This window comes from Celeribacter ethanolicus, from assembly GCF_001550095.1.
Lineage (GTDB): Bacteria > Pseudomonadota > Alphaproteobacteria > Rhodobacterales > Rhodobacteraceae > Celeribacter > Celeribacter ethanolicus.
On the sequence record NZ_LRUC01000048.1, the window covers coordinates 56639 to 110190 of the forward strand.

The 53552-nt window shown below is 61.6% G+C and carries 66 protein-coding genes and 1 tRNA gene (2 of these 67 running past the window's edge); 30 read left to right on the forward strand and 37 right to left on the reverse strand.

Annotated features, from left to right (window positions below):
- The 14 genes from NH195_RS17980 to NH195_RS21610 all read right to left on the reverse strand — a co-directional run.
- Window positions 1-278: the beginning of a ribonuclease E/G gene (locus tag NH195_RS17980; RefSeq protein WP_066710291.1), read on the reverse strand. 763 nt of this gene lie to the left of the window's left edge; only the first 278 of its 1041 coding nucleotides appear in the window; the start codon lies at window positions 276-278; its stop codon lies beyond the left edge, outside the window.
- A complete protein-coding gene (locus tag NH195_RS17985) occupies window positions 275-853 on the reverse strand; it encodes a Maf family protein (protein ID WP_066710293.1) in 579 nt (192 codons plus the stop codon). Before NH195_RS17985 ends, NH195_RS17980 begins: the two co-directional genes overlap by 4 nt.
- A gap of 17 nt (window positions 854-870) precedes the next feature.
- Entirely contained in the window at window positions 871-1089 is a 219-nt protein-coding gene (infA, locus tag NH195_RS17990) for a translation initiation factor IF-1 (RefSeq protein ID WP_009573923.1), read from the reverse strand.
- Between the two features lie 82 nt (window positions 1090-1171).
- Window positions 1172-2041, reverse strand: a complete 870-nt coding sequence (locus NH195_RS17995) for a nitrilase-related carbon-nitrogen hydrolase (RefSeq protein ID WP_066710294.1) — start codon at window positions 2039-2041, stop codon at window positions 1172-1174.
- Window positions 2038-2625 (reverse strand): GNAT family N-acetyltransferase, encoded by a 588-nt coding sequence (locus NH195_RS18000; protein ID WP_066710296.1) that lies wholly within the window; start codon window positions 2623-2625, stop codon window positions 2038-2040. Before NH195_RS18000 ends, NH195_RS17995 begins: the two co-directional genes overlap by 4 nt.
- Window positions 2626-2635: 10 nt before the next feature.
- Window positions 2636-3049 (reverse strand): ketosteroid isomerase-related protein, encoded by a 414-nt coding sequence (locus tag NH195_RS18005; RefSeq protein WP_066710298.1) that lies wholly within the window; start codon window positions 3047-3049, stop codon window positions 2636-2638.
- Window positions 3050-3074: 25 nt separating this feature from the next.
- On the reverse strand, window positions 3075-3530 hold the full coding sequence (locus tag NH195_RS18010) for an arsenate-mycothiol transferase ArsC (protein WP_081424017.1): 456 nt from the start codon (window positions 3528-3530) through the stop codon (window positions 3075-3077).
- Between the two features lie 5 nt (window positions 3531-3535).
- Window positions 3536-4012 (reverse strand): UPF0262 family protein, encoded by a 477-nt coding sequence (locus NH195_RS18015; protein WP_066710303.1) that lies wholly within the window; start codon window positions 4010-4012, stop codon window positions 3536-3538.
- 75 nt (window positions 4013-4087) lie between these two features.
- Window positions 4088-4762 (reverse strand): DUF4272 domain-containing protein, encoded by a 675-nt coding sequence (locus tag NH195_RS18020; RefSeq protein WP_066710305.1) that lies wholly within the window; start codon window positions 4760-4762, stop codon window positions 4088-4090.
- Window position 4763: 1 nt separating this feature from the next.
- Window positions 4764-6071 carry a histidinol dehydrogenase gene (hisD, locus tag NH195_RS18025; protein WP_066710307.1) on the reverse strand — a complete coding sequence of 436 codons (1308 nt, stop codon included), beginning with the start codon at window positions 6069-6071 and terminating at the stop codon, window positions 4764-4766.
- A 128-nt stretch (window positions 6072-6199) separates the two neighbouring features.
- Complete coding sequence (locus tag NH195_RS18030; RefSeq protein WP_066710310.1) at window positions 6200-6634, reverse strand: hypothetical protein; 435 nt, start codon at window positions 6632-6634, stop codon at window positions 6200-6202.
- Window positions 6635-6722: 88 nt separating this feature from the next.
- Complete coding sequence (locus NH195_RS18035) at window positions 6723-7202, reverse strand: DUF2948 family protein (protein ID WP_202906528.1); 480 nt, start codon at window positions 7200-7202, stop codon at window positions 6723-6725.
- Window positions 7202-8470, reverse strand: coding sequence for a UDP-N-acetylglucosamine 1-carboxyvinyltransferase (gene murA, locus NH195_RS18040; RefSeq protein ID WP_066710312.1), 1269 nt, complete (start codon window positions 8468-8470; stop codon window positions 7202-7204). Before murA ends, NH195_RS18035 begins: the two co-directional genes overlap by 1 nt.
- 9 nt (window positions 8471-8479) lie before the next feature.
- The gene (locus NH195_RS21610; protein WP_202906529.1) at window positions 8480-8638 is read right to left on the reverse strand and encodes a hypothetical protein; all 159 of its coding nucleotides are present in this window, start codon (window positions 8636-8638) and stop codon (window positions 8480-8482) included.
- 214 nt (window positions 8639-8852) lie between these two features.
- Here NH195_RS21610 and NH195_RS18045 point away from each other — a divergent pair, with 214 nt between their 5' ends.
- The 6 genes from NH195_RS18045 to NH195_RS18065 all read left to right on the forward strand — a co-directional run bounded on the left by NH195_RS18045 (window position 8853) and on the right by NH195_RS18065 (window position 11934).
- Window positions 8853-9383: a hypothetical protein gene (locus NH195_RS18045; protein ID WP_066710315.1), complete on the forward strand. Its 531-nt coding sequence runs from the start codon at window positions 8853-8855 to the stop codon at window positions 9381-9383.
- Window positions 9384-9444: 61 nt separating this feature from the next.
- Window positions 9445-9717 (forward strand): hypothetical protein, encoded by a 273-nt coding sequence (locus NH195_RS18050; protein WP_155846229.1) that lies wholly within the window; start codon window positions 9445-9447, stop codon window positions 9715-9717.
- A gap of 62 nt (window positions 9718-9779) precedes the next feature.
- Window positions 9780-10211 carry a hypothetical protein gene (locus NH195_RS18055; RefSeq protein ID WP_066710325.1) on the forward strand — a complete coding sequence of 144 codons (432 nt, stop codon included), beginning with the start codon at window positions 9780-9782 and terminating at the stop codon, window positions 10209-10211.
- Window positions 10208-10372, forward strand: a complete 165-nt coding sequence (locus tag NH195_RS21335) for a hypothetical protein (protein ID WP_155846230.1) — start codon at window positions 10208-10210, stop codon at window positions 10370-10372. The genes NH195_RS18055 and NH195_RS21335 overlap by 4 nt, the downstream gene beginning before the upstream one ends.
- Window positions 10373-10710: 338 nt before the next feature.
- A tRNA-Thr gene (locus NH195_RS18060) sits at window positions 10711-10785 on the forward strand.
- Window positions 10786-10917: 132 nt separating this feature from the next.
- Window positions 10918-11934, forward strand: coding sequence for a phosphate acyltransferase (locus NH195_RS18065; protein ID WP_066710328.1), 1017 nt, complete (start codon window positions 10918-10920; stop codon window positions 11932-11934).
- 166 nt (window positions 11935-12100) lie between these two features.
- Here NH195_RS18065 and pepT read toward each other — a convergent pair whose 3' ends face one another.
- The 4 genes from pepT to NH195_RS18085 form a co-directional block, all read right to left on the reverse strand.
- On the reverse strand, window positions 12101-13342 hold the full coding sequence (gene pepT / locus NH195_RS18070) for a peptidase T (RefSeq protein ID WP_066710333.1): 1242 nt from the start codon (window positions 13340-13342) through the stop codon (window positions 12101-12103).
- 118 nt (window positions 13343-13460) lie between these two features.
- Window positions 13461-14552 carry a 5-(carboxyamino)imidazole ribonucleotide synthase gene (locus tag NH195_RS18075; protein ID WP_066710337.1) on the reverse strand — a complete coding sequence of 364 codons (1092 nt, stop codon included), beginning with the start codon at window positions 14550-14552 and terminating at the stop codon, window positions 13461-13463.
- Entirely contained in the window at window positions 14545-15030 is a 486-nt protein-coding gene (gene purE / locus NH195_RS18080) for a 5-(carboxyamino)imidazole ribonucleotide mutase (protein ID WP_066710340.1), read from the reverse strand. The genes NH195_RS18075 and purE overlap by 8 nt, the downstream gene beginning before the upstream one ends.
- 54 nt (window positions 15031-15084) lie before the next feature.
- Window positions 15085-15303, reverse strand: coding sequence for a YdcH family protein (locus tag NH195_RS18085; RefSeq protein WP_066710342.1), 219 nt, complete (start codon window positions 15301-15303; stop codon window positions 15085-15087).
- Window positions 15304-15485: 182 nt separating this feature from the next.
- Here NH195_RS18085 and NH195_RS18090 point away from each other — a divergent pair, with 182 nt between their 5' ends.
- The 4 genes from NH195_RS18090 (at window position 15486) to NH195_RS18105 (ending at window position 17726) form a co-directional block, all read left to right on the forward strand.
- Window positions 15486-15899: an Hsp20 family protein gene (locus tag NH195_RS18090; protein ID WP_066710344.1), complete on the forward strand. Its 414-nt coding sequence runs from the start codon at window positions 15486-15488 to the stop codon at window positions 15897-15899.
- 3 nt (window positions 15900-15902) lie between these two features.
- A complete protein-coding gene (locus tag NH195_RS18095; RefSeq protein ID WP_066710347.1) occupies window positions 15903-16136 on the forward strand; it encodes a DUF1150 family protein in 234 nt (77 codons plus the stop codon).
- An 87-nt stretch (window positions 16137-16223) separates the two neighbouring features.
- The gene (locus NH195_RS18100) at window positions 16224-17096 is read left to right on the forward strand and encodes a hypothetical protein (protein WP_066710350.1); all 873 of its coding nucleotides are present in this window, start codon (window positions 16224-16226) and stop codon (window positions 17094-17096) included.
- A gap of 147 nt (window positions 17097-17243) precedes the next feature.
- Entirely contained in the window at window positions 17244-17726 is a 483-nt protein-coding gene (locus NH195_RS18105) for a cytochrome b (protein ID WP_066710353.1), read from the forward strand.
- Between the two features lie 70 nt (window positions 17727-17796).
- On the opposite strand, the gene NH195_RS18110 is transcribed toward NH195_RS18105, so the two are convergent.
- The 3 genes from NH195_RS18110 to trxB form a co-directional block, all read right to left on the reverse strand.
- Window positions 17797-19509, reverse strand: coding sequence for a bifunctional sulfate adenylyltransferase/adenylylsulfate kinase (locus NH195_RS18110; protein ID WP_066710533.1), 1713 nt, complete (start codon window positions 19507-19509; stop codon window positions 17797-17799).
- 254 nt (window positions 19510-19763) lie between these two features.
- Entirely contained in the window at window positions 19764-20189 is a 426-nt protein-coding gene (locus tag NH195_RS18115) for an RES family NAD+ phosphorylase (RefSeq protein WP_066710356.1), read from the reverse strand.
- Window positions 20186-21130: a thioredoxin-disulfide reductase gene (gene trxB / locus NH195_RS18120; protein WP_066710536.1), complete on the reverse strand. Its 945-nt coding sequence runs from the start codon at window positions 21128-21130 to the stop codon at window positions 20186-20188. Before trxB ends, NH195_RS18115 begins: the two co-directional genes overlap by 4 nt.
- A 259-nt stretch (window positions 21131-21389) precedes the next feature.
- On the opposite strand from trxB, the gene NH195_RS18125 reads away from it, so the two are divergent.
- The gene (locus NH195_RS18125) at window positions 21390-21890 is read left to right on the forward strand and encodes an Lrp/AsnC family transcriptional regulator (protein WP_066710359.1); all 501 of its coding nucleotides are present in this window, start codon (window positions 21390-21392) and stop codon (window positions 21888-21890) included.
- A gap of 93 nt (window positions 21891-21983) precedes the next feature.
- Here the strand turns inward: NH195_RS18125 and NH195_RS18130 are convergent, their stop codons facing one another.
- The 5 genes from NH195_RS18130 to lgt all read right to left on the reverse strand — a co-directional run bounded on the left by NH195_RS18130 (window position 21984) and on the right by lgt (window position 26208).
- Window positions 21984-22850, reverse strand: a complete 867-nt coding sequence (locus NH195_RS18130; RefSeq protein ID WP_066710362.1) for a Hint domain-containing protein — start codon at window positions 22848-22850, stop codon at window positions 21984-21986.
- A 211-nt stretch (window positions 22851-23061) separates the two neighbouring features.
- Window positions 23062-23202: a hypothetical protein gene (locus tag NH195_RS21615; RefSeq protein WP_198403455.1), complete on the reverse strand. Its 141-nt coding sequence runs from the start codon at window positions 23200-23202 to the stop codon at window positions 23062-23064.
- A gap of 317 nt (window positions 23203-23519) precedes the next feature.
- Complete coding sequence (gene pgeF, locus NH195_RS18135) at window positions 23520-24278, reverse strand: peptidoglycan editing factor PgeF (RefSeq protein WP_066710364.1); 759 nt, start codon at window positions 24276-24278, stop codon at window positions 23520-23522.
- The gene (locus NH195_RS18140; protein ID WP_066710367.1) at window positions 24275-25342 is read right to left on the reverse strand and encodes a class I SAM-dependent methyltransferase; all 1068 of its coding nucleotides are present in this window, start codon (window positions 25340-25342) and stop codon (window positions 24275-24277) included. The genes pgeF and NH195_RS18140 overlap by 4 nt, the downstream gene beginning before the upstream one ends.
- Entirely contained in the window at window positions 25339-26208 is an 870-nt protein-coding gene (lgt, locus tag NH195_RS18145) for a prolipoprotein diacylglyceryl transferase (protein WP_066710539.1), read from the reverse strand. Before lgt ends, NH195_RS18140 begins: the two co-directional genes overlap by 4 nt.
- Before the next feature lie 117 nt (window positions 26209-26325).
- On the opposite strand from lgt, the gene NH195_RS18150 reads away from it, so the two are divergent.
- From NH195_RS18150 to NH195_RS18165, 4 genes are all read left to right on the forward strand, one after another.
- On the forward strand, window positions 26326-26574 hold the full coding sequence (locus NH195_RS18150) for an accessory factor UbiK family protein (protein WP_066710370.1): 249 nt from the start codon (window positions 26326-26328) through the stop codon (window positions 26572-26574).
- A gap of 301 nt (window positions 26575-26875) precedes the next feature.
- A complete protein-coding gene (locus NH195_RS18155) occupies window positions 26876-27376 on the forward strand; it encodes a type III secretion system chaperone family protein (protein WP_066710373.1) in 501 nt (166 codons plus the stop codon).
- Between the two features lie 117 nt (window positions 27377-27493).
- Window positions 27494-28300 carry a pyrroline-5-carboxylate reductase gene (proC, locus tag NH195_RS18160; protein WP_066710376.1) on the forward strand — a complete coding sequence of 269 codons (807 nt, stop codon included), beginning with the start codon at window positions 27494-27496 and terminating at the stop codon, window positions 28298-28300.
- On the forward strand, window positions 28297-28638 hold the full coding sequence (locus tag NH195_RS18165) for a tRNA-binding protein (protein WP_066710379.1): 342 nt from the start codon (window positions 28297-28299) through the stop codon (window positions 28636-28638). The genes proC and NH195_RS18165 overlap by 4 nt, the downstream gene beginning before the upstream one ends.
- A gap of 168 nt (window positions 28639-28806) precedes the next feature.
- On the opposite strand, the gene NH195_RS18170 is transcribed toward NH195_RS18165, so the two are convergent.
- Window positions 28807-29388, reverse strand: a complete 582-nt coding sequence (locus tag NH195_RS18170) for a thymidine kinase (RefSeq protein ID WP_066710382.1) — start codon at window positions 29386-29388, stop codon at window positions 28807-28809.
- 385 nt (window positions 29389-29773) lie between these two features.
- On the opposite strand from NH195_RS18170, the gene NH195_RS18175 reads away from it, so the two are divergent.
- Window positions 29774-30232, forward strand: coding sequence for a hypothetical protein (locus tag NH195_RS18175; protein ID WP_066710385.1), 459 nt, complete (start codon window positions 29774-29776; stop codon window positions 30230-30232).
- 53 nt (window positions 30233-30285) lie between these two features.
- On the opposite strand, the gene NH195_RS18180 is transcribed toward NH195_RS18175, so the two are convergent.
- Window positions 30286-31593, reverse strand: a complete 1308-nt coding sequence (locus tag NH195_RS18180; RefSeq protein WP_066710387.1) for a DEAD/DEAH box helicase — start codon at window positions 31591-31593, stop codon at window positions 30286-30288.
- A gap of 352 nt (window positions 31594-31945) precedes the next feature.
- Window positions 31946-35305 (reverse strand): carbamoyl-phosphate synthase large subunit, encoded by a 3360-nt coding sequence (carB, locus tag NH195_RS18185; protein WP_066710542.1) that lies wholly within the window; start codon window positions 35303-35305, stop codon window positions 31946-31948.
- 287 nt (window positions 35306-35592) lie between these two features.
- Here carB and NH195_RS18190 point away from each other — a divergent pair, with 287 nt between their 5' ends.
- Together NH195_RS18190 and aspS are read left to right on the forward strand one after the other, a co-directional pair.
- Window positions 35593-36726: a phosphatase PAP2 family protein gene (locus NH195_RS18190; RefSeq protein WP_162265896.1), complete on the forward strand. Its 1134-nt coding sequence runs from the start codon at window positions 35593-35595 to the stop codon at window positions 36724-36726.
- Window positions 36727-36855: 129 nt separating this feature from the next.
- Window positions 36856-38649: an aspartate--tRNA ligase gene (gene aspS / locus NH195_RS18195; protein WP_066710392.1), complete on the forward strand. Its 1794-nt coding sequence runs from the start codon at window positions 36856-36858 to the stop codon at window positions 38647-38649.
- Window positions 38650-38720: 71 nt separating this feature from the next.
- Here the strand turns inward: aspS and NH195_RS18200 are convergent, their stop codons facing one another.
- Complete coding sequence (locus NH195_RS18200; protein ID WP_066710395.1) at window positions 38721-39440, reverse strand: response regulator; 720 nt, start codon at window positions 39438-39440, stop codon at window positions 38721-38723.
- 170 nt (window positions 39441-39610) lie between these two features.
- On the opposite strand from NH195_RS18200, the gene mce reads away from it, so the two are divergent.
- Both mce and NH195_RS18210 read left to right on the forward strand, forming a co-directional pair.
- Window positions 39611-40015, forward strand: coding sequence for a methylmalonyl-CoA epimerase (mce, locus tag NH195_RS18205; RefSeq protein ID WP_066710398.1), 405 nt, complete (start codon window positions 39611-39613; stop codon window positions 40013-40015).
- Window positions 40015-40296 (forward strand): DUF1467 family protein, encoded by a 282-nt coding sequence (locus NH195_RS18210; protein ID WP_066710401.1) that lies wholly within the window; start codon window positions 40015-40017, stop codon window positions 40294-40296. Before mce ends, NH195_RS18210 begins: the two co-directional genes overlap by 1 nt.
- Here NH195_RS18210 and NH195_RS18215 read toward each other — a convergent pair.
- Both NH195_RS18215 and NH195_RS18220 read right to left on the reverse strand, forming a co-directional pair.
- Window positions 40279-40980, reverse strand: coding sequence for an EI24 domain-containing protein (locus NH195_RS18215; RefSeq protein ID WP_066710404.1), 702 nt, complete (start codon window positions 40978-40980; stop codon window positions 40279-40281). The genes NH195_RS18210 and NH195_RS18215 overlap by 18 nt on opposite strands.
- Window positions 40980-41558, reverse strand: a complete 579-nt coding sequence (locus NH195_RS18220) for a nitroreductase family protein (RefSeq protein ID WP_066710407.1) — start codon at window positions 41556-41558, stop codon at window positions 40980-40982. The genes NH195_RS18215 and NH195_RS18220 overlap by 1 nt, the downstream gene beginning before the upstream one ends.
- An 81-nt stretch (window positions 41559-41639) precedes the next feature.
- Between NH195_RS18220 and NH195_RS18225 the strand changes: the two genes are divergently transcribed.
- Together NH195_RS18225 and NH195_RS18230 are read left to right on the forward strand one after the other, a co-directional pair.
- A complete protein-coding gene (locus tag NH195_RS18225; RefSeq protein WP_066710410.1) occupies window positions 41640-41903 on the forward strand; it encodes a DUF167 domain-containing protein in 264 nt (87 codons plus the stop codon).
- Between the two features lie 275 nt (window positions 41904-42178).
- Window positions 42179-42889 carry a DNA helicase gene (locus tag NH195_RS18230; RefSeq protein WP_066710414.1) on the forward strand — a complete coding sequence of 237 codons (711 nt, stop codon included), beginning with the start codon at window positions 42179-42181 and terminating at the stop codon, window positions 42887-42889.
- Between the two features lie 28 nt (window positions 42890-42917).
- Here NH195_RS18230 and NH195_RS18235 read toward each other — a convergent pair whose 3' ends face one another.
- Window positions 42918-43157 (reverse strand): hypothetical protein, encoded by a 240-nt coding sequence (locus NH195_RS18235; RefSeq protein ID WP_066710546.1) that lies wholly within the window; start codon window positions 43155-43157, stop codon window positions 42918-42920.
- A gap of 332 nt (window positions 43158-43489) precedes the next feature.
- On the opposite strand from NH195_RS18235, the gene NH195_RS18240 reads away from it, so the two are divergent.
- From NH195_RS18240 to NH195_RS18260, 5 genes are all read left to right on the forward strand, one after another.
- Window positions 43490-45526: a TonB-dependent receptor domain-containing protein gene (locus NH195_RS18240; protein ID WP_155846232.1), complete on the forward strand. Its 2037-nt coding sequence runs from the start codon at window positions 43490-43492 to the stop codon at window positions 45524-45526.
- A gap of 172 nt (window positions 45527-45698) precedes the next feature.
- Window positions 45699-46400, forward strand: coding sequence for a M48 family metallopeptidase (locus NH195_RS18245; RefSeq protein ID WP_066710424.1), 702 nt, complete (start codon window positions 45699-45701; stop codon window positions 46398-46400).
- A gap of 156 nt (window positions 46401-46556) precedes the next feature.
- Window positions 46557-47555 (forward strand): Hint domain-containing protein, encoded by a 999-nt coding sequence (locus tag NH195_RS18250; RefSeq protein WP_066710426.1) that lies wholly within the window; start codon window positions 46557-46559, stop codon window positions 47553-47555.
- A 165-nt stretch (window positions 47556-47720) separates the two neighbouring features.
- Window positions 47721-47978 carry a DUF6455 family protein gene (locus NH195_RS18255; RefSeq protein ID WP_155846233.1) on the forward strand — a complete coding sequence of 86 codons (258 nt, stop codon included), beginning with the start codon at window positions 47721-47723 and terminating at the stop codon, window positions 47976-47978.
- Between the two features lie 30 nt (window positions 47979-48008).
- Window positions 48009-48290, forward strand: coding sequence for a DUF6455 family protein (locus NH195_RS18260; RefSeq protein ID WP_066710432.1), 282 nt, complete (start codon window positions 48009-48011; stop codon window positions 48288-48290).
- A gap of 72 nt (window positions 48291-48362) precedes the next feature.
- Here the strand turns inward: NH195_RS18260 and NH195_RS18265 are convergent, their stop codons facing one another.
- On the reverse strand, window positions 48363-48899 hold the full coding sequence (locus NH195_RS18265) for a DUF4405 domain-containing protein (RefSeq protein ID WP_066710435.1): 537 nt from the start codon (window positions 48897-48899) through the stop codon (window positions 48363-48365).
- A 107-nt stretch (window positions 48900-49006) separates the two neighbouring features.
- Between NH195_RS18265 and NH195_RS18270 the strand changes: the two genes are divergently transcribed.
- Both NH195_RS18270 and NH195_RS18275 read left to right on the forward strand, forming a co-directional pair.
- Window positions 49007-49369: a diacylglycerol kinase gene (locus tag NH195_RS18270; RefSeq protein ID WP_066710438.1), complete on the forward strand. Its 363-nt coding sequence runs from the start codon at window positions 49007-49009 to the stop codon at window positions 49367-49369.
- A gap of 14 nt (window positions 49370-49383) precedes the next feature.
- Window positions 49384-49734 (forward strand): YigZ family protein, encoded by a 351-nt coding sequence (locus NH195_RS18275; RefSeq protein ID WP_066710441.1) that lies wholly within the window; start codon window positions 49384-49386, stop codon window positions 49732-49734.
- Here the strand turns inward: NH195_RS18275 and NH195_RS18280 are convergent.
- From NH195_RS18280 to rimO, 3 genes are all read right to left on the reverse strand, one after another.
- Complete coding sequence (locus NH195_RS18280; protein ID WP_066710444.1) at window positions 49731-50123, reverse strand: rhodanese-like domain-containing protein; 393 nt, start codon at window positions 50121-50123, stop codon at window positions 49731-49733. The genes NH195_RS18275 and NH195_RS18280 overlap by 4 nt on opposite strands.
- Window positions 50124-50195: 72 nt before the next feature.
- On the reverse strand, window positions 50196-51254 hold the full coding sequence (locus NH195_RS18285) for a type I restriction endonuclease (RefSeq protein ID WP_066710446.1): 1059 nt from the start codon (window positions 51252-51254) through the stop codon (window positions 50196-50198).
- Between the two features lie 181 nt (window positions 51255-51435).
- A complete protein-coding gene (rimO, locus tag NH195_RS18290) occupies window positions 51436-52839 on the reverse strand; it encodes a 30S ribosomal protein S12 methylthiotransferase RimO (RefSeq protein WP_066710449.1) in 1404 nt (467 codons plus the stop codon).
- Between the two features lie 243 nt (window positions 52840-53082).
- Here rimO and NH195_RS18295 point away from each other — a divergent pair, with 243 nt between their 5' ends.
- On the forward strand, window positions 53083-53552 hold the 5' portion of the coding sequence (locus NH195_RS18295) for an OmpP1/FadL family transporter (RefSeq protein WP_066710452.1). 784 nt of this gene lie beyond the right edge of the window; 470 of the gene's 1254 nt are visible here — the first part of the coding sequence; the start codon lies at window positions 53083-53085; its stop codon lies off the right edge, out of view.

Consider the following 53552-nt stretch of genomic DNA (forward strand, 5'->3'; position numbering starts at 1 on the left):
CCTTCCTCAGCGATATGGCTGACCTGCACCAACATCGGCGCGCCGGGTTTCAGCCCCTTGTTGCCGCGCAGATAGGCCTTGTCGCCATCCGGCAGATCGAGAAGCGCGCCGCCCATGCCCTTGAGACTGCGCCCACCCCTGGCGCGAAAGATCGAGCCGGGGGCAGGGGGGGCGTCTTCGCCCGCGTCGATCAAAAGGTCTTCGAGACGACCGTCAACGATCCAGGCGGCGGCGCGTTTGCCCTGAACCTCGCCCAGTGCAATGACAGAACCCTTCATGCGCGATCTCCATAAACCGGATAGCCTGCGGTCAGCAAAAGATTGGCGGTCTCCGCCACGGGCAATCCCATGACGGCGGAATAACTGCCTTGAATCCACGGGATAAACGCGCCCGCCGGGCCTTGGATGCCATAGCCGCCCGCCTTGCCGCGCCAGTCGCCCGAGGCCAGATAGCTGTTCAGCTCATCGTCCGAGAGCCGTTTCATTTTCACCGTGGTGACGACATCCGCCTCCCAGACCCGATCGCCATGGGCGACGGCCACAGCCGTAATCACCCGGTGGCGACGGCCCGACATGGCCAAAAGGAATGCGGCGCATTCCTTTTCATCGGCAGGCTTGCCCATGATCCGGCGGCCCAAAGCCACCGTGGTATCGGCGCAGAGCACGACCTCATCCGCCGCTCGCGGTACTGCCAGCACCTTTTCCCGCGCCATGCGCGCGCAATAGGGGCGCGGAAGCTCGGCCTTCTGCGGGTCTTCATCAATGTCGGGGGAGCGAATCTCGTCGGGCACAAGCCCGAGTTGCGCCAGAAGCTCTTTCCGGCGCGGGCTGCCTGAACCGAGGATCAGTTTCATAGGATCGCGGGCGCTGTTCAGCGGAAGCGATAGTTGATCCGACCCTTGGTCAGATCGTAAGGGGTCATTTCGACCTGCACCTTGTCGCCAGCCAGAACGCGAATACGGTTTTTCCGCATTTTGCCTGCCGTATGCGCGATGATCGTATGGCCGTTTTCCAGCTCGACCAGGAATGTCGCGTTCGGCAGGAGTTCCTTAACGACACCGGGGAATTCGAGCATTTCTTCCTTGGCCATGGTCACTCCGTGATTGATTTCTCCCGCCAGTTTGCGGGCGCTCTGGTAAATGCGCCTTTAAAGCCGCGTTTTCAAGCTGGTTTTAACGGAAATTGCGCGTCTCGGGCGGGTTTTGCGGCGTTTCACTCTCCGGCCAGTGGGCAAAAACGCTCACATCCGTGCCTTTGCGCGCTTGCGCAAGCGACTCGGACAGGGTGTTCAGAATGGCAAAGCCCGGCGCATTTCTCGGACCCTGCGCCAAGGTTCCGTCCTCTGGCGAGGTTCCGTCGGGTGGGCAGAAGATGCGCGCCTGACCGAGGTTGACGTCGATCACCTCGCATCCGGGCACCTCGCCGACGAGCGGCGCCATGGCGACGATCATCTGGCCTTCGAGCGCGCGGGCACGGCATCCGATCTCCACCCGGCTCGCCCCCTGTTCCGTGTCGGTGCAGGAGGGGACCAAAAGGAGTTCGGCCCCGGCCTCGGCAAAGCGCCGTGCGATCGGAGGGAATTCGCTGTCGTAACAAATGACGGCGGCGATTTTGCCGAAGCGGGTGGCAAGGATCGGCATCGCCTCGCCCGGAGCCATGTCGAGCGCGCGCTCGTAGGGCGTCGGCATTTGCTTTTCCAACCACGCCTCGCCCTCGGGCGCGCAAAACAGCGCGCGGTTGACGATTTGGTCGCCTTTGCGGGCAAAGCCGGACCCGCCGAGGATCGTCGCGCCCGTGTCTTTCGCAAGCGCACGGATGCCGTCGCAATAGGCGTCAAAGTGATTGGCGCCCCGCTGCATCCAGCCCCGCGCATCCAGCGTGACCGTGCCGTAAAATGCCGCCTCAAGCGCCGCATATTCCGGGAAGACCACCAGGGTGTCTCGGTCCGCCGCGATCTCCGCCAAGGCGGCTCGGTAGCGATCCAGCCAACCCAAAGGCGTCTCATGCCACACGGGCTGCCATGTCGTCGCGATCAGTCTCATAGCATTTTCCCCCAGAATTGCAGGCGCTTCTCCGAGCTTTCCGCCTCATCCACGTCTTTCCAGTGAAACGACGCAATCACGCCCGCCATCGGTGCATAACCCCGCTTGCGCCAAAACGCATCATGACTGCGCGCGCCTTCGGGGCGCAGCGGATGATCTTCAGGGCGGATCACGGAACAGAACGCTGAATAGCTGAGGCCAAGGCTGCGCGCATGGGTCTCGCGCGCGTCGAAAAACGCATGCCCCGCGCCATGGCCACGATAGGCGGGCAAAAGCACCGACTCGGCACAGTAGAACACGCGCTCCATCGGCAGATCGACACCCGCAAAGGCCGCCGCGAAATCTTCGGCATGTTCCGCCAGAGGCGATCCTGTCGCTGCACCGACGATCCGGTCGCCGTCGAAGGCCGCGACAAGAACGGCGCGCGGATTGCCCACGTAACTCGCCATATAGTCGCGCTCATAGGCCAGCGAGCCGTCATAGAGATAAGGCCATTCACGGAACACCGCGATGCGCAGTCGCGCCAGGTCGTCCAGCGCGGCTTCGACCTCGGCGCCCTTGAGGGTGCGAAAGCTCAGCGTCATGCGTTCCTCCTCAGGAGACCTGCGCCACCCAGTCCTCGGCATTGTAATAGACCGAGACACGGGCGATCTTGCCGCCGCGAATGTCGAAAAAGGCACCCGCAGGCAGGTTGTAGCGCTGGCCTGTCGCTTCCGGGTAGCCTTCGGCGGTCTTCAGGTACTTGCCCAGCACCCGGAATTCGGCGGCCCCATGCGTGCCTGCGTCATTGGCGAATAGCACCATGTCGGTGAGGACCTCTTCATAGGCGGTGTCCATCGCGACCATGAAGGCGGCGAAGGCTTCCTTGCCGTGCTCGATGGGCCCCTGGTTGATCCGGTGCTCGATGTCGTCGGTCAGGCAGTCGAGCATGGTGGCGTGATCATGGGCGGCGAAAGCCTCGTAATAACGGGTCAGGAGGGCCAGCGTTTCAGCGCGGTTCTGGGTCATGGGAGATCCTTGAGGAGAGGGGAGGTTAAGAGTGGGAGGGGCCGAAACGGGCCTGCATCCGGGTGATGATCTGATCGCGGGCCTGACGGTAGGCATCGAGTTTCGCGTCCCGCGTCTCTCCGATGCCGGTCGGGTCCATGATCGGCCAATATTCCACGTCGAGGTGGTAATAACGTGTCAGTTCAAGCGCCTGGCGTTGAGAGGCGGGGGAAAGCGCGATGATCAGGTCGTAAGAGGAAATATCGTCGCCCCAGTCCTTGAGATCGTCGAAGGAGCGCGCCTGATGGCGGTGCAGCTCGATGCCCATTTCCTCGCAGACCGCGACGGCGAACCCGTCGACATCGAGATCGGAATGCACGCCCGCCGACTGAACGTAAACCTGACCGGGATAGAATTTCTTCATCAACCCCTCGGCCATGGGCGAACGCACCGCGTTGTGGTCGCAGCAGAACAGAACCGAATGGGGAAGATCTGCTGCCACGCTCCTCACCCCCAGTGCAATACGCAAATCAGGGTGAACAGCCGCCGCGCCGTGTCGATGTCCACGACCGCCTTGCCCTCAAGACGTTCCTGAAGCACCCGCGCGCCTTCGTTGTGGATGCCGCGCCGGGCCATGTCGATGGCTTCGATCTGCGACGGCGGCATCTTTTTCACCGCGTCGAAATAGCTTTCGCAAATCTGGAAATAGTCTTTCACCACCTGACGGAACGGCCCGAGCGAGAGGTGGAACTCCGCCGCCTTTTCGCCCGCCTCCGTCGTCAGATCGAACACCAGGCGCCGTTCACGGATCGCCAGAAGCAAGCGGAACGGACCCTCCGGCATCTGCCGGTCGTCACGCGCGGGCAGGGTAAAGGAATTGTCCTCCAGCAGGTCGAAGATCGCGACCTTGCGCTCCTGCTCGATCTCGGGCGTCGGCGGCGCGAGGCCAGCCTCGTCGATCTTGACGGAAATCAGTTTGCTCATCGCGTGCTCGCCCGCTTCATGCCCGTTTCGGGCTGTGTCTCAAGTCCTGTGCGCAGGAGGGTTGCGCTCTTGCCGTTACGTATCCGTGGAAATCTCGTCCCAGGATTGCTTGCCATATCCGACCAGCCAATTGAACGCATAATGCCGCTCATAGACAACCCCTCCATCGAGGTTCGAGGGCGCCGGACGGTTGTTCATCCGCGCATTGGTGGCGGCCCAGTTGTAGCGATAGGTCAATTCGGCGGCGTCGAGGATCTCGTTCTGCGGCCGGAGGCGCGCTTCCCGGATCATCCCCTCGCGCCCGAGACGGCTCATCAGCCCGCCCATGTCGGGCACATGCACGATGTCGGTCGGGTAGGGCAGGGTGTCGAAGAACCCGAGCGCCCACATCAGCACATAGACCCCCTCATAGCGCCAAGCGAATTGGACACAGGTCTCCTCGGACGGGGCGGGGTCGTCGATGAAGGCGCGCTCCTCGGGGGTAAAACACTCCGCCGCGCCATATTGCGCAATCACCTGCGCGATCAGGGTGTCGTCGCGGGTCTCGCCTTTGACGGCGGCGATCATCGCGCCAAGAAGCCGGGTCACGACCTCTTCCTCGCTGCGCCTGATGTCCTCGCCCACCGCCATATGCGGCGGCAGGAAGGCATTGGTCGGCACTGCTTCATCGGTGAGTTGCGCGATGGCGCGTTCCTTGCGCAGCTCCGCGGCATCTTTCTTGTCGCCGAACATCCGCCCGAGGAGCTTCATCTCAATCGTCCGCGTTCAACCGGTCGAGCCGCGCTCGCACCGACAAGCCGTGGGCCTCAAGGCTCTCGGATTTCGCCAGACGTTCCGCCGCGGGCCCGATGGCCTTGAGCGCTTCTGGCGACATTTTTGCCAGCGTCGTGCGTTTCAGGAAATCCAGCACCGACAGCCCCGACGAGAACCGCGCCGAGCGCGCCGTCGGCAGGACGTGGTTCGGGCCTCCGACATAGTCGCCGATGGCTTCAGGCGTCCAGGCGCCAAGGAAAATCGCCCCGGCGTGGTGGATTTTCTCCGAAAGCCCGTCCGGGTCCTCGACGCAGAGCTCAAGGTGTTCGGGCGCGAACCTGTCCGACAGCATCGCCGCCTCACCCAGATCGCGCACGGTGATCACCACGCCGAAGTCTTCCCAGCTCTTGCCCGCAATCTTGCGCCGTTCCAGCGTCTCAAGCCGCTTTTCAACGGCCTTCGCCACCGCCGCACCGAACTCGGCATCGTCGGTGATCAGAATCGACTGCGCGCTTTCGTCATGTTCGGCTTGCGACATCAGATCGACGGCGATCCAGTCCGGATCGTTGTGCTTGTCGGCGATCACCAGAATCTCCGACGGCCCCGCGATCATGTCGATGCCGACCTTGCCGAACACCCGGCGTTTGGCGGCGGCCACAAAGGCGTTGCCCGGGCCGGTGATCTTGTCCACCGGCGCGATGGTTTCGGTGCCGTAAGCCAGTGCCGCAATCGCCTGCGCCCCGCCGACGCGGTAAATCTCGTCCACACCCGCAATGCGCGCGGCCAGAAGCACCAGCGGGTTCGCCACGCCGTCGGGCGTCGGCACGGTGATCGCCAAACGCTCGACCCCCGCGACCTTCGCCGGGATCGCATTCATCAGCACTGACGACGGGTAGGACGCCAGCCCCCCCGGCACATAAAGTCCGGCCGCCGACACCGGCGTCCAGCGCCAGCCCAGCGTCGTGCCGTCCGGGTCGGTCCACATCTGGTCGTCGGGCATCTGGCGGACGTGATAGGCGCGGATGCGCTGGGCCGCGAGTTCGAGAGCCTCGCGCTCCTCGTCTGACACTTCGGCGCAAAGCGCGTCGATCTCTGCGTCGGAGAACCGCAGCTTGTCCGCCGTCAGTTGCATCCGGTCGAACCGGGCAGTCAATTCGAGGACCGCCGCATCGCCGCGGGTGCGCACATCGGCGATGATCTTCGCCACCGCTTCGTCGACATCCGGGCTGTCCTCGCGCTTCATGGTCAGAAGCGCGGCGAAACGCGTCTCGAAATCGGGGTCCGTGGTGGACAGGAAATGGGGCATGTCGGTCTCCTTGCGTGGCTCCGACATAGCGCGGCTTGGCGCGGGTCTCAAGCTCCGGAACGGCAACGCCCGCAGAGAAACTCTGCGGGCGCGGTTCCGGTGCGGGCGAGCCCGCGCGTCATTATGGGTCAGTAGCGGAACGAGCTTTTGGTGGAGAACATTTCCACCGAGATCTTGCCCTTTGGCACGGGCGTTCCCGTGCGTACGCAATTCGCCGCCTCTCCCAGATGGCCACTGGCCTGATTGTTGCTTTTGAAGTTCGCGAAATAGCGCAGGTTCTTGATGAGAACCTCACCGTTCAGCTTGACCCCCATCGTCCCCAGAGAATCGCCCGAGGCCTTGTAGGCGTAGCTTCCGCCGGTTGCGGAATAGCCGCCACAGACTGCCACATAGCCACCATCGTTGATGACATCCCAGCGGATGAGCGTCTTGCCGCGCGGTTTCCAGATCAGCTCGTAAGTGGCAAAGTCCTTGTCGACCGGAAGCGTGGAAGTGACCTTGCCCGCATGCGCGGCACTGGCCGCCGACAGCGCGACAAGGGCGGCGAGAAGTGTTTTCTTCATGAAATCCCCCGAAGAATATGCGTGGTACAATGGTTTATGCGCTCAAGAGAAAGCACGCTGCCGTGGGGGGCAAGGTCGAACGTGACGTTCAGTCGTCGTGTTTCGGAATGTGATGCGACGGGGCCACATAGGGGCGGGTCACATCCTTGAGCGTCACATCCAAGGCCTCGACCTGAAGCGCGATTGCGCCGTCGCCCGCCAAAGTGATCTCGACCGTGCCCATGCCGTCCTCGGAAGGAGTAAAGGCAACGGCCAGAAGCGACAGGATCATTTGCTTGTCCCCCGTCGGCACACCCGTCGAGCGCGCCGCCATCACATCGTCGAACAAAAGAACCGCCTGCACGCGTTCCACCGGGCGGCCCCGGCGCTCGGCGGTCTCGACATCTTCCCAGCGAAAGCGGTTGATCAGAAGCGCGAAGCGGCGATGTGTGGCGTCATAGGAAATTTCGCCCATCGGCACGATAGCGTCCTGCACCAGGGCCGAGATCACCGTCAGGTCGTCCGCGTCCATCGCCTTGAGCGCCAGCGGGCGCTCGCCACCGTCTTCGAACCGGGCGTCTTCCACCATCAGCCTTTGATCCTCTCGATATGCGCCCCGATGCCGGAGAGCTTTTGCTCGATGAACTCATAGCCCCGGTCGAGGTGATAGACGCGCGAGACCACGGTTTCTCCCTCCGCCGCCAGACCGGCCAGAATGAGCGACACGGACGCCCGCAGGTCGGTCGCCATCACCGGCGCGCCCTTGAGCTTGTCGACGCCATGCACCGTGGCATGTCCGCCATGCACTTCGATCTGTGCGCCCATGCGGATAAGTTCCGGGGCGTGCATGAAACGGTTCTCAAAGATGGTCTCTTCCAGAACGGAGGTGCCCTCGGCGGTGCACAGAAGCGCCATCATCTGGGCTTGCAAATCGGTCGGGAAACCGGGGAAGGGCTCGGTCACCACGTCCACGGCTTTCACCCGGTCGCCATTGCGTTTGACGGTCAGCCCGCGCTCCGTCTCGGTGACGGAAATCCCCGCTGCTTCGAGTTTCTCGACAAAGCTTTCCACGAGCGACAGCTTGCCGCCGAGACAGGTGACTTCCCCGCCGCAAATCGCCGGCGCCAGCATGAAGGTGCCCAACTCGATCCGGTCGGTCACCACCGGGTGCGTCGCGCCATGAAGCCGGTCGACGCCCTGAATTTCGATCCGCGAGGTGCCCGCGCCTTCGATCTGCGCCCCCATTTTGTTGAGGCAATCGGCCAGATCCACAATCTCCGGTTCGCGCGCCGCATTCTCCAGAACCGATGTGCCTTTCGCCAGAGAGGCAGCCATCAAAAAGTTCTCGGTCGCGCCCACAGACGGAAAGCGCATCTTGTGCACCGCGCCCTTGAGACGCCCGCCCGCCACCTTGGCGTGCAGATACCCGTCTTTCAACTCGATCTCCGCCCCCAAGGCTTCCAAAGCCGTGGTGTGCAGATCCATCGGCCGCGCACCGATCGCACAGCCGCCCGGAAGCGACACAACCGCATGGCCGAGACGGGCGAGCAGAGGCCCAAGAACGAGGTTCGACGCCCGCATCTTGCGCACGATGTCGTAATCCGCGATCGGATTGATCTCCCCGTGGCAGGACATTGCCTGCACCTTGCCGTCCTGCAATGCGGAAACCTCTGCACCGAGAGAGGCGAGAAGCGCGGTCATCGTCTTGATGTCCGAGAGCCGCGGCGCATTGGTCAGCGTCAGCGGCTCATCCGACAGAAGTGTTGCGGGCATCAGCGCGAGACAGGCGTTCTTCGCCCCCGCAATCTCGATGTCGCCATTCAGAGGCCCGTTGCCCCGCACCAGAATCGAATCCATCCGCTCGTCTCACTCGTCCTTGCCGTCGCTCTCATCGGAGGCCGTGCGCGCGCGCGCCTGCGCCTTGCGCCGCTGAAGATTGGCCTTCAGCGCGGCTTTCAACCGCTCATCCCGGCTTTTCGGCGCAGGTTTCGCAGGTTTCCGGGAGGGATCGGTCTTGTTGTCCATGCTGTTCCATGTAGCCAATGCGGCATGCCCCGTCCAGTGTTGGTGGGGGAGACGCGGGAAAGTGAAACGCTGCGACCCGCAGTCGTTGTGAAAGCGGCATGGAAGATCCGGGAGGACATCAGGAGGCAAATGCTCACCGCCAAATTTATCCTTGCTTCGATATATTTGAGGTCGAGGATGAGGGTGCAAGTTTCAGTTTTAAGGAGATTCAGATATGAGAGCGAAACATTTAATAGCAGCCCTGTGCCTTCTGGCCTTCGGATGGCTGCTCGACCCGACCCTTCACGATCCGTCCAATTATCGTCGGCAAAACTATGATCTGCGGGAGGAAGGTGTCTCCATTTTTGCCCACACCCGTTTGGTCGAGGACCCAGGCCTCCTTTTCGACCGGACCTCCTATGCAGGACAGGTTGCGATCTCGATCATCACGCCCCAAGAGCCGGGCGAAACGCTCCGCATCACAGGGGTAACACTTCACCAGGGCAGTGCTTCGGTTCGCTTTGACGTCACCGAGGAGACAGACGACATGGACGAAGGCTTGATCAGGCGGAGCGACGGCGAGAGTGCCCCATCCTATTCCCTGATCTATTCCCCGCGCTTCGGTGAGGACATCAATCTCAGCCTCGACATTGAACGCTGCCAAATCGGAAGCTGCGTCCCCGAGACGCTGGCCACGATCATCCCATTTGAGCAAAAGCCGAAAGTTTTCTGCTCTGGCGTGTGGTGGAGGATGATGGGTGTCTAATATTGCAACCCTCTTCCTCCACCAGCTCGACCTCGCACAAACCGGTCGCGGGTCGGACGATATGGATGCGGGACAAGCGCTTGCTTTCGCGGAATATGGGATGTCTCATGGCTTTGGCGTGTCAAAAATGGAAGCTTTTGGGGTGGGCGCATCGCGCGGGAAACACGCACTCTACCATCAAATCCTCGGCGTCGATGACGATGGTGAAAACTGGCGAGACCATAAGGACCCCGGTCGTGCCCTCGCTCTCGTGAGAAGCAAATTCGATGACGCCGCGCGGGATGGTTTGACGCTTCGGTATAAAATCTGGATGAATGGGGCTGATTTGGACTGATGCCTATTTGCGCCCCGCTGAGCGGCCGAAAATCATGAAGCTGCCTCAAAGGATTTTCTTAAATGCTGAAAACCTCCATCTTCCTCTCAACCCTTCTGCTCGTCGGGTGTCAGATGACCACCGATATCCCCGCGCCGGGCGATGACGGCCCGGCGATCAGGCGGGAGGACGTATCTCTGGAGATCGTCTCCGCCAAGAAATTGTCCCCGCGCGAAATCGCTTTGATGATCTCGGTCGCGAACTTTTCCGAGCGCGATATCTGTTTCTCCTATGAGGTGTCCAATCAGCCCCTTGTCTCGTTTACTCGCATCTCGGATGGCTGGGAATTAGCTGAAACGCTGAGCGAAGGAGTCTGGGTCAATTCCAAAGGGGAACTCACAGGCCCCCCCGGGGATACACCGCAACCAAAATCACACTTGTTCCCGGCGGCAAAACCGAACTGCCTCTCTTGCGGGTCATCACGGAGACAGAGGAATTTTGGGAGGACAAAATGAAAGGCTTTTCACCGCGTGAGCCCTATGAGAACCAACCGGTGACAGCCTCTCTCTACGGCAACATTTTCGACTGTGCCTATCCTGATATCGACGCAGCACGGTCCGCAGGATGGCAGAACGAAGCGTCGGTCTCTTCGAGCGAATTCAAAGTCAGCCAATAGCGTGTTTGGGGCGGCATCAATCTTGATCCGTGTGCGTGGGGCCTGTCGGGGCGCAGGCCCCCGCATGTCCGATTGCCTCTCAAATCCCTTACCCCATCGTGCTTTAGGGTCCGACAAAAGTCCGACGCAAGTCCGACGCTTTGCCGACAGGGCTCTTCTCGGAAATCTCTCTAAAATCCGGCCCGTCGGAGAGGTGGGTGCAAGGGGAGAGGGGCGGTTGGAAAAAGAAACTTTGCCCGAGGTGAGATTTTTCGCGAAAATGCGCTTGCACCCTGCGTCGATCACGTCTAATTAGCCGCCCACAGCGACGGTGATACGGTCACTTGACGCACCCCGGCGCTGCTGTAGCTCAGAGGTAGAGCACTCCCTTGGTAAGGGAGAGGTCGAGAGTTCAATTCTCTCCAGCAGCACCATTTCATCCATGATAAACAGTCACTTGAGCATCGCCCGCCTGTGCGCGTCGGGCGGCAATTCGTCTCGTTTCGGACATTCTCCGCGACAGGCTTGGCGAAACCTGTCACTGAGGTCCTGTGTCAGGAGGGACCATGACGATCATCGACATGTTGAAAGCGCGCGTGCGCGGCAAGGGCTTGCGGATCGTGTTTCCCGAGGGCGGCGACGCCCGGCTTCGGCCTGTGGTGGACACGCTGATCCGTGAAAATCTGGCGCGCCCGGTTTTGCTGTTCAATGGCTGCGAAGTCTTGGAAAATGCGGGGGAATTCCCCGTTGGTGTAACCTGTCTGGCGGTCGATGATCCGGCGCTTGCGCAGCAGTGGGCCGCAGATTTTCGAGAGCAAAACCAGAGGGTTTCCGAGGCCCGCCTGCTGCGCGGTTTCCCGAACCCCCTGCATGCTGGGGCGATCATGCTAGGTGCGGGCGGGGCCGAGGCGATGGTCGCAGGGCTTGTCGCCCCGACCGAAGAGGTGATCCGCACCGCCTTCACCTATCTCGGGCTGAACGACGGGTTGAAAGCGCCGTCGAGCCTGTTTCTCATGCGCATTCCGGGGTTTGCGGGCAGCGAGGGCGAGGCCGTGATCTTTGCCGATTGCGGTGTGCAGCCCGCCCCCGACAGCGCCGCCTTGGCGCAAATCGCGTTGACGACGGCCCAGACCGCGACCGACCTTTTGGGGTGGGAGCCGCGGGTTGCCTTCCTGTCGTTTTCCACCGATGGCAGCGCCAGGCACGACAAGGTGGATTCGGTCCGCGACGCGGTGCGGCTCGCACAAGCCGAAGCGCCAGAGATGAAAATCGACGGTGAATTTCAACTGGATACGGCCATCGTGCCGGAGGTCGCAGCCCGCAAGCTGTCGCGTCCCTCCGAGGTGGCTGGCCGGGCCAATATCCTGATTTTCCCCGATCTCGATGCGGGTAATATCGCCTACAAGGCGGTGCAACGCTTTGCCCTCGCCGACGCCTATGGTCCGTTTTTGCAGGGCTTTCGCCACAGCGTCAGCGACCTGTCGCGCGGCTCGACCTCTGAAGACATTCTGGGTGTCGCGCTGATGGCGCTCGCCCGGGCCGAGGGCCAGATGCGGCGTGCCTCTCAGCCCTGCGGCGGGTAGGGGCGAATTGCCGGTCGGGATCACGTCGGAGCCGCCCGCCGTGGCGTGCGCCTCCGAGTAATATGTGGGACGGGTGAGCGAGAAGGGCCCGAAATCGCGCAGCCATCGCCCAGAACCGACCCTGGCGTTGATCGTCCCGACAGTACGGAGGAACGCGGCTGCGGTGTCAGGTCGGGGTCGCCGCAAGTTCCGAGAGTGTCAAGCACAGCTCTGTCGCCACAGCCATGTCCTGAACCGAAATCCATTCGAGAGGGCCGTGGATATTCTGCATCCCGGTGAACAGGTTCGGTGTCGGCACGCCCATCTCGGTCAGGCGCGAACCATCGGTGCCACCGCGGATCGGCACGGAGACCGGTTCGAGGCCGATCTTGCGACAGGCTTCATTGGCCAGATCGACCGGTGTCATGTCCTTTTCAAGCCAGTAGCGCATGTTGCGGTATTGCGGGCGAATCTCGCAGGTGATCGTCGCGCGCGGTTCGGTCGCGGCCACCGTTTCGCAGACCTGCTGCAACAGCGCGCCCTTTGCCGCCAGCCCCTCGCGTTCGAAATCGCGCAGGATGAAGCGGATTTTCATCTCGGACGAACCGCCGACCATGTCGGTGGCGTGGATGAACCCTTCCGCCCCGTCGGTGGTCTCTGGCGTCATAGTGACATGGGGCAGGGTCTGGATGATCTTCGAGGCGAGATGGATGGCGTTCACCATCTTGTCCTTGGCAAAACCGGGGTGGATCGAGACGCCGGTGACAGTCACCTCTGCGGCGTCGGCGGAGAAGGTTTCGAACTCGATCTCGCCGACCTTGCCGCCGTCGAACGTATAGGCGAACTTCGCGCCGAGGTCTTTCGGGAGCTGGGGCGACACGCCGCGCCCGATTTCCTCGTCGGGGGTAAAGGCGATGCGGATCGGACCATGCGGAATTTCGGGATGTTTGAGCAGGTGCTCGGCGGCGGTCATGATGATCGCCACGCCAGCCTTGTCATCGGCCCCCAAAAGCGTGGTGCCGGAGGCGGTGACGATGTCATGGCCTTGTTTTGTGGCGAGATAGGGGAACTCTTCGGGCGACAGGATCAGGTCGGGATTGTCGGGAAAGGTGATCTCGCCGCCGTTGTAGCCGCGCACGACACGCGGTTTGACGCCGGTGGCGTTGAACTGCGGTGCGGTGTCGACATGGGCGAGAAAGCCGACGGTCGGGCCCTCGGCGGTGGCGGGAATGGTGGCAAGCACCACGCCGTAGTCAGTCAGTTCCACATCGGATGCGCCCATCGCGGTCAGCTCGGTCTCGAGCAGACGCAGCAGGTCGAGCTGGATCGCGGTGCTCGGCGCGCCGGGGGCGTCCTCGTCGCTTTGGCTGTCGATGGCGGCGTAACGGACCAGACGGTCCTCGAGGGCTTTGTCGAACGGATGTGTCATGGGATGTCCTTCTCTGTTGTTCCGAGAAGGGAACGCGCGGGGAGAAGAGTCAAGTTCGGGCCGGGGGCTGGACGGACAAGCTTACGTGAGACGCCCCGAGGGCCGTCTCTGTGCCAGATTACGCAGCGCCGGTGATCTTGTTGATATGGCCCATTTTGCGGCCCGGTTTGACATCCGCCTTGCCGTAGAGATGGATCGCCACCGAGCCGTCTTTCGCAAACTCCGGGATGCGATCCACATCGTCGCCGATGAGGTTCAGCATCTCGACATTGGAATGCCGCTTGCCGTCACCCAGAGGCCAGCCTGCCACGGCGCGGATATGCTGTTCGAACTGGTCGATGACACAGCCGTTTTGTGTCCAATGGCCGGAATTGTGTACGCGCGGCGCGATCTCGTTGACCACCAAACCGGCGGACGTGACGAAAAGCTCGACCCCCATCACGCCGACATAATCCAGTGCATTCAAGATTTTGGCCGCGAGCAAGACGGCATCGGTCCGTTGCGCGGGTGTCAGCCGTGCAGGCACGGTGGTGGTGTGCAGAATGCCGGATTTGTGCACGTTTTCGCCCGGGTCGAAACAGGAGATATCCCCCGCCTGACCGCGCGCGGCGATCACGGAGACCTCATGGCTGAAATCGACGAAGCCTTCGAGGACCGCGGGCGCTCCGGCCATGTCGGCCAGCGCCTGATCGGCCTCCGAAAGCTCCATGATCCGGGCCTGGCCCTTGCCGTCATAGCCGAAGCGGCGGGTCTTGAGGATTGCGGGGGCGCCAATCTCAAGCAGTGCTTCGGCCAGATCGAGATCGTCGTCCACCGCTGCGAAGGGGGCGACCGACAGGCCCAGATCGCGCAGGAAATTCTTCTCGACCAGACGGTCCTGCGACACGGCCAAGGCCTTGCGGTTCGGGCGGATCGGCACGAGGGACTCGATCAGGTCGAGCGCCGAGGTCGGCACGTTTTCGAACTCATAGGTCACCACATCGACGCTTTCGGCAAAGGCGCGCAGTGCCGCTTCGTCTTCATAGGGCGCGGTGGTGACGGTTTCGGCGACGTGACCCGCGGGCGGGTTGGCACCCGGCTCATAGATATGGCTCTTGAACCCGAGGCGGGAGGCGGCAACGGAAAGCATCCGACCCAGCTGCCCGCCGCCCAGGATGCCGATGGTTGCGTTCGGGGCGAGGGTTTGCCCATTCGTCATCACGTCAGTCATCGGAAGGCTCATCGGGGATGGAGGCAGACAGGGCTTCGCGCCAGGCGTCGAGACGTTCGGCCAGCGCCGGGTCCGCAGTGGCGAGAATGCCCGCCGCCATCAGCCCGGCATTGGCCGCGCCCGCCTCGCCGATGGCCATGGTGGCAACCGGGAAGCCCTTGGGCATTTGCACGATGGAATAGAGGCTGTCGACGCCCGACAGTGCCCGGGTCTGAACCGGGACGCCGATCACCGGCACGCGGGTTTTGGACGCCATCATGCCCGGCAGATGCGCGGCCCCGCCAGCGCCCGCGATGATCACCTTGAGACCGCGCCCGGCGGCTTCCTTGCCATAGCTCCAGAGCCGGTCCGGCGTGCGGTGGGCGGAGACGATCTTGGCCTCGTAGGGCACGCCCAATTCATCAAGAATGTCCGCTGCGCGTTTCATGGTGGGCCAGTCGGACTGGCTGCCCATGATGATGCCGACCTCGACGCTCATATGGCTATCTCCCGGGAAAGTGTCGCTTTCCCGCCTTATAGCCGATGCGGGGCGTTACGCAATGATGTCCGGGGTGATCTGGTCTTCCAGAAGCGCGATCCGGTCCTTGAGAGCGAGTTTCTGCTTTTTCATCCGTTGCAGGCGCAGGGCATCGAGGTGTCCGGTCTCCTGCATTGCCTCGATCGCGGCGTCGAGGTCACGGTGCTCGCGTTTCAGCATCTCAAGTTTGACCTTGAGCACCTCCAGATGATCCATTCGGCTGGACACGTTCATCGCGTTGTCTCTATGTGTTGTTTCGGCGGTCGCTTTCCAAGTCTAACGGGAATTCTTCAAAACTCAAAGCGTTCTGAGAAGCTCTTGAAGCCCGTGGCGTCTGGCCCCATATTTTCAGGGAAGGGTTGCCGCATCCGGGACCCGTGTGACGGACACAGTCGCTTCTGAGAAAGGACGTGGTGATGACGAAAGTAAGCTTTGGCGCCCATCCGTTTCTGCTGGGTTTTGACCAGTTGGAGCGTTTGGTGGAGCGCACGGCGAAATCCGACGCCGGGGGCTATCCGCCCTACAATATCGAACAATCCTCCGAGAACACCTATCGAATCACGCTCGCGGTGGCGGGGTTTGCCGAGGAAGATCTCGCCATCACGCTCGAAGATCGCCAGCTTGTCGTGCGGGGGCGCCAGCCGGAGGCCGACGAGGCGCGCGTTTTCCTGCATCGCGGCATTGCCGGGCGGCAGTTCCAGCGCTCTTTCGTGCTTGCGGAGGGGGTGGATGTCACCGGAGCCTCGATGGAAAACGGGCTTTTGCACATCGACCTGACCCGGGCCATGCCCGACACCATCGTTCAGACCATTCAGATCAGAAAGGGGTGAGCCATGAACACGCGCTATCCGCATCTGCCCTCTGAGGGGGGCGAGGAAAAAATCGTCTATGTCCGTCCGGTTGCCGTGGCCGATCTGCCCGAAGAGGTGCAGGCACAGGCGGGGGGGCTCGACCATATCTATTCGGTGAACGGTGCCGATGGCACGCGTCTGGCGCTGGTCGCCAATCGCCATCTCGCCTTCGTGCTCGCGCGAGAGCACGATTTCGCGCCGGTGAACGTGCACTGAGGACGCGGCCCGGCCCTCCCTCTTGCAAAGCCGGGGGGGCTGGCCTACCGAAGGGCAAGAGAAGTTTTGCTCCCCGGAAAGGTCATTATGAAAGATTTCATTGTGTCGCTGACCGCGATCCCGCCGCGGTTCAACGAACTCATGCCGACGCTGTTGTCTCTGAAGGCGCAGAAACACGTCAACATCCGCGAGATTCGTCTCGATCTGCCGAAGAGCTATCGTCGTTTCCCGTTCGATCCGGCGACCGATCTGCCCGACCTGCCGGACTGGGTGACGCTTCACCTGCACGATCAGGACTACGGGCCGGCGACAAAGATTCTGCCTGCGGCGCAGGACTATGCCGGACAGGATGTGTTCCTGTTTTTCTGTGACGACGATCAGCGGTACGAACCGGAGCTGCTTTTCAAGCTCGGCACCGCCGCCGAGGCCCATCCGAACGATGTGATCGCCAACATGGGCTACAACCTCAACGAGAGGCTGGCCAATCCCTGTTACGATTTTCCACGCAGCTTTCAGCCGCGGGCAAAACGCCGGGGCAAGGACTGGCGCTATCGTCTCTGGCGGCTGCGCACGGGGATGCGCAAGAAATTCGCCTTCCTCGGGACGCCTGGCTACATCGACATTGCGGAAGGCTATGGCGGGGTTCTGGTCCGGCCGTCGTTCTTCACGCCGGACATGTATGACATTCCCGAGATCCTCTGGACGGTGGACGATCCCTGGCTGTCGGGACATTTCACGAAAAACGGTCATGGCATCTGGCGCCCGGCGGACACGCTGCGGTTCGGTCACAACCGGGGCGCGGAGGCGCTTGCGGATTTCGTCTACCAGGGGCATGGGCGCGCAGAGGCCGACACCGCCTGTATCGAATACTTCCGGCGCGAATACGGGCTCTGGGGGGGCGATGACCCCGCGACCCGTTTCGATCGCGACCTGACGCAGCCGCGCCATTGGCAGGGCTGAGCTCGTTTGTGCCTTTCGCGGCTAAACCCGGGTTATAGACCGGTTTATTTCCCGCGAAAGGCATTTGCCCAGGGCCTGAAGAGGGCCTAGCTTCGGCGCATCGACCGGGGGGCGATCCCCGGGAGGCAAGCCAGAAAGCGAGCGAGTATGAAAATTTCCCAATCTTACAGCGGGCTGCAAAAGATCCTGCACTGGGCGGTGGTGCTGACCTTCGCCTTCAACTACGTGGTGTCCGATGGCATGGGGCGGGCGCTGCGCACCTTCACCGAGACCGGGGTGAACGACAGCACGACCGCGAAGCTGCATGTCATCGTCGGGGTGACGACGCTTGTGCTGATGATCCTCCGGCTCTTGGTCCGTCTGATCCAGGGCGCGCCAGCCCTGCCGCCCGCGCCGCACCCGCTGATGGAAAAGGCCGCCCACGGGGTGCATTTCCTGCTTTATGCGGCGATGATCGCGACGCCTGCCGCCGGCGGCGCGGCCTGGTTTCTCGGCATCCATGACGCGGGGGACGTCCATGAGGTGCTCGTGAACCTGACGATTCTGTTGATCGTCGCCCATGTCGCGGCGGCGCTCTATCACCAGTTCATTCTCAAGGACAATCTTCTGAAACGCATGGCCCCTCACTGAAAGCCGGACCCATGTGTGAAAAGCCCCGACCGATGGCCGGGGCTTTTTTATGTCTGATGGAACCGCCGGATCAGTGCGCGGCGATCAGCCCCATGGATTCGAGTTTGAGAATGACCTGGTGGGCGCAGTTGTCCACGTCATGGCCTTCGGTCTCGACCCGAAGCTCCGGGGATGCAGGCACTTCGTAAGGGTCTGAGATGCCGGTGAATTCCTTGATCTTGCCTTCGCGCGCGAGCTTGTAGAGCCCCTTGCGGTCGCGGCGTTCGCATTCCTCGATGGAGGTGGCGACGTGCACTTCGACGAAGGCGCCAAAGGATTCGACATCCTCGCGCACCGCACGGCGGGTGGTGGCATAGGGCGCAATCGGCGCGCAGATGGCGATGCCGCCGTTCTTGGTGATCTCGGAAGCCACATAGCCGATGCGGCGGATGTTGAGATCGCGGTGCTCTTTCGAAAAGCCCAGTTCGGAGGACAGGTTTTTGCGCACGATGTCGCCATCGAGAAGAGTCACCGGGCGACCGCCCATCTCCATCAGTTTCACCATGAGCGCGTTGGCGATGGTGGATTTGCCGGAGCCGGAGAAGCCGGTGAAGAACACGGTGAAGCCCTGTTTCGAGCGCGGCGGCTTGGTCTTGCGCAGCTCGTTCACCACTTCGGGGAAGGAGAACCACTCGGGGATCTCGAGACCTTCCTGAAGGCGGCGGCGCAGCTCGGTGCCGGAGATGTTGAGGATGGTCACGTCATCCTTGTCGGCGATCTCGTCGGCAGGTTCGTACTGGGCGCGCTCCTGCACATAGACCATGTGTTTGAAGTCGACCATTTCGATGCCCATCTCATCCGCGTGTTTCGCGAAGAGTTCCTGCGCGTCGTAGGGGCCGTAGAAATCCTCGCCCGCAGAGTTCTTGCCCGGACCGGCGTGATCGCGCCCGACGATCAGATGGGTGCAGCCGTAGTTCTTGCGGATCAGGCCGTGCCACACGGCCTCACGCGGACCAGCCATCCGCATGGCGAGCGGCAGGAGCGACATGGTGGTCGTCGACTGCGGGTATTTGTCGAGCACGGCCTCATAGCAGCGCACGCGGGTGAAGTGGTCCACATCGCCGGGTTTGGTCATGCCTACGACCGGATGGATCAGCAGGTTGGCCTGCGCTTCCTTGGCGGCGCGGAAGGTCAGTTCTTGGTGCGCGCGGTGCAGCGGGTTGCGGGTCTGGAAGGCCACGACACGACGCCAGCCCAGCTTGCGGAAATAGGCGCGCAGCTCGTTGGGGGTGTCGCGACGGGCGCGGAAATCGTAATGCACCGGTTGCTGGATGCCGACGACTGGACCGCCGAGGTAGATCTTGCCGGCACTGTTGTGCAGGTAGTTGACGGCCGGGTGCGCCAGATCGTCGGCGCCAAAGACCATCTCGGCCTCTTTCGACTTGTTCGGCTCCCAGCGGTCGGTGACCGTCATGGTGCCGAGGATCACACCCTCCTGATCACGCAGGGCAATGTCCTGTCCCAGTTCGAGCCTGGCGGCGAAATCCTCGGAGACATCGAGCGTGATCGGCATCGGCCAGAGCGTGCCGTCGGCAAGCCGCATGTTCTCGACAACGCCGTTGTAATCCGCTTCGGAAAGGAACCCTTTGAGCGGGTTGAACCCGCCGTTCATGAGCAGTTCGAGGTCGCAGATCTGACGCGGGGAGAGGTCCCAGCTCACCAGATCGGCGGCTTCGACTTTGAGCTTTTGGGCGCTGTCGTAGGAGACATAGAGCTCGGGGATCGGGGCGAGGTTCTGCGGCATGTTTGGGGCCTTCTTGCGCTGGACGGTACGAACGAAATTGGCCCGCACAAACATGACGCCGCAGGCTCCGGGGAGCCATACTCCCTTGCGGGTCGGCAAATCAATAGAGCCGGTTCAAGAAACGGAAAATGAGGCTTCAAGGCCTCATTTTCCGTATTTTATGGAACAAATGTCCCGGTAATGTCGCTGTTCCGCGATCAATGTTTCCGGGGCCTTGGGATTGGTTCTTTTCGCACGAGAGGACATGGATGTTGTCAGGTGGAAAGGCGACGTATCGCCCGGATCACCTGCGGGGTGAAAAGGACGCAATGGGTCAGTTCTGGGCGCGAGCGCGAGGAATAGAGCATGGCCTCTGCGCCTTTCATGCGGGCTTGGTCCGAGAACCGCCATGTTGGCGCAGGCTCCCCACGGGCACGAATATTCTGCCAGATGATGGAAAGCGCGGGGTTGCCGCTGTGGTCCGAGAGCTGCGTGAGGGCAATCTCCAGCGCCCAAAGATCGCGTTCGACCCCGTCACCGGCATAGCGCGCAATGGCGACGCGGGTGCCTTCCGGGGTCAGGGAGGTGTAGATCGCTGGCTGGCCGTCGTGGTGAAAACGGCCCTCTGGAGAGGAAACGGGCCGTTCCGGGTTTTGCCCCGGAACGACCAGACGGTAGACAGTGAGCAGAGTGGTGCTCACTCTTGTGCGGCGAGCCAGTGTTCGGCGTCGAGCGCCGCCATACAGCCCATGCCTGCCGAGGTCACGGCCTGGCGGTATTTGTGATCGGTCAGGTCGCCCGCAGCGAAAATGCCGGGGATGGAGGTTTCCGTCGAGCCCGGTTTGACCGAGACATAGCCGCCGTTGTGCAGCTCAAGCTTGTCTTTCACCAACTCGTTGGCGGGGGCGTGGCCGATGGCGATGAACACGCCCTTGGCCGGAATGTCGGTGATCTCGCCGGTCTTGACGTTGCGCGCCTTGACACCGTTCACGCCCTTCATCGGGGCCTCATCGCCGTAAACCTCGACCAGTTCATTGTCCCAGAGCGGCACGATCTTTTCGTTCTTCATGAGACGGTCGATCAGGATCTTTTCGGCGCGCAGGCTGTCGCGGCGGTGGATCAGCGTCACTTTCGAGGCAAAGTTGGTCAGGAACAGCGCTTCTTCCACGGCGGTGTTGCCGCCGCCGACCACCACGATCTCCATATTGCGATAGAAGAACCCGTCACAGGTCGCACAGGCGGAAACGCCATAGCCCTTGAACGCCTCTTCGGTCGGCAGGTTCAGCCATTTGGCGCGCGCACCGGTGGCGAGGATCACCGCATCTGCCGTATAGACCGTGCCGCTGTCACCCTTGGCCACGAACGGGCGGCTGTCGGTGTCGAGCTCGACGATCAGGTCGGAGATGATCTCCGTGCCCATCGCGCGGGCGTGGTCTTCCATTTTCACCATGAGTTCCGGGCCCTGCACTTCGCTGTAGCCCGGGAAGTTCTCGACTTCGGTGGTGGTGGTGAGCTGACCGCCCGGCTCCATCCCCTGCACGAGGATCGGCGAAAGCATCGCCCGCGCGGCATAGATGCCCGCAGTATAGCCGGCCGGACCGGAGCCAATGATCAGAACTTTCGTGTGTTTCGTGTCCGCCATGTCGGGACCCCATTTTTGCGTGTTGTCTTTGCTGTTGGCTTCGATATAGACACCGCGACGCGGCGTGGCAAACCCTGTGCGACGCACAGCCGCGGTGAAAAAATGGGCAATCGAAGGCGGAATGCCCGTTTGCCGCACATGACGCAGGCGAAATCCTCTTGAAACTTTCTTGCCATAATGAGAAAGAATATTGCGCGTAAACGCCTGTTTGCGCACATCTATGGAATTAATGGCCTTTTATGGCCAAGGCGGAAGACAGATGCCCTCACATAAACTCGACGAGATCGACCGGAAAATTCTTGCGGAGCTTCAGGCCGACGGGCGGATGACCAACGTCGAACTGGCCCGCCGGGTGGGGATTTCCGCACCGCCCTGTCTGCGCCGGGTGCGCACGCTTGAGGAAAGCGGATTCATCAGGGGCTATCACGCCGTCGTCGACACGCGGGCGCTGAATTTCGAAGTGCAGGTGTTCGCCATGGTGGGCCTGCAAAGCCAGGCGGAGAGCGACCTCTCGAAATTCGAGGCGAAATGCCGCGAGTGGCCGCTGGTGCGCGAATGCCACATGCTCAACGGCGAAGTGGATTTCATCCTGAAATGCGTCGCCCCCGATCTTTCGACCTTCCAGAGCTTTCTGACCGGAGAACTGCTGTCGACCGAGAATGTCGCCTCGGTCAAGACCTCGCTGGTGATCCGCTGCGCCAAGGACGAGCCGGGCGTGCCTTTCGACGTGCTCGAAGCGCGGCTGGCCCAGAACGCCTGATCTGTCGACATTTGCATGAAAAAAACGGCCCGCCTTCTGGCTGGGCCGCTTTTCGTGGAGGCCGGTCGGAGGGAAGGCCGGCCGTGGAAAGGTTTAGCGGAACATCAGGTCCAGAAGATCGCCGGGGGTGAGCCGCGGATGGGCTAGTGCGCCGAAATCACCCAAGTTGTCGAGATGCGGAAACAGCGCCATGAAGCGCGCCCGCAGATCGCCCTGCAACTGGCCGGAGGCAGAGGTGCCGGGGTGATAGCTTTCGAGATCGACGCCGTTGACCCGGATCAGGCTGTGGCGGGCGAGCGCGAGGTGATAGCTGCGCACGGTGGAGATCGGCGTGACCTCGATCACGGAGACCCCGTCGACCATGCCGGTGATTGGGGCCAGCGCTCTCGATGTGCCCAGCCAGGATTTCAGTGCCTCCGCCTGCAAGAGATAACGCGCGCCTCCCCCCAGCACGAGATCCGGTGCGGGACGCCCGAGCCCGAATGTGTCGGAGGTGATGCGATAGAGCCGCTCGGCGCGGGCCTCGGGCGACCGTGTGCCGCGGGTATCGAGCGTCATCGACCCGATCCAGTCCACCCGCTGCACGCCGTTGTCGAGCGTCACCACCTCATCGCCGGGCAGCAGGTCCTCGATCGCCACGGGCCCCGCGACGGTCGGGATCAGCGCCCCGCGTGCGAATGCATTGAACGCGGCCTCGAATACCGGGAGTGCCGGGGCGGTGTGTGGCGTTTCGCAGATCTCGCCAGTCGGCGCGCGCCAGAGAAGATCGTAGCGACGCAGGGCCTGCGCCTGATGCTCCACAGGACGGGCGCGACGCACGGTCCAGGCGGTTTTCGGCTGCGCCGTTGTCAGGCCGGAGCCGGGCATCTGATCCAGATCATGGGGCAGCGATTGCGGAAGGGCACGGCGCTCGGCGCTCAGGTGCGATCCGGCCAGAGAGCCAGACAGGGGCTGCGACATCGGAAACCTCTTACTGTGTCGGCCCCCACCGATACCAGTTCCTATACGATCTCAGATTTCCGCCAGGATTGTCAAAAATTTTAGCTAATTACAGTTAACGGCGGAACCAGTCGCCCGGTCCGCCGTCGCTTTGTTTCTTTGTATTGGGGCAATGATGTGCCTATCGCGCCAGGCAGGCGCTTCAAGGTGCGAATCGTCGCCGTGATCGGGTTCAGGCCGAGCGGCGCAGCACCGGTTTGTCAGCCTTCTTCGCGATGAAGGCGGTGCGGCGCGTGCCGCGCGCCCAAGGCATCTCGACCTCGGCCTTCTTGGCTTCGGCAATCATCGACTTCATCCAGCGACGGTTTTTCATTTCTGCCTCTCTCGTGACCTGCGCCGCAGGGGACAGTCCTGCGGGCTGTCGCTGCGTCTGTTTCGGTGTTGAGAACAATATGCCGGGGCGATTCGGCGAAAATGGGGCGGGTCGAGGAGAAAGTTTTCGGAAACCCGATGCGATATGGCGCATTGGGGGCGCTCGGGTTTGGGGTGCATTAACCTTAAGAAAATTAAGGTTAATTCCAGATTCCATGCAGCGATGGCGGCGGCTTGCGCGGGGTGTTTCGGGCAAAATTGGGGCGGGGAAGGGCCCTATTCCTGCCCCAAAGACTTCGGGGGCAGGGTAAATTCGGCTCAGAGCCGGATGAGCGAGATGAGTCGTCCGTAATCGGCTTCCTTGCGATGCACCGAGCGGCGGTAGGAATAGAACCGCTCCGGATCGGAATAGGTGCAATGCCGGGTCCATTCGGCATGGCCGACACCGGCTTCGCGCAGCCGATGCAACCCATAGGCCGGGAGGTCGAAGAGGTAACGATCGCCCTCGCCATTGGCGAAGAAGCGGGCGTTTTCAGGTGTGTCCGCGAGGAAGTCCTCGAAGAACTCGGGGCCGACTTCATAGGCGCGTTGCGAAATCGTCGGGCCGATGACGGCGGAAATATTGCCGCGCGTGGCGCCGAGCGCCTCCATCGCGTCGAGCGTCTCTTCGAGCACGCCCGCGATTGCGCCCTTCCACCCGGCATGGGCCGCGCCGATCACGCCGGCCTCACGGTCGGCGAACAAAACCGGCTGGCAATCGGCGGTGAGAATCACCAGCGCCAGTCCCGGCCGGTCGGTGACCAGCGCATCCACCTTGGGGGCAGTGCCGTCCTGCGGCCCGTCGATGCGGGCGACATCCGGGGAGTGCACCTGATGCGCCGCGCAAAGCGCTTCGGGCCCGAGCCCGAGCGCCTGTGCCGCGCGGCTGCGGTTGATTTTGACGATATCGGCCTGATCGGTCGATCCGAGGCCGCAGTTGAGCCCCTCGAACACGCCGGACGAGGCGCCGCCCTTGCGGGTGAAAAAGCCGTGGCGGATGCCATCGAGCGCGTCGGAGGTGATGATTTCGAGTGTCATGCGTCGAATCCGGGGGGCAGAAAATCGGGTGCGGGCGCAAGTGCCAGCGCTTTGAAGAGGGTTCCCATTTCCGAGGGCGAGGTCAACCGGTCAAATGCACTCTCGTGGCTCTTGAGGGCGGTCCCGCTCAGATTTCGCGCAAGCGCCTCGGCTCGGGCCGCGATGCCGAGGCGGGCCAGAAGCGCGCCTTGCGGGAGCATTTGTGAGGCGGCGACACCTGCGCTGCGGGCGGCAAGGCTCAGGGCTTCGAAATCCACATGGGCCGTCAGATCGGCGTGACCGGGGTGGGCGAGCGGATCGACACTCTTATGGGCTTCGAGCGCCTGAAACGTATCGCCGAGACTGCGCCAGTCGCCGTAGTCGATGAAGATCGCCGCGCCGCCTTGCTTGAGATGCGTGGCGATCTCCGTGACGATGGGCGCGGCGGCGGGGCAAAGCTCGACCACATCACCGTCTGTTGTGTCGCTGAGGCGATGGGCGAGAGCGGCAAGGGGCGCGGGGGCGGCGAGACCGAGGGTCAGAGTGCCGTCTTGCAGCCCGACCTGCGTTTCTGCCCAACCGTCTCCCTTGCGGGTGAATTGCCGGATGGGAAGCGCGTCGAAAAACTCGTTGGCGATGAGCCAGAGCGGCGCGTCGGGCAGATCGGACACCTGATCGCACCATGTGACCTCATAGTCTGACAGACGATCCTTTTGAGCGGCGCGCAGGGTGGGGGAGGCCTCGATCAGATGCACCTGCGCGGCCGTATGGAACCCCGGAACGCCGCGCGTGGCGCGCAGGATATCGGCCATCAGCGTGCCGCGTCCGGGACCAATTTCGGCCAGCGTAAAGCGTACGGGCGCGCCCTGATCGAGCCAGCTTTGCGCAAGGCATAGCCCCAGAAGCTCGCCGAACATCTGGCTGATTTCCGGCGCGGTGGTAAAATCGCCCTGCGTGCCCAGAGGGTCGCGCGTGGTGTAATAGCCATGCTCGGGATGGAGCAGGCAGTCGGCCATATACTCGGCCAGCGAGATCGGTCCAGTTTGGCGGATACGGCGGGTCAGGATGTGCGTGAGGGCGGTCATGTGCGTTTGGCGCGGAGCATGAAATAGAGCCCGATCAGGATCATCGGCAGGGACAGGAGTTGCCCCATCTGCATGCCGAGGAGGACCGTACCATTGGGATTGGCGGCGGTGACGAATTGCGCATCGGGTTGGCGGAAGACCTCAACGATGAAGCGCGAGATGCCGTAGCCTGCGAAGAACAGCCCCATGATCAGGCCCGGTCGTTTGAAGGCTTTCGTGCCCCAGACGAGTGCAAGGATCAGCGCGCCGAGGATCAGCCCCTCCATCCCCGCCTCGTAGAGTTGCGAGGGATGGCGGGCACAGAGCGGGCCGACATTGGCGCAGGCCTGTGCCGTCTCTCCGGGGAAGATCACCGCCCAGGGACCGTCCCAGGGCTTGCCCCAAAGCTCTGCGTTGACGAAATTTGCGATCCGTCCGAGCAAAAGCCCCGGCGGGGTCGCCATGGCCAGAAGATCGCCCAGTGACAGAAGCGGTTTCTTGTGTTTCTCGCCCCAAAGCAGGGCCGCGATGATGACTCCGAGAAAGCCGCCGTGAAACGCCATGCCGCCCTGCCAGACCATCGGGATTTCAATCGGATGGGAAAGGTAATAGCCGGGTTTGTAGAATAGCACATAGCCAAGACGCCCGCCGAGGATGACGCCGAGGATCAGCCAGGTCAGCAGGTCTTCGAACTCGGGTTTGGTCAGGGGGGGCGTGTCGGCGGCCCAGAGCCGCGTGGCCTTGAGGGCGCGCAGGATGAGAAACCAGCCGATCAGGAAGCCGCCGATATAGGCGAGCGCATACCAGTGCAGCGCGAAATGCACCGGCCCGAGATTGATCTCGAACAGGATCGGGGAGAGATCGGGGAAATTCAGAACGGCAGGCAGGCGTGTCAACATGAGCGCAACTGTCGCCACGGCGGGGCGGAAGTCAACCTTGTGATTTGCGCCCCGTCGCCCCATATAGGTCACAAGACATCACGAATGTGCCGGACGGAGCCAGACATGCAGACCCGCAACAAGATTCTCGACGATTTTTCCCAACTCATGACCAATGCCATGGGCGTGGCGCAGGGCGCGAAGGACGAGGCAGAGACCGCGCTCAAAAGCGTCATGGACCGCTGGCTGGCGGATCGCGATTTCGTCACCCGCGAGGAATTCGAAGCGGTTCGCGCCATGGCCCAAAAGGCCCGCGAGGAAAACGAAGAGCTGAAAAAGCGCCTCGACGCGCTGGAAGCTGTGAAAAACGCCTGATCCGATTGCCTCACGTTTCCTGACTGCGAAAGCCTCCCGTTGGGGGGCTTTTTTCTGTCCACAGGGGGCTTTAGAGGGCTGGGGAAAAATTAAGCAACTTGTGGATGACCCCGGAATGCTGGGGATAACACAAATATTTCGCTTTACAGATTCGTCGCTTTCATCACACCATATCTGGTAAGGGGAGGTGAAATCCCACCGATCCTTAGAGCAGGCACCAAGTCTTAGTGGCCGCCGCTGTGATGTCGCGCAAGGGGGGATGTCGCACAGCCACGGGACGCAGACCAGAAGAGGCCCGTGAATGTCGCTTATTGAGCAGAGCTTTTCCACCGAAATTCACCCGATCGACCTGTGCGAGCATTTGTGCGAGTACAATGACTGGGAATTCGACCGCGTCGCCGAAGATCAGATCGCCATGGCGGTCGAGGGCCAGTGGCGCACCTATTCGATCACTTTGGCGTGGTCGGAATATGACGAAACGCTGCGCCTCATCTGTACTTTCGAGATGGAGCCGCCCGAGGAGAAGCTGCCGCAAATCTTCGACGTGCTGAACCGCGCCAACGACCAGATCTGGACCGGCGCCTTCACCTACTGGCACGAACAGCGCCTTATGGTTTATCGCTACGGACTCGTGCTGTCGGGCGGCCAGATTGCCAGCCCGGAACAGGTCGACCGTCTGATCGGCGCGGCTGTGGGCGCCGCCGAACGCTTCTACCCGGCCTTCCAGCTTGTGGCTTGGTCGGATCGCTCGCCCGAGGACGCCATGGATGTGGCGATCCGCGAGGCTTACGGGCGCGCATAAGCGGCATAAGCACCCGCGCGAAATCGCACCGCTTGCCCGCGTTGCGCTCGGGCTTACGATTGATAGAGTGCCCCCTGATGCCCTCAGGGGGCTTTCTTATGACAGACGGAGTGGATCATGGAAAATGTGAAAGCGCGTGGATTGGTGCTTTTGGGCTGCGGCAAGATGGGCTCGGCCATGCTCAAGGGCTGGTTGGCCGGAGGTTTGCCGCCGGGCTCCGTCACCGTTCTCGATCCGCATCCTTCCGATTGGCTGCGCTCGACCAGTGTGCATCTCAACACCGACCTGCCGAAAGACCCGGCCATCGTTCTGGTGGCGGTCAAGCCGCAGATGATGGGGGATGCCCTGCCGAAGCTTCAGGCATTGGGAAATGGTACGACGCTGTTTCTGTCGGTGGCGGCGGGAATCACGCTTGCGACCTATGAAACCGTGCTGGGGGCCGACACGCCTGTCGTGCGCGCCATGCCAAACACGCCGGCGGCCGTGGGGCGCGGCATCACCGCGATCATCGGCAACGCTAAAGCCGGGGCTGCGGATCTCGATCTCGCTGAGGCGCTTTTGAGCGCGGTGGGACAGGTGGTGCGGCTAGAGGGCGAGGCCCAGATGGATGCGGTGACCGCCGTCTCCGGCTCCGGCCCAGCCTATGTGTTCCATCTGATCGAAGCACTGGCCGCCGCCGGGGTCGAGCAAGGGCTGTCGCCGGAGCTTGCGATGCAACTGGCCAAGGCCACTGTCGGCGGTTCGGGACAACTGGCCGAGGAGTCGGACGAAGACCCGGCCCAGCTTCGGGTCAATGTAACCTCTCCGGGTGGTACGACGGCTGCGGCGCTGGCGGTGTTGATGGATGAGGAAACGGGCTTCCCGGCGCTGCTTTCCAAGGCGGTCAAGGCGGCGGCAGATCGGTCGAAGGAGCTGGCGGGATGAGCGATCTCATAGATTTCGACGACTTTATGAAGGTCGATGTCCGGGTGGGGACGATCGTTCGTGCCGAACCCTATCCAGAGGCCCGCAAGCCCGCGATCAAGCTCTGGATCGACTTCGGCCCGGAGATCGGCGAGAAAAAATCCTCGGCCCAGATCACTGTGCATTACGCGCCTGAGACGCTTGTCGGGCAACAGGTGATGGCGGTCGTGAACTTTCCGCCGCGTCAGATCGGGCGGTTCATGTCCGAGGTGCTGGTGCTCGGGTTCCCGGATGAAAACGGCGCGGTGGTTTTGGCGCGTACGGATCTGGCCGTGCCGAATGGCGGGCGCTTGCACTGATCCTAAGAACGGGGCGGATTGATCCGCCCTTTTTTCGTTCGATTGACGGTTTGATCCGTGATCAGATGATCCTTAACGCCCTGTCACAAACGGACGCGCAAAGCTTAACGCGCTGTCACAGTCCACGCCCGCCCCTGTCATAGTCTTTAAAAAACTGTAAACGCGGCCTCAGACGTCGCCCATGGCCTCGCGCCAGTGTTTGCGACAGAGCGAGACATAGCGTTCGTTGCCGCCGATCTCGACCTGCGCCCCTTCGGTAAGCACCATGCCGCTTTCGGACATGCGCACCACCATCGTCGCTTTCTTGCCGCAATGACAGATCGTGCGCACCTCGCGCATTTCGTCGGCCAGAGCCAGAAGCGCCGCGGAGCCGGGAAACAGATTGCCCTGAAAGTCGACCCGCAGCCCGTAGCACATCACCGGCACGCGCAGATCGTCCACCACGCGGGCCAGTTGCCAGACCTGATCTTTCGAGAGGAACTGCGCTTCGTCGATGAAGATGCAGGCCACCTCACCCTCGGCCAACCTACGTTCGATTTTGGCGAACAGATCCTCCCCCTCCTCGAACGTGTCGGCCTCGGTGCCGATGCCGATGCGGCTGCCGATCCGGCCTTCGCCCGCGCGTTTGTCGAATTTCGCGGTGATGAGATAGGTATCCATCCCGCGTTCGCGATAGTTGTAGGAGGCCTGAAGCAGCAGGGTCGATTTCCCCGCGTTCATCGTCGAATATTGAAAGTAGAGCTTTGCCATGACGCTCATCTGCCAGATCGGGGGTAGGGGGATCAAGCGGTGTTGCGTCGTGGGGCGGGAAAACCGACGGAGAATCTGAACTCTGCGGGGTCGGTTCGCGAAAACGCGCACGGGTGGAAACCGGAAAAAAGTGAATACTCATTACCAGAAACCGGCTGACGCCCGTAAGGGCTAGGGGATGAGGGAGCCGGAAACGTGCACCTGAGACCCAGACTTCCTTCCCTGAAACGGCTTCCACCCGGCCCGGTGCAGTGCACCGGATACTCGTTCATCTCCTGCGACGGCAGGTACGCTCTTGTATGTCATGCGAAAATCGGGAATTTAATGGGAAATGGTAAAGCGAATTCCCCATCCGGGGATGCGCTGAGGTTTAGGGGCACAGGGTATGGATGCAGCCGGAACGTATTTGAAGAAACACACCGAGGCTTTGGTCAAGGATGTGGGTTTGGAGGCGGCCTGTGCGCTGACCGGCAAGTCGAAAGCGACGCTCGGGCGCTATTATTCGACGGCCGACGAGCATTCCGACCGGTTCATGCCCGTGGATGCGGTGTCCCAGCTCGAGGCGGCGGCGGGCTATCCGCATGTGACCTCGGCACTGGCCGAGCTCAAGGGGATTGCACTGTCCTATGACGCGGCCCGCAATGAGCATCCGAAACAGGGTGGGGTGAACGCGGATGTGGTTGCGCTGTCGCAGCGGTTTGCCATGTTGATGGCGGAATATACCGATGCGATCGAGGATGGCATCATCACCATCAACGAGGCGAAACGGCTGTTGCGCGAGACGCTTGAGTTGCAACAGGTGCTGATCAACATGAAGCTGCATCTGGAACAGGAAGCGACCTGATACCAAGGGGCTGGAATGTATGAAGGCGGCTCCGGGAGCCGCCTTTTTTCGTCTTAGCCGCGAGACCGTCTGCGCTGCGGGCGACCGCCTCCGGGACGTCCTGCCCCTTTGGGGGCGCCGGGTTTGCCGCCTGCCGGTTTGCCGCCGCCGGAGTTCGCACCACGCGGACCGCCACCGCCCCCGCGGCGACCCTGCGGCTTGGGCTTCGGCTGGGCCTTCTGGTCGTCGGCAGCCCATGAGGCCTTGGTCGCCACGGGAATGCGAATCTTCATCACTTTCTCGATGGCGCGAAAATCGTCCAGCTCGGTCGGCGAACAGAAGGCCACGGCTTTGCCGTCGCGGCCCGCACGCGCCGTCCGGCCGATGCGGTGCACGAAGTTTTCCGGCACATTCGGCAGCTCGTAGTTATAGACGTGACGCACCGCAGGGATGTCGATCCCGCGCGCGGCCACATCGGTCGCGACCAGCACCTTGAGCTTGCCGGATTTTGCCGCCGCCAGAGTGCGCTCGCGCTGGCCCTGCGATTTGTTGCCGTGAAGCGCACCGGCTTCGAAACCATCGCGCACGAGGTTCTTCGCCATCCGCTCCGCCCCGTGTTTGGTGCGGGAAAACACCAGCGCCAGCTCGTCGGAGTGGTCACAGAGCAGTTCTTTCAACAGCTCGTATTTCTCCGGCTGCGGAATGAAATGCACTTCCTGGTCGATCTTGTCGGCGGCCTTGCCCGGAGGCGACACTTCGATGCGGATCGGAGAGGTCAGGTAGCTCTGGGCGATCTCGTTCATCTCTTTCGACATGGTGGCGGAGAACAGCATGGTCTGCCGCTCTTTCGCCAGCATCGGCACGAGTTTGCGCAGGGCATGGATGAAACCCATGTCGAGCATCTGGTCGGCCTCGTCCAAGACAAGGAAGGTGGTCTCATCGAGACGCACGGCCTTGCGGTCGATCAGGTCCATCAGACGACCCGGCGTGGCGACAAGAATGTCGGTGCCGCGATCCAGACGGTTGATCTGGGCGTTGATCGACACACCGCCGACAACGCGGTTGAGCTTGAGATGGCTGCCCTTGATGAAGGGGAAAAGCCCGTCTGCGATCTGGTTCACCAGCTCGCGGGTCGGCGCCAGAATCAGCGCGCGCACGGTTTTGGGCGCGGGTTTCGAGCCATCGGAAAACGCCATGTGCAAAAGCGGCAGGCCAAAGGCGAGCGTCTTGCCCGTCCCGGTCTGCGCAAGGCCCATGACGTCGCGGCCGTTCATCACTTCGGGAATGGCGCGGGCCTGAATGGGGGTCGGGGTCTCGATGCCGATCTCTTTCAACACATCGAGCAGCTTCGGCTTGAGGCCGAGCATGGAAAAATCAGTCATATCTGTCCTTTGGTGGGAAACCCACACGCTAGACGCACCCGCTTTTGCGGGCACTTGGTTGGTCGCGGAAAAGGTCTCCGGAGCGTGCCATATGCCCACCCCGTCTTTCCGCCGGACCCCTTGCGTGAATGTGGGAACCTGTGGGCGGGTGCGCCCGATCTCCGCCCCCTGTGGCGCCTGCCTGAAACGGCCTGTGCGCGGCTGCTCACGCGGCAGCATGGGGAGACGGTTGGATGCCAAATGGGGGAGAGCGGGGAAGAAGTCAAGGGATTTGCTGCATTCGCAAAAGAGACAGGCCCCGACTGAGCGGGGCCTGTCGCAATATCTGTCTCAATTCAGGAGAGGTAAAATCTCACGCGTCCTGCAAACTCAGCACCTCGATCTCGCCTTCGAGCCGCGCCTTGATCGCCATGGCGGCGGCGTGAGAGGCGGCGGCGGTGGTGAAATACGGGATCTTGTCGTAGAGCGCGACGGAGCGGATTTCGCGGCTGTCTTCCAGCGCCTGATTGCCTTCCGTCGTGTTCAGCACGAGGGCGATATCGCCGTCCTTCATCATGTCGACGATATTCGGGCGGCCCTCATAGACCTTGTTGACAACCTTGCTTTCGACGCCGTTTTCCTTGAGGAACTTTGCGGTGCCACGGGTCGCGATGATCTCGAAACCCAGATCCGAGAGGGTCTTGATCGCCTCGACCATCTTCGGCTTCTTGTCGTAGTTCTTCACCGAAACGAACACCTTGCCGGAGCTCGGCAGGTTGGTGCCTGCCCCCATCTGCGCCTTGAGGAAGGCGCGGGCAAAGCTCTTGTCGGCGCCCATGACTTCGCCCGTGGAGCGCATTTCCGGGCCGAGGATCGTATCGACGCCGGGGAAACGCGCGAAGGGCAGCACGGCCTCTTTCACCGCATAGCGCCCGGTGCTCGCCGGATCGACCAGTTCGAACGTGTCGAGCTTTTCGCCCGCCATCAACCGTGCGGCGATGGAGGCGATCGGGCTGTTCACCGCTTTCGCGACAAACGGCACGGTGCGGGAGGCACGCGGGTTGACCTCAATGAGGAAGATCACATCGTCTTTGACCGCATATTGCACGTTCATCAGTCCGACCACATTGAGCGCCAGCGCCAGAGCTTCGGTCTGACGTTTCAGCTCCTCAATGATCTCGGGCTTGAGCGAGTAGGGCGGCAGCGAACAGGCCGAGTCGCCGGAGTGGACGCCCGCTTCCTCGATATGCTGCATGATGCCCGCGACATGGACTTTCTCGCCGTCGCAGAGCGCATCGACGTCGATCTCGGTCGCGCCCGAGAGGTAGCTGTCGAGCAAGACCGGGCTGTCGCCGGAGACGACCACAGCGTCGCGGATGTAGCGTTTCAGGCCTTCCATGTCGCGCACGATCTCCATCGCGCGGCCGCCCAGCACGTAGGACGGGCGGATCACCAGCGGAAAGCCGATGTCGGAAGCGATTTCAATGGCCTCGTCGTCGGAATGCGCGATGCCGTTGTGCGGCTGCTTGAGATCGAGACGGTTCACGAGGTCCTGGAACCGCTCGCGGTCTTCGGCAAGGTCGATGGCGTCCGGCGTGGTGCCGAGGATCGGAATGCCTTCGGCTTCGAGCGCATTGGCGAGTTTCAGCGGTGTCTGGCCGCCGAACTGCACGATCACACCATGAAGCGTGCCCTTGTCCTGCTCGACGCGCAGGATTTCCATTACATGCTCGAAGGTCAGCGGTTCGAAATAGAGACGGTCGGAGGTGTCGTAATCGGTCGACACAGTCTCCGGGTTGCAGTTCACCATGATCGTCTCGTAACCCTGTTCGGTCAGCGAGAAACAGGCGTGACAGCAGCAATAATCGAACTCGATCCCTTGCCCGATCCGGTTCGGACCACCACCCAGAATGACGACTTTCTTGCGATCCGAGGGGCGTGCCTCGCATTCCACCTCGCCCATCATCGGCATTTCATAGGTGGAGTACATGTAGGGCGTCTGCGCCTCGAATTCGGCAGCGCAAGTGTCGATGCGTTTGAACACGGCGGTGACGCCGAGGTTGTGGCGCGCACGGCGTACATTGGCCTCGTCGCGACCCGTCAGTTTCGCCAGACGCGCATCGGTGAAACCGAGCATCTTGAGCTTGCGCAGACCCTCTTCGGTGACCGGCAGGCCGTCTTTCTTGATCTCGCATTCGGCGACCATGATTTCGCGGATGCGGGCTAGGAACCACGGATCGAAGCTGTTGATCTCGTTGATCTCTTCGTCGGTAAAACCAAACCGCATGGCCTGCGCGATGACCCTCAGACGATCCGGCGTGGCCTTCGCCAGCTCGCGGGTCACCGTCTTGTCGATCATCTGCTGCGCGCTTTCGTCGGCGCCCAGAAGGATGCGCGGCAGGCTGTCTTCCGCACCGTCAGCCTCGACGATCTGTGCGGCTTTCGGCATGTCCGGCAGTTCGATTTCGTCGAAGCCGGTGAGACCCGATTCCATCGAGGCCAGCGCTTTCTGCATCGATTCGTGGAAGGTCCGGCCAATCGCCATCGCCTCGCCCACGGATTTCATCGCCGTGGTCAGCTCCGGTTTCGCGCCGGGGAATTTCTCGAAGGCGAATTTGGGGATCTTGGTGACGACATAGTCGATGGTCGGCTCAAAGGAGGCGGGCGTCACCTTGGTGATGTCGTTGTCCAGCTCGTCGAGCGTGTAGCCGACGGCGAGTTTCGCGGCGATCTTGGCGATCGGGAAACCGGTGGCTTTCGAGGCAAGAGCGGAGGAGCGCGACACGCGCGGGTTCATCTCGATCACGACCATCCGGCCATCGGCGGGGTTCACCGCCCATTGCACGTTGGAGCCGCCGGTTTCCACACCGATCTCACGCAGCACGTTGATCGAATGGGTCCGCATGATCTGGTATTCTTTGTCGGTCAGCGTCAGGGCCGGGGCGACGGTCACAGAGTCGCCGGTGTGCACGCCCATCGGGTCGACGTTCTCGATGGAACAGACGATGATGGCGTTGTCCGCCTTGTCGCGCACCACCTCCATCTCGTATTCCTTCCAGCCCAGAAGGCTCTCGTCGACGAGGATCTGGGCGACCGGCGAGGCTTCGAGCCCAGAGCGACAGATTTTCTCGTAATCGTCGCGGTTGTAGGCCACGCCACCGCCGGTGCCGCCGAGGGTAAAGGCAGGACGGATGATCGCGGGAAGACCGATGTGCTCGAGCGCTTCCATGGCGATCTTCATCCCGGCGGCAATGTCATAACGCCCGTCTTCGCGTTTCGGTGCGGCGACGATGTCGGCCTTCGGGTTCTCGATGCCGAGACGGTCCATCGCCTCGCGGAACAGTTTGCGGTCTTCGGCCATCTCGATGGCTTCGCGTTTGGCACCGATCAGCTCGACGTTGAACTTGTCGAGCACGCCCATGTCGGCCAGAGCCAGAGAGGTGTTCAACCCGGTTTGCCCGCCCATGGTGGGCAGGAGCGCGTCGGGGCGTTCTTTCTCGATGATCTTGGCGACAACCTCGGGGGTGATCGGTTCGATATAGGTAGCATCCGCCATGTCCGGATCGGTCATGATCGTCGCCGGGTTGGAGTTCACCAGGATGACCCGGTAGCCCTCTTCGCGCAGCGCTTTACAGGCTTGCGCGCCGGAGTAGTCAAACTCACAGGCCTGCCCGATGATGATCGGCCCCGCACCAATGATCATGATGGAGGAAATATCGGTTCTCTTCGGCATGGCGGACCCCGGCAATATGTTGAGCAGCACTTCGCGCGCACCTCATAGCAGGGCACGCGCAAATTGTCGTGGGTTATAGTCATGGAGCGATTGGGCGCAAGGGTGGAAAGCCGGCTTTGGGGCATGTTTCTTGAAAAAAGCGATAGCCCGGGATCGGCGGCTTTTTGAGACGGGATCGCCGTCGGCCCGTGTCTCTCAATTGTCCCCAATCGGCCCGATTGGGGCCGTATTTGTCCCGTTGAATTGGACGGAATTCAGAGAGGAAAATGTGTTTTAAGGTGTTTTATATGTCGATAGCCGATATGCCGCAGCATGCGACTTCAGGACAGTTTTTCAAATCCATTTGGCGCAGGGCAAGCGCTCCGGATGCCGTTCTGGGGGCGGGGACCTTGATCTATCTGGTGATCGGCAGCCTGTTTCTGATTCATACAGGGCAGAATCCCCTCGTCGTCCTGACGGCCGTCACCCAGGCGTTCAGTTTCGCCGCGAAACTTGCGGGGCATGTTCTGCCTGTCTGGCTCCTCGTGTCGGGTGTTACGATCATTGCTTTCCTTCGTCCCGTGCGGCGCCATCTCACATCGCGTTGGGTGCCGAGTATGGCCGCGGTGGTTTATTGCTCGGTGTTCACCTGCATGTTCAGCAGCGTAAAGGTCAACATGCCCGAGGTGATGCCGTTCTGGGCCGATGACGTGTTGACCCGCCTCGATGTCGCGCTGCATTTCGGCCATACGCCGCATGATTTGCTCGGGGCGCTTTCCGGTCTCGACACCACAGGGCTTGCGACGTTTTATCTCAATTCCTGGATTCTTCCGGCGACCTTCTTTCCCGTGCTCCTTGTGGCTTGCGACCCAGATCCGCAGCGTCGGCGCCAGTTCATTTTGCTCTGGATGGCGGCCTGGGTGCTGATTGGCAACGTCGCCGCCGTGGCTTTCCTGTCCTATGGTCCCATTTTCGCGGATCTTTTTCCGGGAGGGCTCAAGGAGGCGCATGCCGGCGCACTGGCGCTTGTCGAGCGGGAGGACGCGGGGCGCCTTCTGGCGGTCAAGACGCGTCTCTGGGCGGCCTATTCCGGTGAAGCCGGTGTCGTGGGCTCCGGGATTTCCGCCTTTCCCTCGGTCCATATCTCCATGGCGACGGTCTTTGGTCTCTACATTTATCGTCTCGGGCGCGATCTGTCCCGCCGGTTGTCGTCCGCCCCCGTGGCGCGGAGCCTGCCGATCCTGAGCGCCGTGCTCGGGGCGTTTTGTGTCCTGATCTACGGCGTGCTCTCGGTGTATCTCGGCTGGCATTATGCCGTGGATGGATACGCCTCTGTCCTGATCATGGTCGGGCTCTACCGCGTCATGGTGACGGCAAGAGTGCCGGTCGCGGACAAATGGTCTGCATCGGGCCGTGTGGCTGTTGCGGCTCCGATGCGCTGAGTTTTGTGCGCTTCGGGGCAGTTCGGACCGCGTGGAAGGCCGCGAACCCTTGACTTTCCCCGCTTGTACGAGTGTATCAGCCCAAGCGCCTTTTAAAGGCATGGCACGTTTTCCAAAGGGACCTGATACATGCACGTCTATCGCAGCCACACCTGCGCCGAACTGAACCAATCCAATGTGGGCGACACCGTGCGCCTCTCCGGCTGGGTGCACCGCATCCGGGACCACGGCGGCATTCTCTTCGTCGATCTGCGTGACCATTACGGCATGACCCAGGTGCTCTGCGATCCGGACAGCCCGGTGTTCTCCGCGCTGGAGAAAGTGCGTTCCGAATGGTGTATCCGCATCGACGGCACGGTGAAGGCGCGTGACCCGGAGCTGGTGAACCCGAAACTGCCCACCGGAGAGATCGAGGTCTTCGTGCGCGATCTTGAGGTGCTGGGCTCCGCCAAGGAACTGCCGCTGATGGTGTTCGGCGATCAGGAGTACCCGGAAGAGACCCGTCTGAAATACCGCTATCTCGACCTGCGCCGCGAGAGCATGCAGCAGAACATGATCCTGCGTTCCAATGTGGTGGCCGATCTGCGTCAGCGCATGTGGGCCAAGGGGTTCAACGAATTCCAGACGCCGATCATCACCGCCTCGTCGCCCGAGGGCGCGCGGGACTTTCTCGTGCCGTCGCGTCTTCACCCGGGCAAATTCTACGCCCTGCCGCAGGCGCCGCAGCAGTTCAAACAGCTTCTGATGGTGTCGGGTTTCGACAAATATTTCCAGATCGCGCCCTGTTTCCGCGATGAAGACCCGCGTGCTGACCGCAGCCCGACGGACTTCTACCAGCTCGACATGGAAATGTCCTTTGTCACGCAACAGGACATCTTCGACGTGATGGAGCCGGTCATCGCCGACATGTTCGACAAGTTCGGCAAGGGCCGCAAAGCGAACCGCGACTGGCCGCAGATCTCCTACCGCGATTCCGCGCTGTGGTACGGCACCGACAAGCCGGACTTGCGCAACCCGATCAAGATGCAGGACGTCTCCGAACACTTCCGTGGCTCTGGTTTTGCGATCTTCGCCAAGCTCTTGGAGCAAGAGGGCAATGAAGTCCGCGCCATCCCGGCGCCGAAAGGCGGCTCGCGCAAATTCTGCGACCGGATGAACAAATTCGCCCAGCAAGAGGGCCTGCCGGGGATGGGCTATATCTTCTGGCGCGAGACCGACGGTCAGATGGAGGCCGCCGGTCCGCTTGCGAAAAACATTGGCCCGGAGCGCACCGAAGCCATCCGTCAGCAACTCGGCCTCGGTGTCGGCGATGCGGCCTTCTTCTTGGGTGGCAAGCCGAAGTCCTTTGAGCGTGTGGCTGGCAAAGCCCGCACGGTGATCTGGGAAGAGACGCCGAAAGCGCCGGAGGACGAAAACTGGCGCGATGCCTTTAAATTCGCCTGGATCGTCGATTTCCCGATCTACGAGCAGGACGAAGAGAGCGGCAAGATCGACTTTGAACACAACCCCTTCTCCATGCCGCAGGGCGGGATGGACGCGCTCTTGGGCGATCCGCTCAAGGTGCTGGGCAACCAGTATGACCTGGCCTGTAACGGCTACGAGCTGGTGTCGGGTGCGATCCGGAACCACAAGCCGGAGATCATGTTCAAAGCCTTCGAGATTGCGGGCTATGGCAAGGATGAGGTCGAAAAACGCTTTGGCGGTATGGTCAACGCCTTCCAATATGGCGCCCCGCCGCACGGTGGTTGTGCCCTTGGCATCGACCGCGCGGTGATGATCCTCGCCGATCAGGAAAACATCCGCGAAGTGATGCTCTTCCCGATGAACCAGCGCGCCGAAGACCTGATGATGGGTGCACCCTCGGAGCCCTCGAACGAACAGCTCCGCGAGTTGCACCTCCGGGTCATCCCGCAAGAGCAGTAAGCGGTCTGACAAAGACATGACAAAGGCGCGGAGAGCGATCTCCGCGCCTTTTGTTTGGCAAACAGCGGGCGTTACACCACCTTGCGCGGTTCGATCCGGGATTGCACCAGCCCGGCGATGCGTGCCACCTCTGAGCCATAAGGCAGGCCCTTTTCGCGATGATAGGCGAGCGCCTGGGCGGCCACCTCCATCTCCGCATCGCCCGCGGTGCGCGCGACGCCGCCCAGAAATTGCGCGATGTAATCCAGAAGATTCTCCCCGCCTTCGGTGGTCAGAAGATCGGCGATATGCACGAAATCGTCCTGAAGCGCGATGGGATCGGGGCTGATCTCGTCGGAATTGACGGCGTGCAGCCCCTCGGGCCGCACGCCTTCGGGCAGACAGGAGAGAACGCGTTCCTGAAAGGCCCCGAGCGAGGAAATCGGTTTTTCGATGAAACCGTCGGCCCCCGCGGCAATCGCAAGCGCCTCCGCACCGCTGTCGCCGGACATGCCGAGCAGCACATCGACACGCGGGCGGGCATTGGCAAGCTCGTCGATCAGTTCGGCGCCGGAACCGTCCGGCAGGCCGAGATCGACGATCACCACATTCGGACGATAGACGCGCAGGTGTTTATGTGCCGCGCTCAGCGTGTCGGCGCGTCGGATGCGCGCCCCGGATCGCAGGCACAGAAGGCGCATCGCCTCGGAGGCAAAGCGGCTGTCCTCCACCACGAGAACGGTGAGGCCCAGAAGCGGGCGGTCGGTGGTCGGCATCGGCGCGACCATCAGGCTGTCGAGATCGTCGGTCATTTCATGGCTCCATCCAGTGCGAGTCGGATTAAAGCGCGAAACTGGTGAATGAGCGGTTAACCAAGCGCTGCTCGCGGACGGATCGGCACTCTGTGAGCGCAAACGCCCCCTTGCGGCCTTGCCTGCGGCGCGCGATAACCGGGAAAAGACCCCATCTGGAGGAGAGAAACATGATCGGTCGTCTCAACCACGTCGCCATTGCCGTGCCGGATCTCGAAGCGGCATCCGCGCAATACGCGAATACGCTCGGTGCCAAGGTGAACCCGCCGCAGGACGAACCGGATCATGGTGTGACCGTGGTGTTCATCGAATTGCCGAACACCAAGATCGAACTGCTCTATCCGCTGGGCGAAAACTCCCCGATCCAGGGCTTTCTCGACAAGAACCCTTCGGGCGGCATTCACCACATCTGTTACGAGGTCGACGATATTCTCGCCGCCCGCGACAAGCTGAAATCCGAAGGCGCCCGCGTCCTCGGCACAGGCGAGCCGAAAATCGGCGCCCATGGCAAGCCGGTCCTGTTCCTGCATCCGAAGGATTTCAACGGCTGCCTGATCGAGCTTGAGCAGGTCTGATGGCGATCACCTCGGCCATCGTTCTCTATGCGGTGACATGGTTCATGACCATGCTGGTTGCGCTGCCCATCGGTTTGAAGACACAGGGCGATCTGGGCGAAAAGGTTGAGGGCACCCATGACGGGGCGCCGGCGAATTACAACCCGAAGCGCAAGGCGCTTTGGGTCACTCTTGTGGCGACGGCGATTTGGGCCGTACTGGTCGCGGTGATCCTGTCGGGTTGGGTGAGCTGGCACGATCTCGACTGGACCGCGAAACTGCCCTCAGTGGCCGACAGTTGAGCCGCCTTCAAGCCGCATGAACATATGGGTGAAGGTGGCCGCGCCCAGCACCGGGATCAGCAGGTTCACCAGCGGGATCGACAGCGGGATCGCCATCAAGGCCCCCGCCAGCCAGATCTCCGGCATATGGCGTTTGCGCGCAGCTTTTGCGCCCTCGCGCCCGAGGCGGCGCATCGCAACCATCTGGAAATATTCCCGGCCCAGAAGGAAGCCGTTCAAGGCCCAGAAGATCACCGGTGCCGCGATGTTAAGGAGCAGGTAGAGCACCAGCGCGATCAGGTTGGCGACGACGATGACGCCAAGAAAGCCCAAAGAGTCCAGAAGCATGTCGGAAAACGACTGACGCGGCACCTCGGGCAGGCCGGGGTAATGTACATCCTCGACGGCCTCGGAGACCTCTTCGAGGAAGAGACCAGTGAAGGCGGAGGCCACAGGCACCATCAGGAAGACTGACAGACCGATCATCAGAAAGAACGAGCCGATCGAGAGCGCGTTGTCGACCCAGGTGATTTCGCCGATGAGCGGCAGGGTGAATGTGTCGGGCACGAAGATGCCGATGACCCAGACGAAGACCAGATAGATCGCCACAAGAAGCGCGACCGTCAGGCCCAGCCCCTTGAGCAGAACCGATTGAAATCGCTTGTCTCCAAGCTGGCCGATGGCCTTGGCAAAATCGCTGAACATCACGCATCCATCCATGTGACGATGGTCGACAGGTCGGGGCGCGGGCGCTCCGGCGGGGCAATGGTTTCGGTTCCGATGTGAATGAGACCGGCGATGCTTTCATGGGGCGCGAGGCCGAGGCCTTTTTCGCAGAAGTCCCGGTCAAAGGTGGCCCAGCCCGAGAGCCAATTGGCGCCCCAACCGGCGGCAAGGGCGGCGTTCAGCAGCGACAGACAGACGGCGCCTGCGGAGTAAAGCTGTTCGATTTCCGGGACCTTGTCGCTCTCTTTCGGAGAGAAGACAACGGCGACGGCGAGATCGGCGTCGGCATATTGGCGATAGGCTTTCTCGATCTTCTCTTCGGCGATTTTGTTCTTTTTGGCCAATGGGTTGATCATCCCGGCGAGGCGCGTGAGGGCGTCTTTTTCCAAGACGATAAAGCGCCAAGGTTCGAGCTTTCCGTGATCCGGCGTGCGTGCCGCCGCGGTCAGGATCGGCATCAGCGCGTCGCGATCCGGCACGGGGGCCGTGAGCGTCTTGGCAGGACGGGACCGACGGGTCAGGAGGAAGTCGAGAGCGGCGGGATTGGGAGCGGGCATGAGGGGCCTTTCATCAGCGGGTCGCCCAACATGTCGTCATTTTTGCAGGTGTTTTCAACCGCTCAGATGCTATGAGGGGCCATGGATAAAGCGGAATTGAAAACGGCGCTTGAGGCGGCGGTGACAGACGGGCTTTTGGCGGTGCGCGTGACCCCCAAAGCCTCGCGCAATGCGGTGACGGTCGAGGACGGGCAGGTGCGTGCCTATGTGACCACGGTGCCTGAGGGCGGCAAGGCGACGAAAGACGTGATCAAGCTTTTGGCCAAGGCGATGGGGCGGGCGAAGAGTACGGTGGTTTTGGTGCGGGGAGAGACCTCGCGGGACAAGCTGTTCCGGGTCGAGTAACGCCGCCATTCAGGATCAAAATCGCTGTCGGCAAAGCGTCGGATTTTTGTCGGACTTTTGTCGGACCTCTGGTCGGTGTTTCCCCCATCATTCCTCGATGCCGCGACTTGCCGGACCAGGAGAGCCGCGTTAGGGTCATCGCAAGGCTCGGCCCGCGCCTCCCTCCCTCCACACGGGGCAGTATCTGACATACGGGGCTGTTGATCATCGACACGTCTGTTCGGGCGCACGCATGAGGAGGGATTGCGTTTTGGACCCGGAACGGAGGTTTCGACATGCGGCTTTCCGCACCTGTTTATCATCTGAAACGCCGCGCCAGGAAGTTGGCGCGGGATCATGACATTTCATTGCACGAGGCGCTTGACCGGATTGCCCGGCAAGAGGGCTTTGCGCGTTGGTCGCTTTTGGCTGCGGGGCTCAACAGGGCTGAGGCCGGGGCGCTTCTTCCCCGCTTCGCGCAGGGCGATCTTGTTTTGCTCGGGGCGCGGCCGGGGCATGGCAAGACCTTACAAGGGCTGCGCGTGCTGCTTGAGGCGGCTGAGGTGGGGCGCGAGGCGGTGTTCTACACGCTGGAATTGACGGAAACAGAGGTGCGTCACCGATTGCACAGGTTGGGCCGGGCGGGCGCAGATGGGGCGCAGATCAGAATCGAGACCTCAGATGATATCAGCGCGGCGTTCATCTGTGCGGACCTCGCGACAGCGGCGCGTGGCACGGTTGCGGTTGTCGACTATCTGCAAATCCTCGATCAGGATCGCCACAAGCCGCCCTTGGCGGAACAGTTGCGGACTTTGCGCAACTTCGCGCAGTTACGGGGGCTGATTTTGGTCTTTATCTCACAGATCGACCGATCCTTTGCGCCGGGGCCAACGGCTTTGCCCGGGCTGGCCGATATTCGCCGCCCAAATCCCGTGCCCAACGTGTTCTCGAAGGCATGTTTTTTGCATGACGGGATGCTGCGGATCGAAACGGTTGCCGATCTCTAAAGGTTCAGTGCGGGCGTGAGGTGCGGCCTCACTCCTCGACAGGTGTCAGCCGATAGGCGCCTTCGGGCAGGTCGAGGGCGGCGCCGAGGTCGCGGAGCTGTTGCAGCGAAAAGGTGATCTTGTGCACCCGGTCGGTGCGCGGATCGTGCTGTTCCACGGTCACGCATTCGGCGAAGGCGGAGATGATGACATCTTCCAGCAGAGGGGCCTCGCCCTCATCGACTATGGTGACGACGGTCGCGTCGAAATCGTGCTCGATGGTAAACATGAGATGATGCTGCACCTGCCGCAGGGCAAAAGCAAGAGGGCGGTGCAATGATTTTATGTGGCTTTGCGGCAACGTCCGTGCGGCAGTTTTATGGCTGACTAAATAACTCGGATACCGGGCTTGCGCCCGGCTTTCGGGTCTGTTTTCTGAAGGCAGCCAGTGAAACGCGAGCTGAACGCATCCGGGAACAGATTTCGGAAAGTGATCTGCCCCATGTCCCGACGGTTTGTGTCGCGTCGCTGTGCCCGATTTGAAGCACGGTGTTGTTGCGTGTTTTCGGGCGGGTTTCCCGGATGTCGTTTGTCATTTCAAACGCATATATCGGAGACCTCATGTCATTCCTCCCGTCCCGCCCCCATTCTGTGTCCCGAAAGCTCCTGTGTTCCACGGCTTTCGCACTGCTGCCTTTCTCCCTGTCGGCACAAGAGGTTCTGGAACTCGATCAGATCGTCGTGACCACGGCGTCGGGGATCGAGACCACCGTGCAGGATGCGCCCGCCTCGATCACCGTGATTGATCAGGAAACGATTGCGCAGGAAGGCGCCCGCGATCTCAACGACCTGCTGCGTCTCGTGCCGGGTCTGAACCTGACCCGTGGCAATGACGGGATTTCGAAAGTCTCGTTCCGCGGCATCTCGTCGAACCGGACGCTGACGCTTGTCGATGGCCGACGGATCAGCACGGGCAAGAGCTTTGCGCGTCATTATCAGGGCGATCTCAACGTCGTGCCGCTCGATGCGATCGAACGCATCGAGATCGTGCGCGGTCCGATGTCGACGCTTTACGGCTCCGACGCCATGGGCGGGGTGGTGAACATCATCACCAAGAAACCGTCCGGTGTCTGGTCCGGCTCGATCACCACGGATTTCGGCTTTGGCGAACATGCGACCACGGGCGACAACCGCCAGATCTCTGGCTATGTCAGCGGGTCGCTGAGCGAGACCGTCGATGTGGAATTCTGGGGCAAGACATCCGAGCGCGAGGCGCCCGATGCCTTTACCTACACGGATGGCACGGGGGCGGAGAATTCCGTCTACGGCTCGGACGGGTCTTCCGCACGGGAGCTTGGCGCGCGTCTGACATGGCGCCCGAACGGTGCCGTCGAATGGGGTTTCGAGGCGACGACGGGTCAGGAGACATACCTGGCGTCGGATGGGGCGCATGATACGAACAAGATCGACCGCGACGGATTTGCCATCACCAATGAATGGATGATCGGTGCAGGGACGTTGTCCAGCTACCTGCGCTATGAAGACAGCTCGAACGCCTCCTGGAGCGACCCGGCCTGGGGCGATCCGATCACCTACAAGACCACCACCTTTGAGACGCGTTATAGTGCGGAAACCCTGCTTGGCGGCAAAGGCTTCGGCTATACGGTCGGTGGCAGCGTCGCCAAGGATGAGCTGAGCGATCCGGCGACCAACCGCGATGGCGCGTTGATTTCCGGTGAGGCGGTGGCCAGCGCGCTTTACGCCGAAGGCCGCTGGGATGTGACGGAGGCGCTGACCCTCACAACCGGGCTGCGGTATGATCACCATGAAGATTTCGGGGATCACTTCACCCCGCGGCTTTATGCGAATTACGATCTTGGCAACGGGCTGATGCTCAAGGCGGGTTATGCGCAGGCCTTCGTGGCGCCGGACCTGCGGGCGTTGAACCCGAATTACAAGATGTCGTCTCGCGGCAATGGCTGCAAACCCTATCCGGGGCCGTGCATCATCTACGGGAACCCGGACATCGGGCCAGAGACCTCGGACAATTACGAAATCGGCCTGAACTCTCAGGGCGGGGTCTTCAACTGGGAGCTGACCGCGTTCTACAATGACATCACCGATATGATCGGGGCGCGGAAAACCGGCGAGGTCGATTTGTCGACGGGCTATGACATTTTCGAGCGGACCAATATCGAGAGCGGGAAGACGGCGGGGATCGAGGGCGGGTTTTCCTTCGACGTCAGCGAAGACCTGACCTGGACCAGTTCTTTCACCTATCTGGCGAAATCCGAGTTCAAATACGAAGGTCTGGACCACGCCTTCCCGATGGCAACCACGCCGAAATGGAACATCACCACGGGGGCGAGCTGGGTGGCGAATGACCGCCTGACCCTGTCGGGGAATGTCACCTATGTCGGCAAGCAGGTGGGCTATGTGACCGAGGATGAGCTGAGTACGGAGGAGGCACGTGCCGTTCCGGCGGGACAGAACAAGAATCCGTATTTCCTTGTCGATGTGGCGATGGCTTACGATCTGACGGACAAGACGCGTCTGAATCTGGGGATCGACAACCTGTTCGATCAGCAACCGGCGGATGAAACCGCGTATCGCGAAAACGGGCGGCTGTTCAAACTGGGGCTGACGACCTCGTTCTGAGGCGGGTTCCGGCACGGGGCGACCGCCTTTGATCTGCGCAGTGAGAGACGGAAAGCCGGAGCGGGAAACCGCTCTGGCTTTCTCATGGCGTGCCGGGAGGGCTGGTCAGGGCAAATGGCTTTGCGTAATGTCGCAGCTCTGTGAGAGTGCGGTATGCGATTGGGAGATGAACATGTATCGTGCGGGTTTATGCGTTCTGGCGGCTCTGGCGCTTGCGGGCTGTGTCGAAACGACCTCTGTGCCGAGTTCGACCGCTCCGGCTGCGGTGAGCCGCGCGACGGGGCCGGGGCTGTCCGTTGCGGATTTCAGGCAGGTCGTTTCCCGGGTGGAACCGGTGGCCGAGCGCGAATGCCGGACCCGGACCACAGGGGCGAATTGCGATTTCAAGATCGTGGTGGAGAACGACCCGAGCGCGCCGGCCAATGCCTGGCAGACGCTCGACAATGCGGGGCGGCCGGTGCTGACCTTCACGGTGGCGCTGATCGCGGAGGTGCAGAATACCGACGAGCTGGCCTTTGTCATGGGGCATGAGGCGGCGCATCACATTTCGGGCCATATCGCGCGCAGCCAGGAGAAGGCGCTCACGGGCGCACTTCTGGGCGGGGTGCTGATTGCCGCGATGGGCGGGGACGCCAATGCGATCAGCAGCGCGCAGGACATCGGCGCCACGGTGGGCGCGCGGAGCTATTCGAAGAACTATGAGCTGGAGGCCGATCAGCTCGGCACGGTGATCGCCTATCGCGCGGGCTACAACCCGGTGCGCGGGGCGGAATATTTTACCCGAATCCCAGATCCGGGCGACCGGTTCCTCGGCTCGCACCCGCCGAACGCGCAGCGGATCGAGACCGTTCGCCGGACCATGGCGACGCTGTAGCCCAGGTAACCTTCGGAGTTTTCACAGATTTGTGTGGGAAACCACGGTTTCGCCGCAGCCCTGTCCCGGTTTTACCCCGATCTGTGTCCAGATCGGAGGACGACCCCGCGTTAACCTTAACGCCGGGCGCGGACTGGGCTGAGGCAGAGGGTGCAAATGGCGATAGAAATCACCGGCGACATGATCGGGACCTATACCAGCGCCTCGCTCAACGGCACCAACCCTCCCAATCTGGAATTGACCGTCTCGGGGGGCACGCCCCTGGGCAGTTCGGCGGATGTCTATTATCTTGAGGTGTATCAGAATGTCTCCGACACCTTCACCAACGGTCAGTTCTGGCGGCTGACCGATGCCCAGGGCAACGTGATTGCCGAAGGTTTGAACCCGGACAACAACAATTACCAGAACATGGGCGCGGGCGACGAGCATGTGCTGTTTCAGAACGGCTATATCCTCGATATTTCCGGGCTGGACAGTTCGACCATGGTGTATACGGGCGCCGACGAGACGGCGGACCCGGCGGCGGGCAACAATGACGGAGAGTTGCAGGTTTCCGAGGTCGAGGCGGCGGTCTGTTTTGCCGCGGGTTCGGTCGTTCGGGGACAGCAGGGGGCGGTGGCGATCGAAACGGTGCGTCCCGGCGATCTGATCTGGACGCTGGACCACGGGTATCGCCCGGTGCGCTGGGTTGGCACCTCGAAGGTCGATCTGAGCCGTGCGCCCGATCTTGCGCCGATTGAAATTCTGCGAGGGGCCTTGGGGCAGGGCGTGCCGAGCCGCCCGGTTCTGGTATCGCCGCAGCACCGGGTGTTGATCTCGGGCCATCTGGTCGAGCTATACGCCGGTCTGGACGAGGCGCTGGTGCCCGCGCGCTGGCTGGTGAACCGGCGCAATATTCGTCAGCGCAGCGATCTGACCGAGATCACTTATGTGCATCTGATGTTCGAGGCGCATGAAATCCTCGACAGCGGCGGGCTGCTCTCCGAGAGCTTCTACCCCGGGGAGACGGCGCTGAGCCTTCTGGAGCAGGGCGCGCGGACGGAGCTTTTCCGCATTTTTCCGCAACTGCGCCTGTTCGGAGAAGCGGCGAGCGGGCCTCTGGCGCGCCCCGAGATTCGGGGCAGTGTAGCTGCCCTATTCGGCCATGCGGCCTGAGATATTCGGAAAAAGCGTAAACAACGCCTTAATTTCCGTCAGGATAGAGGGTCGGACGGTGCAGAATGGCCCGGAAATCCGGCAATTGATCAGGATCAAGGAGTGTGGACCCGGTGCATGGTCTGTTTTTCGCGGGATGTGAAACGCAACAGATCGGAGGCTGTCATGACCGGGACCAAGGGCTACGAGACGCATGAGCGTCTTATGAACCGTATGGCGCAGACACTTGGCGTCGATTTCGAGGAACTGAAGCAACGCGGGCAATGCGACGAAGGAGCGATGGAAAATCGCGTTCATCGCTGCATGGGCTGCACCGATCCGGAGGCCTGCGAGGTGTTTCTCGCGGATCATGAAGCGGGTGCGGAATTCGCCCCGGCCTATTGCCGCAACAAGACGGATCTGGAACGCCTCGCCGCGCGCTGAGGACGTTTAACGCAAACTGGAGGAAAGACCATGACGGATACACTGCTGCGCCCCGGTGAGGCCTGCCTGATGCATGGCATGGCCGAACGGTTGGGGGCCGATGTGGTGCGCGCCGCCGCGTCCGGGGAGATTGCGCCGGAGGACCTGTCGAAGATGGAAACCGGTTGCGGGCAATGCACCCAGCATGACGCCTGCATCCTCTGGCTTCTGGAACATCAGGGGCACCAGGAGCAGGCACCGGACTATTGTCTGAATGCGCAGAAGCTCTATTACGTGCGGGCGCTGCAAAATCCGTTGCTGGCCGCCGAGTAAGGCCAGAGGCAAGTCCAGAGATCTAGAGATGACAAAGGGACCCGCGGGTCCCTTTGTTTGTTGGGAGACGGCTCAGTTGCGCGCTGCACCGACGCCTTGCCCACCCGTGCCGGAACCGTCCGCGGCCATGGCGGAAAAGGCCTCCATCTGGGCGCGGGTGTTGGACCCGGCGATGTCCTCGACGGTGCTCGCAGGGGTTGCGCCGGTGTAGCCCGCATCTTCGAGCCGGGTGACGAGAATCTCGCCGGTGGTGTCGAAGATCGGCCCCAGAGTGGCAAGGCTTTCATCGGCGAATTTCGAGAAGGCGGCGAATTGCGGCGGGCCACCACGGGCCTGCGTCTGATCGGGCACCAGATAGGCGCCGACGGTCAAAACCACGCCCAGCACGATGATTCCGATGGCGAGCGGGCGTTTGAAATAGGTCTTGAACGCGCGCCAGTTCAGCACGACGTGCAGTGCGACGACGACGACCATGGCCAGACCGATGATCTCATGCATCCAGCGACCGGCGGAGGTGATGACATGGAAATACCAGAGCACGCCCGTCACGCCGACGATGGTGAATGTGGCGATGGTCAGGGGCGTGGCGAATTTACGTAAGGTGGACATTGTGAAAGCCTTTCTTGTCTCTGCCCTCTTTTACGGGCGTGCCTCCCGCTTCCGTCGCTTGCCTTGGTCTTTTTCCTCGATCATGCTCTGACGACGGAGGAGGCAAGATGAAAGACAAAGCGACCTACACGGCGAAACGACTGGTCCTGCGCACGGTCTGGAGCATGGAGGGGCTGCGCTATGCGTGGCGCTCGGAACATTCCTTTCGGACGTGGGTCTGGGCCAATCTCATATCGGCCTGTCTGGCCCTTGTCCTTGATCTGACGGCAGGCGAGCGGGGGCTGGTGATTGCGCTGGGGCTGTTGGTGTTGGCCGCCGAGCTGTTGAACACGGCGATCGAGGATGCGGTGGATTACATTTCGGAGCGGGAGCACCCGCTGGCGAAGACCGCCAAGGATGCGGGGTCTGCGGCGGTGACGGTGACGGCTTTGGCGGCGGGGGTGGCGTGGCTTTTCGTGCTGATCGGGTGAGGCTATAAGGCGCCATGCAGATTTATGACGGCATCATCTCCGACCGCGGCTCGAAATATGCGGTTTCCGGCGGGGCCTGTGGGTCCGAGGAGGAGGCCAAGGCGTTTGTCAAAGAGCTGTGCCGCAAGAAGAAATTCGCCAAGGCGACACATAACACATGGGGTGTTGTGCTGCCCGATGGCACGGCGTTGAAGAACGATGACGGCGAGAGCGGTGCGGGGATGGTGATCCTGCGCATGCTGGAGCGCGAGGGCGTCACCGGCCAGATCGTCGTGGTGACGCGCTGGTATGGCGGCAAACACCTTGGCGGCGACCGGTTCCGCCATGTGCAGGACGCGGTGCGCTATTACCTCGACCGGCTTTAATGTTTTTCGACCTCTTCGACAGGCCCACCGTGCATCTTCCACGCGGAGAAGCCGCCCGCGACATGGGCGACGTTGGTGAAGCCCATTTCGATGCAGGTTTTTGTGGCCAGCGCCGAGCGCCAGGCGGAGGCGCAGTAAAACACGAACTTTTTGTCCTCGCCGAATTTGGGTTTGTAATAGGGGCTTTCCGGGTCGATCCAAAACTCCAACATCCCGCGCGGACAGTGGAAAGCGCCGGGAATGCGGCCCTCGCGCTCAAGCTCGCGGCGGTCGCGGAGGTCGACAAAGACGATACCGTCGTCCTGCATGAGGAGCATGGCGTCTTGCGTCGGGATCGTCTCGATCACTTTGTGGGCGGCGGCGAGCAGGTCTTTGTAGTTTTTGAGCATGGGGGTCTCCTCTTGGGGGAGAGTTAACCTGATCAGTGCGGGGAGGGCAACGTGATCGCTGTCCCCGAGGCATTACACATAAGACGCGGCCGTTTGGGCGATTGCGTCCGCATGTTTGTAGATGTCTTCAAGCGTTGTCAGCTCGAACTTTTCTTCATTCTTGTCCGGATCGAAGAGACCCAGCACGTTTTTAGATTTCGCGTTGAAATAGAAACGGCACAGGGGTTTTCGATTGTTGTCGTCTACGAACACGCTGCAATAGCTTTTGGCATCACGGATGGTGATCCGCTCTGTCGGTATGGTTTTAGCGGCAATCGCTTTGACCATCATGAAGGCTTCTTTTTCTTCGTCCGTCGTTATGATGTCGGATTTCGGTTCTTCAGGTGTGGTTCCACCGTCCGTTTTTGTCGTATCGGATTTCGGCCTGAATGCAATATCCAGACGGTCCTGAATGCGATCCCTTACAATGATCTCAATGGCCGATTGAATGGCAGGTCTGATTTGTTCGACGACATTTCTGGTCAGCATGCCATCATGAATTTTACGGCCAATCAGCTTGACGAACTCGTCGTCCGGTTCGTCCAGTTGGGTTTTAAGATATTGGGCTGCGGCATGCGAATACTTGAGCGCAGATGCTGCCTCAAGAATGCTTTCAATCGAGAAGACATCTTTTTGAAACCGGCTGAGTTCTTCGATTTCATCTTCGTCGTGCTTTTGCAGATCGAATTTGAAGAACGGTTTTTTGTCCATCTTGTTCGGAGCGTCGATGTCCGAGAAGAACCACGCTTCTCTGCCATTGGTCAGAATGGCAAGATTTGCTTCGGTTACTCCGAAGTAGCGGTAAAGCTGATTATATTGGGTGTTTCCGAGAGAGGAAGTAATCGGTTTGACCTCAATGAGGATTTTGGTCTCACCATTGATCTTGAGGGCGAAATCGACTTTCTCGCCTTTTTTCGTGCCGACATCCGAGACATATTCGGGAATGACTTCGTCCAGATTAAACGGGTCGAAGCCGAGCGACTGAATGAAGGGTAGGATGACAGAGGTTTTCGTTGCTTCTTCGGTGAGAGCTTTTTCACTCGCGGCTTTGGACCGCTTGGCAAGCTCTTTGATCTGCTCTTTGAATTCCATTCCTCAATCCCCCAATCTCAATTGGGGATATTAAGGAGGAGAAATTTGTTTCAATCAACAGTTTCGAATCTCGTTCATTCGGGAAAACAATTCTCAAGACTGTTTTCTATTTCCGCCCCGGCGCTTCGAACCTCCGGTTCTCCGCGCGCAAACGCGTAAAAACTCTCCCCCGGAGAGTTTTTCAGACGCGTTTGCCCCACAAATCATACTCCCCGGCCTCATCAACTTCGACCGTCACCAAATCCCCCACAGACAACCCCTCGGTCCCCTCGTCAATAAACAGGTTCCCGTCGATCTCCGGCGCATCCGCCTTGGTGCGGCAGGTGGCGATGCCGTCTTCGTCGATGTCGTCGACGATGACCTGTTGAACGGTGCCAACCTTGGCCTGCAACTTGGCTTCGGAGATCGCCTGAGCTTTCTCCATGAAGCGTTCCCAGCGCTCTTGTTTCACCTCGGGGGCGACGTGGTCGGGCAGGGCGTTGGAGCGCGCGCCGGCGACGTTTTCGTATTGGAAACAGCCGACGCGGTCGAGTTGCGCTTCGTCCAGCCAGTTGAGGAGGTATTGGAATTCCGCCTCCGTCTCGCCGGGGTAGCCGACGATGAAGGTGGAGCGCAGCGTGATGTCCGGGCAGACCGCGCGCCAGGCGGCGATCTCGTCGAGCACTTTGGCCGAGGCCGCCGGGCGCGCCATGCGTTTCAACACGTCCGGGTGGCCGTGTTGGAACGGGATGTCGAGATAGGGCAGAACGGCGTTGCCTGCGTCGGCCATGAGCGGGATCAGGTCGCGCACATGGGGGTAGGGGTAGACGTAATGGAGCCGCACCCAGAGGTCATCGGCGGCACCCAGTTGGCCCAGCTCGCGCGCCAGATCGGTGATGTGGCTGCGCACCTCGCGGTCTTTCCACGGGAAGGAGACGTATTTGCGATCAAGGCCATAGGCGGAGGTGTCCTGCGAGATGACCAGCAGTTCCTTGACGCCCGCTTCGACGAGCTTTTCGGCCTCGCGCAAGATGGCATGGACCGGGCGCGATTGCAGTTTGCCACGCATGTCCGGGATGATGCAGAATTTGCAGGCGTGGTTGCAGCCCTCTGAAATCTTGAGGTAGCTGAAATGCCGGGGCGTCAGGCTCACGCCGGTGGCGGGCAGCAGGTCGATGAACGGATCGGGCGAGGGCGGTACGGCGGCGTGGACCGCGTCGAGGACCTGCTCGTATTGATGCGGGCCGGTGACGGCCAGAACCTTCGGATGGACGCCGGTGATATATTCGGGATCGGCGCCGAGACAGCCGGTGACCAGAACCTTGCCGTTTTCCTGAAGCGCCTCGCCGATGGCCTCAAGGCTCTCGGCCTTGGCAGAATCGAGAAAGCCACAGGTGTTGACGATCACCGCATCGGCGCCGGAGTAATCCGCACTGATCTGATAGCCTTCCGCCCGGAGCCGGGTGAGAATGCGTTCGCTGTCGACCAGCGCTTTCGGACAGCCCAGAGAGACCATGCCGATGGTCGGCTGGCCGTCACGGCGGTTCGTGTCGAAGACGGGCTTCGGGGCAAGGTCGGGGCGGAGATTTGGCGGGTTCTGGCTCATGGCGGCGATATACTCCGAAAGAAAGGGTCGGGAAAGCCCCAGAAGAGGTGGGCGTTCCTGTCGGATTTGCCGCGTCGCGGCGGAAAATTTCGTCGCCGGATCGAAAATATTCGCATAGGTTGATGGAGATCACAGACGCGTGATCCCATAATTTTTAGCACAGGCCCGCGGTGTGCGGGTTCGGGCGCGGCCGCAGCGTTTGAGGAGGCGCGGCATCACCCGGAAACCTTGGAAGGATCGAAGATGTTCAGGATGGAACACACCCGTGTCGCGGGACCGGTCGTCTTGTGCCTTGCCGCCGGTATGTTGCCGCAGGGGGCCTCGGCCACGGAAGGATATTTTGCATTGGGCTATAGCCCGGCGGCGCGGGGCGTCGCGGGGGCGGGCGTGGCCTATTCGCAGGACGCCATGTCGGGTGCGATCAACCCGGCCTCAGTGGCCAGCGTGGGGCGCGAGCTGAGTTTCGGGTTTCAGGCGTTTTCGCCGTCGCGGGGCTATACCGGCACGGGCACGGGGTTCATCGCCGATGGCGAGGTCAATTCGGGCAAGGAGTTCTTCCCGGTGCCGAACGCCGCCTATAACCTGCCGCTCGCGAACGGGGCGGTGGTGAACTTTTCCGCTTACGGCAACGGCGGGATGAACACCTCTTACCCGGATGTGAGCAATGCCAATTGCGGCGGTGGCTCGGGGGTCTATTGCGGTGGCGAGGCGGG

Bases quoted from the DNA above. Each gene is read 5' to 3' on its own strand.
- NH195_RS17985 (WP_066710293.1), bottom strand. From the start codon at position 853: ATGAAACTGATCCTCGGTTCAGGCAGCCCGCGCCGGAAAGAGCTTCTG.
- NH195_RS18020 (WP_066710305.1), bottom strand. From the start codon at position 4,762: ATGAAGCTCCTCGGGCGGATGTTCGGCGACAAGAAAGATGCCGCGGAG.
- NH195_RS21610 (WP_202906529.1), bottom strand. From the start codon at position 8,638: ATGGACAACAAGACCGATCCCTCCCGGAAACCTGCGAAACCTGCGCCG.
- NH195_RS18030 (WP_066710310.1), bottom strand. From the start codon at position 6,634: ATGAAGAAAACACTTCTCGCCGCCCTTGTCGCGCTGTCGGCGGCCAGT.
- NH195_RS18105 (WP_066710353.1), top strand. From the start codon at position 17,244: ATGAAAATTTCCCAATCTTACAGCGGGCTGCAAAAGATCCTGCACTGG.
- murA (WP_066710312.1), bottom strand. From the start codon at position 8,470: ATGGATTCGATTCTGGTGCGGGGCAACGGGCCTCTGAATGGCGACATC.
- NH195_RS18215 (WP_066710404.1), bottom strand. From the start codon at position 40,980: ATGTTCAGCGATTTTGCCAAGGCCATCGGCCAGCTTGGAGACAAGCGA.
- NH195_RS18140 (WP_066710367.1), bottom strand. From the start codon at position 25,342: ATGACCGCCCTCACGCACATCCTGACCCGCCGTATCCGCCAAACTGGA.
- NH195_RS18045 (WP_066710315.1), top strand. From the start codon at position 8,853: ATGAGAGCGAAACATTTAATAGCAGCCCTGTGCCTTCTGGCCTTCGGA.
- NH195_RS18285 (WP_066710446.1), bottom strand. From the start codon at position 51,254: ATGGAATTCAAAGAGCAGATCAAAGAGCTTGCCAAGCGGTCCAAAGCC.
- NH195_RS18000 (WP_066710296.1), bottom strand. From the start codon at position 2,625: ATGACGCTGAGCTTTCGCACCCTCAAGGGCGCCGAGGTCGAAGCCGCG.
- NH195_RS17995 (WP_066710294.1), bottom strand. From the start codon at position 2,041: ATGAGACTGATCGCGACGACATGGCAGCCCGTGTGGCATGAGACGCCT.
- NH195_RS18110 (WP_066710533.1), bottom strand. From the start codon at position 19,509: ATGCCGCAGAACCTCGCCCCGATCCCCGAGCTCTATGTCTCCTACGAC.
- NH195_RS18235 (WP_066710546.1), bottom strand. From the start codon at position 43,157: ATGTTTACCATCGAGCACGATTTCGACGCGACCGTCGTCACCATAGTC.
- mce (WP_066710398.1), top strand. From the start codon at position 39,611: ATGATCGGTCGTCTCAACCACGTCGCCATTGCCGTGCCGGATCTCGAA.
- rimO (WP_066710449.1), bottom strand. From the start codon at position 52,839: ATGAGCCAGAACCCGCCAAATCTCCGCCCCGACCTTGCCCCGAAGCCC.
- NH195_RS18100 (WP_066710350.1), top strand. From the start codon at position 16,224: ATGAAAGATTTCATTGTGTCGCTGACCGCGATCCCGCCGCGGTTCAAC.
- NH195_RS18190 (WP_162265896.1), top strand. From the start codon at position 35,593: ATGTCGATAGCCGATATGCCGCAGCATGCGACTTCAGGACAGTTTTTC.
- NH195_RS18035 (WP_202906528.1), bottom strand. From the start codon at position 7,202: ATGGTGGAAGACGCCCGGTTCGAAGACGGTGGCGAGCGCCCGCTGGCG.
- NH195_RS18280 (WP_066710444.1), bottom strand. From the start codon at position 50,123: ATGCTCAAAAACTACAAAGACCTGCTCGCCGCCGCCCACAAAGTGATC.
- NH195_RS21335 (WP_155846230.1), top strand. From the start codon at position 10,208: ATGAAAGGCTTTTCACCGCGTGAGCCCTATGAGAACCAACCGGTGACA.
- purE (WP_066710340.1), bottom strand. From the start codon at position 15,030: ATGAGCGTCGAGGTCGGCATCATCATGGGCAGCCAGTCCGACTGGCCC.
- NH195_RS18165 (WP_066710379.1), top strand. From the start codon at position 28,297: ATGAGCGATCTCATAGATTTCGACGACTTTATGAAGGTCGATGTCCGG.
- hisD (WP_066710307.1), bottom strand. From the start codon at position 6,071: ATGCCCCATTTCCTGTCCACCACGGACCCCGATTTCGAGACGCGTTTC.
- NH195_RS18265 (WP_066710435.1), bottom strand. From the start codon at position 48,899: ATGTCCACCTTACGTAAATTCGCCACGCCCCTGACCATCGCCACATTC.
- NH195_RS18005 (WP_066710298.1), bottom strand. From the start codon at position 3,049: ATGACCCAGAACCGCGCTGAAACGCTGGCCCTCCTGACCCGTTATTAC.
- NH195_RS18275 (WP_066710441.1), top strand. From the start codon at position 49,384: ATGCAGATTTATGACGGCATCATCTCCGACCGCGGCTCGAAATATGCG.
- NH195_RS18125 (WP_066710359.1), top strand. From the start codon at position 21,390: ATGCCCTCACATAAACTCGACGAGATCGACCGGAAAATTCTTGCGGAG.
- NH195_RS18220 (WP_066710407.1), bottom strand. From the start codon at position 41,558: ATGCCCGCTCCCAATCCCGCCGCTCTCGACTTCCTCCTGACCCGTCGG.
- NH195_RS18240 (WP_155846232.1), top strand. From the start codon at position 43,490: ATGTCATTCCTCCCGTCCCGCCCCCATTCTGTGTCCCGAAAGCTCCTG.
- NH195_RS21615 (WP_198403455.1), bottom strand. From the start codon at position 23,202: ATGAAAAACCGTCGCTGGATGAAGTCGATGATTGCCGAAGCCAAGAAG.
- NH195_RS18245 (WP_066710424.1), top strand. From the start codon at position 45,699: ATGTATCGTGCGGGTTTATGCGTTCTGGCGGCTCTGGCGCTTGCGGGC.
- NH195_RS18130 (WP_066710362.1), bottom strand. From the start codon at position 22,850: ATGTCGCAGCCCCTGTCTGGCTCTCTGGCCGGATCGCACCTGAGCGCC.
- NH195_RS18090 (WP_066710344.1), top strand. From the start codon at position 15,486: ATGACGAAAGTAAGCTTTGGCGCCCATCCGTTTCTGCTGGGTTTTGAC.
- NH195_RS18255 (WP_155846233.1), top strand. From the start codon at position 47,721: ATGACCGGGACCAAGGGCTACGAGACGCATGAGCGTCTTATGAACCGT.
- aspS (WP_066710392.1), top strand. From the start codon at position 36,856: ATGCACGTCTATCGCAGCCACACCTGCGCCGAACTGAACCAATCCAAT.
- NH195_RS18065 (WP_066710328.1), top strand. From the start codon at position 10,918: ATGACGATCATCGACATGTTGAAAGCGCGCGTGCGCGGCAAGGGCTTG.
- NH195_RS18050 (WP_155846229.1), top strand. From the start codon at position 9,445: ATGGATGCGGGACAAGCGCTTGCTTTCGCGGAATATGGGATGTCTCAT.
- trxB (WP_066710536.1), bottom strand. From the start codon at position 21,130: ATGGCGGACACGAAACACACGAAAGTTCTGATCATTGGCTCCGGTCCG.
- NH195_RS18095 (WP_066710347.1), top strand. From the start codon at position 15,903: ATGAACACGCGCTATCCGCATCTGCCCTCTGAGGGGGGCGAGGAAAAA.
- NH195_RS18150 (WP_066710370.1), top strand. From the start codon at position 26,326: ATGCAGACCCGCAACAAGATTCTCGACGATTTTTCCCAACTCATGACC.
- NH195_RS18175 (WP_066710385.1), top strand. From the start codon at position 29,774: ATGGATGCAGCCGGAACGTATTTGAAGAAACACACCGAGGCTTTGGTC.
- NH195_RS18210 (WP_066710401.1), top strand. From the start codon at position 40,015: ATGGCGATCACCTCGGCCATCGTTCTCTATGCGGTGACATGGTTCATG.
- NH195_RS18200 (WP_066710395.1), bottom strand. From the start codon at position 39,440: ATGACCGACGATCTCGACAGCCTGATGGTCGCGCCGATGCCGACCACC.
- NH195_RS18155 (WP_066710373.1), top strand. From the start codon at position 26,876: ATGTCGCTTATTGAGCAGAGCTTTTCCACCGAAATTCACCCGATCGAC.
- NH195_RS18230 (WP_066710414.1), top strand. From the start codon at position 42,179: ATGCGGCTTTCCGCACCTGTTTATCATCTGAAACGCCGCGCCAGGAAG.
- NH195_RS18085 (WP_066710342.1), bottom strand. From the start codon at position 15,303: ATGAACGTGTCCAGCCGAATGGATCATCTGGAGGTGCTCAAGGTCAAA.
- NH195_RS18055 (WP_066710325.1), top strand. From the start codon at position 9,780: ATGCTGAAAACCTCCATCTTCCTCTCAACCCTTCTGCTCGTCGGGTGT.
- NH195_RS18260 (WP_066710432.1), top strand. From the start codon at position 48,009: ATGACGGATACACTGCTGCGCCCCGGTGAGGCCTGCCTGATGCATGGC.
- pepT (WP_066710333.1), bottom strand. From the start codon at position 13,342: ATGACACATCCGTTCGACAAAGCCCTCGAGGACCGTCTGGTCCGTTAC.
- NH195_RS18225 (WP_066710410.1), top strand. From the start codon at position 41,640: ATGGATAAAGCGGAATTGAAAACGGCGCTTGAGGCGGCGGTGACAGAC.
- infA (WP_009573923.1), bottom strand. From the start codon at position 1,089: ATGGCCAAGGAAGAAATGCTCGAATTCCCCGGTGTCGTTAAGGAACTC.
- NH195_RS18075 (WP_066710337.1), bottom strand. From the start codon at position 14,552: ATGACTGACGTGATGACGAATGGGCAAACCCTCGCCCCGAACGCAACC.
- NH195_RS18270 (WP_066710438.1), top strand. From the start codon at position 49,007: ATGAAAGACAAAGCGACCTACACGGCGAAACGACTGGTCCTGCGCACG.
- NH195_RS18180 (WP_066710387.1), bottom strand. From the start codon at position 31,593: ATGACTGATTTTTCCATGCTCGGCCTCAAGCCGAAGCTGCTCGATGTG.
- NH195_RS18170 (WP_066710382.1), bottom strand. From the start codon at position 29,388: ATGGCAAAGCTCTACTTTCAATATTCGACGATGAACGCGGGGAAATCG.
- proC (WP_066710376.1), top strand. From the start codon at position 27,494: ATGGAAAATGTGAAAGCGCGTGGATTGGTGCTTTTGGGCTGCGGCAAG.
- NH195_RS18250 (WP_066710426.1), top strand. From the start codon at position 46,557: ATGGCGATAGAAATCACCGGCGACATGATCGGGACCTATACCAGCGCC.
- NH195_RS18015 (WP_066710303.1), bottom strand. From the start codon at position 4,012: ATGAGCAAACTGATTTCCGTCAAGATCGACGAGGCTGGCCTCGCGCCG.
- pgeF (WP_066710364.1), bottom strand. From the start codon at position 24,278: ATGACACTCGAAATCATCACCTCCGACGCGCTCGATGGCATCCGCCAC.
- carB (WP_066710542.1), bottom strand. From the start codon at position 35,305: ATGCCGAAGAGAACCGATATTTCCTCCATCATGATCATTGGTGCGGGG.